Source organism: Longimicrobium terrae (genome assembly GCF_014202995.1).
Taxonomy (GTDB): domain Bacteria; phylum Gemmatimonadota; class Gemmatimonadetes; order Longimicrobiales; family Longimicrobiaceae; genus Longimicrobium; species Longimicrobium terrae.
In genome coordinates this window covers 1-57,671 of the sequence record NZ_JACHIA010000003.1, presented here as the reverse complement: position 1 = coordinate 57,671, position 57,671 = coordinate 1, and the positions used below count along the sequence as shown (strand labels likewise).

Here is a 57,671-nt window from a genome sequence, read left to right as displayed (position 1 = left end):
ATCGTGGAGGACGCGCGCCCGGGCTTCGAGCGCATTCTGCACGAGCTGTTCGGCGACATGGGGCGCGCCCACCGCATCGGCATCACCGGGCCGCCGGGCGCCGGCAAGTCGACGCTCACCAGCAAGCTGGCGCTGCACCTGCGCCAGGCCGAGGAGCGCATCGGCATCGTCGCCGTCGATCCGTCGTCGCCGTTCACCGGCGGGGCGCTGCTGGGCGACCGCATCCGGATGAACAACATCAGCACCGATCCGGGGATCTTCATCCGCTCCATGGCCACGCGCGGCCACCTGGGCGGCCTGGCCACCACCACCAAGGAAGTCGCCGACCTGATCGACGCCTTCGGCTACGACCGCGTCATCCTGGAAACGGTGGGCGTCGGCCAGAGCGAGCTGGAGATCGCGGGGACGGCGGACACCTCCGTGGTGGTCCTGGTCCCCGAAAGCGGCGACAGCATCCAGGCCATGAAGGCGGGGCTGATGGAGGTGGCGGACATCTTTGTCATCAACAAGGCCGACCGCCCCGGCGCCGACCGTCTGGCGCAGGAGATCGAGGTGATGCTGCACATGCGGCTGGGTGACATGCCGCAGAACGCCGGTCACCACGGCGTGAGCCTGAAGTCGGTGCAGAAGGCCGCGCGCGAAGGGGTGCAGGCCGCCGCGGAGCAGGGCGGCGGCTGGGCCATCCCCGTGCTCAAGACGGTCGCGCAGACGGGCGAGGGGCTGGAGGAGCTGGCGCGAACGCTGGACCGGCACCGGGTGTATCTGGAGGAGACGGGCGAGCTCAGCCGGCGCCGCCAGGCGCGGCTGGCCGAACGCGTGCGCGCCGTGGTGGAGCGGCGGTTGCGTCGGCTGGTGTGGCTGCGCGGTCCCGGAGAGGGAATTCTGGCCGATGAGCTGGCCGCGCTGGAAGCGGGGCAGGTGTCGCCGTACGCCGTGGCGGACCGGATCGTGAATGAACTGGGGCTGGGCCCCGCCGGAGGAATGCAATCATGAGCACCGTCGAGCGCAACCTGCCCGCCGCCGCGCTGCGCGGCCAGATCGCCGAAAAGGAACGCGAGATCGAGCGGCTGAAGGCCGACCTCGCCGCCTGGGAAGGCGCGTACGAGCGCGCCGCCAAGCGCGAGGACAGCTTCACCACCATCTCCGGCACCCCCGTGGAGCCGCTGTACACCGCGCTGGACCGGCCCGACGCCGGTCCGGAAGAGGTGGCGTTCTACAACGGGCGCATCGGCCTTCCCGGCGAGTACCCGTTCACCCGCGGGCCGTACGGCACCATGTACCGCACGCGGCTGTGGACCATGCGCCAGTTCGCCGGCTTCGGCACGGCGGAAGAAACCAACGAGCGCTACCACTTTCTCCTGGGCCGCGGGCAGACGGGGCTCAGCGTGGCCTTCGACTTCCCCACGCTCATGGGATACGACAGCGACCATCCGCGGTCGCTGGGCGAGGTGGGCAAGTGCGGCGTGGCCATCAGCTCGCTGGACGACATGGAAACGCTGTTCAGCGGGATTCCGCTGGACAAGGTGTCCGTGTCCATGACCATCAACGGGCCCGCCATCATCCTCTTCTGCTTCTACATCGTCGCTGCGGAAAAGCAGGGGATTTCGGCGGAAAAGCTGCGCGGCACGGTGCAGAACGACATCCTCAAGGAATACCAGGCGCAGCACGCCTGGGTGTTCCCGCCGGAGCCGGCGCTGCGCCTGATCGTGGACATGTTCGAGTGGGCGTCGGGGAACGCGCCCAAGTACAACCCCATCTCCATCAGCGGCTACCACATCCGCGAAGCGGGCTCCACCGCCGTCCAGGAGCTGGCGTACACGCTCAAGAACGGGCTTGAGTACGTGCGCCGCGGGGTGGAGCGCGGGCTGGACGTGGACGACTTCGCGCCGCGGCTGTCGTTCTTCTGGGACGTGCACAACGACTTTTTCGAGGAAATCGCCAAGTTCCGCGCCGCGCGCCGCATCTGGGCGCGCCACCTGCGCGATGACTTCGGCGCCAAGAACCCGGAAAGCTGGCGCCTGCGCACGCACGCGCAGACCGCGGGCGTGACGCTGACGGCGCAGCAGCCGGAAAACAACATCGTCCGCGTGGCGTATCAGGCCATGGCGGCGGTGCTGGGCGGCACGCAGTCTCTCCACACGAATTCGATGGATGAGACGCTGGCCCTGCCCACGGAGCGCGCGGTGCAGATCGCGCTGCGCACGCAGCAGGTGCTGGGGTACGAGACGGGCGTGGCCAACACCATCGACCCGCTGGCCGGCTCGTACTACCTGGAGTCGCTGACGGACCGGATGGAAGAAGAGGCCGAGCGCATCTTTGGCGAGATCGACGGGCTGGGCGGCGTGGTTCCGGGGATCGAGGTCGGCTACTTCCAGCGAGAGATTTCCCGCAGCGCGTTCCGCCAGCAGATCGAGATCGAGCGGGGCGAGCGCACCATCGTGGGCGTGAACGACTTCACGGTGGAGGGCGAGGAGCTTACGATCCCGCTGCTCAAGATCACCGAGGCGGCGGAACTGCGGCAGCGCGAGCGGATGGCGGCCATGCGCCAGGCGCGCAACCAGGAGCAGGTGGATGCGGCGCTGGAGCGGCTGAAGGCGGCCGCGCGCACGGAGGAGAACGTGGTGCCGTCGATGCTGGACGCCGTTCGCGCCTACGCCACGCTGTACGAGATCCGCGCCGCGCTGGAAGAGGTGTTCGGCGCCTACCAGGAGCCGGTCTTCTTCTGATCGAGGGAAAAACATGAAGCTGCGCGTGGTGGTTCACGAGGCCGAAGAAGGCGGATACTGGGCCGAGGTGCCGGCGATCGCCGGCTGCGCGACTCAGGGCGAAACCTTTGAGGAGCTTCTCGCCAATCTGTACGAGGCCGTGGAGGCCTGTCTCTCCGTGGATGTAGAGGAAGCTGAGATGGAGAGCGGATCCCGTGTGCTCGAGATCGCTGTGTGAAACCGCTTACCGGGCGGGAACTGGGGCGGCTTCTTGAGGAGGACGGGTGGGAACTGGCCCGGGTTCGAGGAGCCACCACATCTATCGCAAAACGGGCCGAGCAGAGCGAATCTCCGTGCCAGTGCATGGGAATACGCCGCTCAAGCGCGGGTTGCAGGTTCACCTCATGAAGCTGGCCGGTCTGGATCTGGATCAGGATTGATCGCGGCGCACGCCTGAGTGTCCTGGCCGGTTGCTCCTGATCGCCCGATCGTGATCTGACAGCAAGGGCCCGTGCACACGCACGGGCCCTTGTTCGTCCCACGTGGATGAAAAGTGTGACTCACACAGAGTTAACAGAGGAATGATCTCTTAACTCTGTTGACTCTGTGTGATGATTTCCGTTATCCGTTCCGCCGGCACTGGCGGAGAATTCGCCAGCCGAGGCTCTGCGGTCGCGCGGCGGGCGAAACGTCTGCATCTTTGATTCGTACAATCACCGCTCGCTGATTTCGCGTTCCGTCGGTCCACCCGCGCCGCCATCCGTGTCCATCATCATCCCGCCCACGTTCGAGTTGCTTGCCGGCCGGCGCCTGGATGGGCGGTACCGGGTGGAATCGCTGGTGGGCAGCGGCGGCATGGGCGCCGTGTTCCGCGCGTGGGACGAGCGGCTGGGGCGCACGGTGGCGGTGAAGGTGCTTACGCTGCAGCACGCCGATCCCGCGCGGGAGGCGGAGTTCCGCGCCATGTTCCACGCCGAGGCGCGCGCGGCCGCCTCGCTGCGGCACGCCAACGTGGTGACGGCGCACGACTTCGGGTCCGACCGGGATCTGGGGATGGACTACCTGGTCATGGAACTGCTTCCGGGGCAGGACCTGGGCGTACGGCTGGCCCAGGCCGCCGGCCCGCTCCCCACGGCGGAGGTGCTGGAGATTTTGCGCGAGGCGGGAATGGGGATTGCCGCCGGGCACCGCGCCGGGATCATCCACCGCGACGTCAAGCCGCGCAACATCTTTCTGGTGGCGGACCCGGATGGCGGCTGGGAGGTGAAGCTGCTGGACTTCGGCATCGCGCAGGCGGCGGGCGCGGCGGCCGCCGCCGCGGCGACGTCGGACGCCACGCTCGTGCACGCGCCGGGGCCGCACACGCCACGCTACGCCGCGCCCGAGCAGATCCGCGGCGGGTCCGTGACCCCCGCGAGCGACGTGTTCGCGCTGGGGCTCACCGCGCTGGAGATGCTGTCCGGCCGCCACCCCGCGCAGGTGCATGCCGCCACCGATCCCGCCGCCGCGGCGCGCGCCCTGTACGAACTGCGCGCCGTCCATCCCCACCTGCCGCGCGGCGTGGATGCCGTGCTGACGCGCGCCGTCCACCCGGAGCCAGGCCGCCGCTTCGGCAACGCGGGCGAACTCGTCGCCGCGCTGCATCCGCTGCTGGACGTGGTGGGCGGCACCATCCACCTGCGCCGCAGCACGCCGGCGCACGCCGACCCGTACATCGCCGTCTCCGCCGAGCCCGCGTACGCGCCGACCGATCCGGCGCCCGCCGCCATCCATCCGTCGACTCCCGCTCCGCCCGCGTCGCCGCCGATCGCGCCCGCCCCGTTCGTCGCCGTACCGTTTTCCGCCAGCTCCGTCGCTGCTTCGGCTCCGGTGATTCCTCCGGTCGCACCCGTTCCGGTCTCCGCTCCGCCCGCCGTTCCCGCGCCGGAGCCCGCTGCCGCGCCGGAACCCGCGCGAGGGAAGGGAACGGGCTGGATGCTGTGGACCGCGGTCCGGCTGGCCGTGGTGATGGGCGTGCTGCTGGCGTGGCCGTCCGTCCAGAAACGTCTGTCGATGGCGGGAACCGGGCAGGCGATCAGTGCGCTGCTCACGCCGGAGACGCCGTGGACGGACGACGCGGAAGCCGAGTACCGCCGCGTGAACACGCACGGCTACATTCCCGGCGACACGCTCGGATTCGTCGTCCTGGCCAGCGGCGGGACGGCGGAAAGCATGTCCGGGCGCGTGGAGCAGATCCGCGCGGCGGGGGTGCGCGCCGGGGTGGGGACCCGGGCCGTGTATCCTCAAGTGGGCGGTGAAGATGTACTCCTGCTGGCCGGACCGTACACGGTGGCGGAGTGGGAGGACCGAGAGGATGAAGTGCGTCCGTTCCGTGGCCGCTGGGGTGAGGATTCGCGTCCACTCCGCCTCGTGCTGCGGCGCGGCGCGTTCGCGGACCGGCCCCGCACGATGCCGGCGTCGCGCGTGGCCCGCGCGGAGTACGAGCGCCTGGTGAAGCTGGGAAGGTCCGAATCCACCGTGCTCCCCGTGCGGGTGGCGGGCGAGTTCGCAGACACGTCGCTGGCGGCGGCGCGCGCCCGGCTGCGGGCCGTGCGCGCGGAGGGCCTGCGCGGCGGGCTGGGCGACCGCGTCGTCTACCCGCAGTTGGACAGCGGGCGCGTGTTCGTGGTCATCGGCCCGTACCGGACGGACGAGATGCGGGCGCAGGAGCGGCGCATCCGGCGGCTGGAGCGGCGCACCGGCGAACGTTTTCGGCCACGGACGCTGTGGATGCGGGACCCGCAATGACGAAAGGGGGACGGCGCGTGCGGCGCCGTCCCCCTTTTCTCCTCTCCCGCCATCCGCCGGACTACTCGGCGGGCGCGGCCTGCTGGTCGCGGAACGCCTGCAGCTCGGCCAGGCGCGCGCGGCTCATGGCCTCCAGCGCGTCCGCCCAGGAGCGGCGGAAGGGCTTCAGCGCATCCACCAGCGTTTCCGTGATCGCCAGGTTGCGATACCACTTCCGGTCAGCGGGGACAATGTACCACGGGGCCACGTCGGTGCTGCAGTGCCGGAAGGCGTCCTCGTACGCCTTCTGGTATTCGTCCCAGTGCTCGCGCTCGCGCCAGTCGCCGGCGGACAGCTTCCACGCCTTGCCCACGTCCGCCTCGCGTGCCAGCAGCCGCTCCTTCTGCTCGTCCTTGCTGATGTGCAGAAAGAACTTGAAGACCAGCGTGCCGCTGGCGGCCAGCATGCCTTCGAACGCGTTGATCTGGTCGTAGCGCGCGCGCCAGACGGGTTCCGGCACCAGCTTCTGCACCCGCGCCACCAGCACGTCCTCGTAGTGCGAACGGTTGAACACGCCGATGATGCCGCGCGCAGGCGTCACGCGGTGCACGCGCCACAGGAAGTCGTGCGACAGCTCTTCGGTGCTGGGCTGCTTGAACGACTCCACCCGGCAGCCCTGCGGATTCAGGTTGGTCATCACCGCCCGGATCGCGCCGTCCTTGCCGCTGGTGTCCATCCCCTGCAGGACAATGAGCACGCTGTTTACGCCAGCGGCGTACAATTCTTCCTGGATGACGTCCAGCTCGGCGTTCAGTTCCAGGAACCGCGCCTGGCCCTTCTCCTTGTCCATCCCGCCGTTCTCGCGCGTGTCGTACTCCGCGAGGTGAACCTTGTGGCCGGGCTCGATCCGGTGTGCGTGAGGCATTCCGCGTCCGGGTACTCTGTGGATGTGTGGTGCTCCTGTGCCGGGATCATGCTTCGTGCGCACGGTGCGACATCCATGCCCGTTTCCCGCCGCGGCCGCGACTGCACGAAGAAGGCTTTCCGCGAGCGCCCGCGGGCCGGCTGAGGCGGAAAGTGGATTCCGCGATCAGGGGCTTGGATCCGGGAGGCGGAAGCGGACAACCTGGTTGGCGTTGCGGTCCGAGGCGTACAGGTCGTCCGCGTCGGTGATCGCCAGTCCAAAGATCGCGGCGCTCCCGGCGAACGAGCCGAGCTGCCGGCCGCTGGCGTCAAATACCTGAATTCCGGAATCGCTTACGTACACGCGCCCGTGCCCGTCCACCACAATGTCTTCCGGCGAGTGCATCCCCACGCCGTCACCGCCGTCGCCGCCAAACCGGTCCACGAAGCGTCCCTCAGCCGTCAGACGGTAGATATCGCCGGACCCGAAGTTGGCCACGTACAGCCTGCCGTCTCCCGCCACGGCCACGCGCTCGGGCTTGGTGTCCCTGTCCACCTCCTTGAGATCCATGGAGGCCAGCACGGCGCCGGTGCGGCTCAGGTGCAGCAGGTCCGAAAATCCCGCCAGCGCCCAGAGCGTTCCGTCCAGCGCGACCGTCACGTCGTTGAAGCTGGCGCCGGAGGATGCGGCGAAGTCGCCCAGCGGCTTGCCCGTGGCGCCCTCATACCGCCGGATGCGGCTGGACTGGACGACAAAGACGGTGCCCTCACGGTTCGCCGCCATGGACATCATCGGCATCTCGGGATCGGCGGTCCACTGGGTCAGAAAGGTGCCGGCGGAGTCGAATACCTGCACGCGGCCTCCGCCGTACTCCGCAACGTAGACCCGCCCCGATCCATCAACCGCCACCTCGCGTGCATCCTCAAACCGTCCCGCCCCCGTGCCTTCCCTGCCGAAACGCGTCACCGTCTGCGCCCATTCCGCGGGCTTCTCCGGTTGCCCGGCGAGGCCGGTGCCAACGGAGGGCATGCTCGTTCCCGTGGAGGAACCGGTTGAGGAGGCCGGCCCCTGCGCCGCTCTGAGGATGAACCCGATCCCGATCATGCTGAGCAGCATGACCGCACCCACGATTCCCGCCACGCGGGCGATCCCCGGCGGGGACGGGACGGAGCCCGCGGGCTGGCCTTCTTCCAGGCGCGCAACGGCCTTGCGCGCCTCCAGCAGCGAGCCGCCCAGCCGCTCGCGATAGACCTGAATCGCACCCACCCGGTCGCCCTCTCGCAGATGGCGCAGCACTTCGGCGATGACGGAACTGTGCGGGTCGTGCGCCGCGATGGCCATCGGTGTCCCGAAACGTTCCGAAACCAGCGCCGCCGCCCCGCAGTAGGCGCACCGGACCAGGTTGGCGTGCTCGGATGGAACGTCCAGCGGGGCGGAGCAGGTGGGGCAGCGCAGCGGCGTCGGCATCGCGTCGTCGTCTTCGGGTCCAGATGGGGGAAGCCGACAAGATGCCGGTTCGGGGGATGGCGGAACAGGTGCAATCGCCGCTCGGCTGATCCTCTGTCGAGCGTGGCGGATTCCGTGCGGAGGTGGGCGCGGCGACTCGCGGATGACGCCACAGCTGCGCCGTCCGCCGCGCACGCTCGGGTTCTCCTCCGTCGAGGCCTCTCGACCCTGGCCAGACTCCGTCGTTTCACGACAGCGATCGCGCTTCACTCGGCCGGGAGGGTCGCGCGCCTCGACGCGACGCGGGTGGCGCAGAGCGGGAGGGGTTCCGTCGCGGACGCTCGCGCGGCGCGGGGCGGCGGACGTACTTTGTGTGCCGCAGCGGGAACGACGCGCGACGGGGAGCGCGGCTCCCACCCGATCCATCGAGAAACGCTCATGAAGCCGCCCAAAGCCATTCTGTTCGACGCCGGCAACACGCTCGTGTGGCTGGATCATCCATACCTCGTCACCCTGCTGGCGGAGCACGGAGTCCACACCACCGTGGAGGCGCTGATGACTGCCGAAGCGGAGGCCAAGCTGGTGCTGGGCGAGATGATGCGGGCCGGGCAGGCGGCCAACGACGGGTCCGCAGCCGAGACGCTGTTCCGCGAAATGTTCCGCCGCGTGGGTGCCGCGGACGAGCAGTTTCCGGCGCTCTCCGCCGCGCTCTGGGCACGCCACGCCGAGTCGCACCTGTGGAAAAACGTGCGCGAGCACACGGCCGAAACGCTGGAGGAACTGCGCCGCCGCGGCTACCGGCTGGGCGTCATCAGCAACGCGGACGGGCGGGTGGACGGGCTGCTGCAGAGTGTGGGGCTGGCGGCGCCTTTTGAATTCATCATGGATTCGCGGCAGGTGGGGCTGGAGAAGCCCGATCCGCGCATTTTCCGCCTGGGCGCGGAAAAGATGGGGCTCGATCCCTCCGAGGTGGCGTACGTGGGAGACATCTACGAAATCGACGTGCAGGGCTCGCGGGCGGCCGGGATGCGACCCATCCTCATCGACCCGCTCTGGCGCTGGAACGCGGCGGATTGCGAACGCATCCGCGGCATCCACGATCTGCTGGCGCTCATGCCGGAGGCCGCATGAACCGCCGGGGATGGTGGGACGGCTACTTCGACGAGACGTTCGTCGACATCTACCGCGATTTTCTTACGCCGGCCCGGACGCAGAAGGAGATTGCAGGGCTGCGCGAAATGGCGCCTTTGCCGCCGGACGCCGAGGTGCTGGACGTGGCCTGCGGATGGGGCCGCCACTCGGTGGAGATGGCGCGCAATGGCTTTCGCGTGACGGGAATGGATTGGTCCGAGACACTGCTGGCGCGCGCCCGCCGGCGCGCCGTGGGTGCCGGCGTGGAGGTGGAATGGGTGCAGGGCGACATGCGCGAAATCCTGTGGGAGTCGCGGTTTGACCTGGTGGTTTCCATGTACTCGTCGCTCGGCTACTTCCTGTCGGACGAGGAGGACCTGCAGGTGCTGCGGGGCGCGGCAAAGGCGCTGAAGCCCGACGGTGTTTTCGTGATGGAAACCATGCACCGCGACCACATCGTAAGCGCGTTCGCCGAGCGCGACTGGTGGGAAACGGAAGGCGGCGCAACGGTGTGGGTGGAGCGCGAATTCGACGCCATCGAGGGCGTAAGCCGTGAGTGGACGCGCTGGTCGCGCGGCAAGGAAATCGGCGAGAAGTACCACGAACTCCGCATCCGCAGCGCCACTGAGTGGGACGCGCTGCTGCGCCAGGCCGGCCTGATTCCCGTGGACTTCTGGGGTGACTGGGAACTGCAGCCCTTTCTGCACACCAGCCCCGACCTGATCGTCGTCTGCCGCAAGGCCTGACCGTCATCTCGCGAGATCGACAGTCTTCTCGCGACAGGGGTGGACGTGGAACGACCCGCCCGGCATGGTGCCGGGCGGGTCGTTTTCCGTCATCAACCAGACTGCACAGCAACCTCGGCGGATGACTCCGCCGGGCGCGTGCCGATCTGTTCCCGCCTACGGCAGCGCGGTGGGGCGAAGCTGCGGCGTGGTGGTGGGGAGCGTGGCGTTGCCCACCACCGGCCAGTTGTTCACGTACCGGATGCGGTCCAGCAGCAGTGGCCGGCGCGAGATGTCTGTGTTTCCGGGAATCAGGTTCGGCCGGCTGGAATCGATGGCGTGGTACAGCATCCACTCCGCACCCGCCGCGTCCTTGATCACGCCGTTGTGGCCCGGGGCCAGCCACTTTCCGCCAGCCTGCAGCACCGGCTGCGCGACGCCGCTTCCGTCCGTCAGCACCGTGTACGGACCGGTCGCGGACGTGGCGCGCGCCACCAGCACGGCGTAGCGGGCGCCCGTTCCGCAGCAGCTGTTTCCGGAGAAGTACATGTAGTAGAAGCCGTTCTCGAACGTCACCCACGGCCCCTCGATCAGTCCCTGGTCGTACCCCGAGGGGCCGCCGTTGCGGACCGAGACCACCGGGGTGGCGCTGCTGCCGGCCGCGAAGGTGCGGCGGTCGGCAGACAGTTCCCGCACCAGAAGGGGCGAACCCGCCGAGCCCCAGAACAGCAGGCGCTTGCCCGTCTGCGGGTCATCGAACGCCATGGGGTCGATGACGGTGAAGTTGGGGCCGCACACCACCGGCGCGCCCGAATCCACGAACGGCCCGCCCGCCGCGGTCGCCATCGCCATCCCGATGCAGAAGCCGTCATCGGGCCGCGCGCGCTTGGAGGCATCCACCTGCGCGCTGAAATACATCACATACTTCCCGTCACGTTCAATGACGTCGGGCGCCCAGAAGTTCTGCGACTCGCTGGCCCATGACGGCTTGGTGGGCATGGCTTCGCTGACGGACGACCAGCTCGCCAGATCCTTGGAACGGGACACCTGCACGCGGATGCCGGTGGTCTGCGTGGCGTACGCGTAAAAGAATCCGTCGCTGGCCCGCATGACCGCCGGATCGGGGAAGTCGCTGTCCAGAACCGGGTTCATGTACTCGTTCGCCTTGGGTTCCACCGGCGTAACGATGGGGATCGTGGTGTTGCCACCACCGCCATCGTCGCCGCACGCCACAAGAGCCAGCGTCAGCAGCGCACCGGCGCCGCGCCGTGCGTTCAGGAAGTTCATGCTCACTCGCCTCGCTCCTTGGTTGCGCCGGGCGGTCGCCGGCCACGCGACATTCCGCCCGTGGGGCGGATCGTTCCATCCTTGAAAGCTATATGGATTCGCCCTTTGCGGCGACCCCGGCCGTTCGCGACATAACACGCGCACTCCGCGCGCCGGCGATGCCGATCGTCTGCCCTCCCGTCTCCCGCGCATCTCCGCCGTCCGGGATGTGCACGGACGTGGCGGATGCGGATCGCGGCGCTGGCTTGCCGCAGACCTGATCGTCTGGCAGCGCCGTTCCACCGGCGATCCGGCGCGATGGGCCGTACACGCTTCACCACGTTGCGGGTTTTGACCGCGGATCAGTCCAGCGCCGGCCGCCACCCCGAGGCGTTAGCCCCAGGAGCATGCATCAGAATGGGATTCCGGTGGAAATCTGAAAGGTGATGCGGCGGCGGAGGGCGTCGAATCCGCTGCCGCCGCGGGTGCGGTCGTACTGCACGCCGCCCAGGTTGATGTACGCGCCGGTCTCCTCGTTTCGCGTCACGAGCGGCAGCATTCGGGTAGGGCGGGTATCCAGCGCCGCGTCCAGCCGCAGCGCCCCGAACGGCAGCCCCGCCATCACGCCCAGCCCCGGCGACACGACGGTTTCCGTGCGCGGCAGGGCCCCGGTGGGCGACGAGGGAAGGTCCGCGTGCATCATCCCCACGTCCACGAACCCGGCGAGCATCACGCCGCGGGACAGCCACAACCGGCTTTCCAGGTTGATTTCCGCCAGCGCGTCCCCGCCGACCGCGCGCACCCGCACGTCGTCCGGGTCGATGTCCACGCCCTCGCAGCCCCCGGTCGCGAGCGTGCAGCCGTCGGGAAGCACGTCGCTGTCGGGAAGCAGCAGGACCCGCGGGCCGAGCAGATTCTGCGGCACCCCGCGCACTCCGCGCGGTCCGCCGCCGTACAGTCGCGCCTGCGCGGGAAGCCGCTCGCCGCCGCCCACAAGAACGCCGAGCCGCGCGTGAGCCGCCACCTCCGCGCGGCGGCTCACCAGCCGCGTAATCGCGCCATCCAGCAGCGCTGTCGCAAAACGATACTCCGAGCCGGTGATCGCATCCGCGCCGGCCAGGCTGCCGCGCAGGGAGTACAGCCACACGGGGGCCGCGCCGGTGATGTCCGCGCGCGGCAGCTCCAGCCCGATGCGCCGGGCGCGCCGCGGGCTCCACGTCGCGTTCACCTCCAGCGGCGCCAGTGTCAGCCGGCGGTCCAGCGCCTCGGTGGTGCATTCCCCGGCGACCGCGCAGAACACGGGCGCGGCGGGCCGGTTGTCGCCGCGCTCCGGCGAGTAGGCCACGCCCACCTGCAATCCGCCAGCGAGCGTACGCCGCAGTTCCGCACGCGCCTGCACGCCCCGGCGGATGAACGCGCCCGGTGCCACCTCGCGCTGCACCGCGCCGCGCAGGAGCAGCCAGGTGTCGGCGCCGAGCGGCTCGTGCAAGTCCGCCCGTACGTAGTAGTTGGGATCGGTGAACTCGCCGGTTTCGCGGGTGCTGCACCCGGCGCCGCCCAGCAGGCTGCGCCCAAGATTGCTGCCGCCCGCGCCGAGCGTAATGGTGCGCGGCGCGCCGAACGCGTAGCGGCGGCTCACCATGGCGTCCGCGCCCAGGCAGGTGGTGGACGACACCGTTCCCAGGAACTGATACGCGCCCAGCTTCCCCGGCTCCGCGGTCACCAGCGTCTCGATGGCCGTGTCGCCGCTGGCGCCAGAGGCGCGGGGGATGACCTCCGCCGTCCGCACGACGGGGAGCGCGTACAGCCGCTCCAGCGTCTGGTCCAGCTTGGCGGGGGAGAAGCGTTCGCCGGGGCGGAAGGCCAGCCGCGAGCGGATGTCGCGGTCGCGCAGAGGTCGCTCCGCCGACACGGAGGTCGCGCCGAAGACGGCGACGGGCCCCGGCGTCACCTGCAGCGTCAGATCCACTTCGCGCCTTCCCTCTACCGCCACCGCCTGCACCTCCACCTGCCCGAACGCGCGGCCGGTGGCCGTGAGCCGCCGCCCGATCCGCTGTCGAGCCGCCTCCACGTCCGCCGGGGCGTAGATGCCGCCCGCCCGCAGCGGCATCGGGTCCACCGCCGCGCCCAAGATATCCTCCCCGCCGGTGACGCGAACCGTGCGGATGCGGACCGGCTCGCCTTCCGTGACGCGGAAGGTGACGGTCACCTCGTCCGTACCGGAAGGCGACACCTCCGCGACGGCGCGCGCATCGGGATAGCCGCGCGCAGCGTAGATTCCGGCGATGCGGACCTCATCCAGCCGCACCGCCGCCGTGTCCAGCCGCACTGTCTGACGGCCGGCGCCGGAGATCGCGCAAACCGGTGCCAGAAAGACGGATCCGCACTCCCCCCGGCGTGTGTCGATGCTGTCGCGCAGCACGGATTGCGGGAGGGCGCGCACGCCGCTGAAGCGCACGGCCTCCACGCGCGGAGGAGCCGGCGCCTGCGCGCGCGCCGGACCGGCGATGGCCAACAGGAGCAGTCCCAGCATCGCCGTGGGGTGCATGGTACGTTCGGGTCGGGAGATGGATGGTCCGGCTGCGACGCGCGGGAGCCTGGACGCGGCCGGGTGGGTGGAGATGCGGGTCAAAGCTGGCGGGCGCGGGCGGATTCGTCCGTCCACTTCGCCTTGCGAAAGGCGACGGCCCGTGCGCCGGCTTCCTCCAGAAGCGCGAGCGCTTCCTCGGTGAACACCGTGCCCACAGCGAGAATGCCGTCCGGGGCGGGCATCTTGAGCCGGCGCATCGATTTGCGCACCGGCGGCGACGGGACCACGTCCCGCGGCGAGTGCGCGAACAGGAGAAGCGACCAGGTGCCGCTGCCGCCCGTAGCCGCCTGGACCGCGTCGCGGTACGCGGGCGGAACCATGTGGGCCAGCTTCTCCGCCGGAACGGCGGGACGGATGGTGACCTTCATCGCGGCTCTGTCGGATTCAGGGTGCAGGCGGGGCGGGGCAGGACGTGCGTTTTCAGCCACCGCGGCATCTCGTCCGTCACGGTCGCCCACTGCGCGCCGTCCATCAGGTGCGGGGCACCGGGGATCTCCACATAGCGGTGCACGGATGGCGGATTCTGTTCCGCCAGGCGGCGGTGCAGCTCGCGCGCTGCGTCCGGGGGCACGTTCTCGTCGCGCTCACCGGTGATGGAGAGCAGCGCGGTGCGGCGGAACGCATCCAGGTGGCGGTGCGGGCTGTCGCCCTCCGGCCACTCCGGCGATCCCAGGATGGAAACCGCGGCGCGCACCTTCACCGGCTCCAGCAGCGCGCGGTACACGACGTATCCGCCCATGGACACGCCGGCCAGCGCCACGCGATCCGGATCCGCCATCCCCTCATCCGCCAGCGCGCGGACCAGGGACGGAATCTCCGCCGCGGTCTGCTCCGCGAGGGCAATCATGGTCCGGAGCGCCTGCTCGTGCGGCTGGTCGATGCGCTCCTGCAGGTCCGGAAGCCGCCGCCGCCCGTGCCCCGCGGCGTCCACGCCCACGGCGAGAAACCCGGCTTCGGCAAGGGCCTGCAGTTCCGGCCGGTGCACCGTGCTGTCCACGCCGAAGCCGTGGAACCAGAGCACCGCGGGCAGCGCCCCTTCCGCCGTGGCGGGAAAGGCGAGCAGGAGCGGCACACCGGCCGTCGTGCGGGATTTAAAGCGGATCGGCACGTCGCTCAGGATCGGGATCTTGGAAAATGCGACGCGTGGCCGATTCTGGATCCTTCGAATCAGCCACGCGAGATGCGCCAGCCTGGGGTGCTCATCGAGCGCGCCCTCGCACATCGCGAGGGATCAGCCCAGCCGGTGCCGAAGGAGCCATGCGTAGATCCGGTCGTCCGCGTACGCCAGCCGCGCGGAGCCGACATGGTCTTCGCCCTCGTCCAGGTACACGCGATCACCGGTCCCGTGTTCCGCCGGTGGCCGCAACTGCATGGACGCGGCGAACGCATCGGTCGCGTGGCGGGCGACGTGCCCGACGGATAGCCACACCGGCTTCCCGGGATCGCGCCGCGGCACGCGGGTGGGATCCACCGGCCAGAGCGCGGCCCACAGCTCCGGCTGCGCGAGGGCCAGGTCCATCACCCCGTTTCCGCCAAAGCTGAACCCGGTAAGGTACGTCCGCGCCGGATCGCCGCCGTGCTCCGTGTGCAGCGTGTGGACCAGCGACCGCACGGAATCCGCCTCCAGCCGCCAGTTGTCGCCCGCGAGCGGCAGCTGCGGCGCGGCGATGATGAATTCGCGCACCGCCGCCGGAGACGCGCCCGCGCTCAGCGGGCCGATCTTGGTGACCGCGGCGTGGATGTCCAGAGGCGCCGCCTCGCCATACCCGTGCAGAAAGCAGAGCACCGGCCGCGGTCCGTCCCCGGGCTCGGGGAGGGACAGCAGCGCGTTCAGCGATCCCGACGCAACCGGTTGCAGTTTCACGCGTTGCGCGGCGGAGAGTGGCTCGCGCGGTCGTCCGGCGCGGCGCGCCAGGGCGGGCGCGCGGCCGGAGCGCAGTCGATCTTGCGCTCAAAGTGGCGCGGCTCCATCCGCGGTTCCGCGCGGCGGGCGGCGGGATCGTTCTGGGCTTCGCGGGGCGTGGGCATGGTTGCGCAGGGGCACTGGCGGGCGTCGTCGCCCGCACGGGGACAGGATGGCGCACGCGGCATGCCCGCCACGGCGCACCGGCGTCATCCCCGGGCACAGATGTACACCGTAACCGCCGGGTTGACAGATGCTTATGCGGGGAGTAGATTCGGTGCATCGACATGGCAGAGAGTTTCTCTGTTTGAGCCGATATCATTGAAGCCGGGGGCTGATCTCCGCACGGACGCGAAGCTCGAGAGTGCATCGCGGAAAACGCGGGGGATGTCACCCAACGATACTCACGTATCAGGCTTCAAACACCGCTCTCTGACATGTCCTGGCCGCGGGGTGGAGCAGCCTGGTAGCTCGTCGGGCTCATAACCCGAAGGTCGCGGGTTCGAATCCCGCCCCCGCTATGTGAACAGCACGGCCCTGTACCTTTCCGGTACGGGGCCGTGCTGTTTCTGCGTCCAGCCGGACGACGTCCTTCGTCTATCCCCTGGCGGCAAACGGCCGGGCCATCGCCCACCCCGCCAGCAGCAGTCCCGCGCCGCCCACCAGCAGAAACAGCCAGTCCAGCGCGGGAACGTGCACCGGCAGGTCGCGCACGTGGTGCAGGTTCAGCAGGTGGTGGTCGATGATCCCTTCCACCAGGTTGAACCCGCCCCAGCCCATCAGCATCCATCCCGTTCCCGCCCGCAACGGGGGAAGCGGCGTGCCCGGGCGGCCCGCGCTCCACAGCGTGAATACGCCGGCGAGCGTGACGATCCACACGCCCGCGTGGAACAGGCCGTCCGCCGTCATGTTGGTGCGCATTGCCTCCATGCCGTGCGGCGGAACGCGCGCGGACAGCATGTTGTGCCACTGCGCGATCTGGTGCAGCGCAATGCCGTCCACAAAGCCGCCCATCCCCACGCCCAGCAGCAGCGCCGCCCGCCGCGCCGTCCGAACCGTCGGTTCCATCATCGCTCCTCCGTCATGTCCGCAACGGGGAGGGCAGGGGACGTGCCCGGACGGGGGCAGCCGTTTTACGCCGCCGTCAGCAGCAGCGGCCGGCCGCGGGTGATGACGATGGTGTGCTCGAAGTGGGCGCTCAGGCCGCCATCCGCCGTGCTGATGGTCCACCCGTCTCCCGTCTCGCGCGTGCGGCGCGTGGACGCGGCGATCACCGGCTCCAGCGCGATCACCAGCCCGTCCGTCAGCACGGTCCGGTCGCCGCGCAGCGCGTGGTTGACCACCTGGGGTTCCTCGTGGATGGCGCGGCCGATGCCGTGGCCGCACAGATCGCGCAGCACGCGGAAGCCCCGGCGCTCCACCTCCGCCTCCACCGCCGCGCCCACGGCGGAAAGGCGTCCGCCCGCCCGCGCCGCCTTGGCCCCGGCATGGAACGCCGCCTCCGCCGCCACGATCAACCGCCGCGCGGTTTCCGCCACCGGCGCCACGCCGACGGTGATCGCCGCATCCGAAAAATAGCCGTCCAGCTCCAGCGTGACGTCCAGCGTCACCACATCACCCTTTTCCAGCCGCCGAGCGCCGGGAATGCCGTGCACCGCCTCGTCGTTGACGCTGATGCAGGTGCTGCCGGGAAAGCCGTACACCATCTTGGGCGCGGGGCGGGCGCCGTGTTCGGCCATCACCCGCGCGGCCACCTCGTCCAGCTCGCCCGTGGTGATCCCCTCGCGCACCGCCTCGCGCATGGCGCGAAGGGTGAGCGCCACCACGTGGCCGGCGCGCCGCAGCCCCTGCAGTTCCGTTTCCGTTTCAATCGACATCCGCCGTTCTCCCTGTACGTGTTTGGCTGGCTGCAAATGTGGCGGATGGATGCGGATCGCGGAACCCCCTTTCGCACCGATGGCGCCACGGGTGAGCCGCGGCAAGCTCCGTGCATTTCGCTGTCGCATTCGGGGATGCAGCGTCGGAAGACCGGGGGAGGGAACGTGAGGCGTCTGGGTCGGGTGGACGGGCTGCTGATGGGCGGTGTGGTGCTCGGTCTTGGCCTGGGGCTGGCGACGGCGGCCGGGTCGCGGCGTCCGGCGGGGCCGCCGGTGCCGGAGCCGCCGGGCGCGGTGGAGCGGTTTCTTACCCCCGCGCCGGTGCCGATTCCCTCCGCGTCCATTGCGAAGGCAGAGTCGCTGATTTCGCGCAACGTGCGCGGCCAGGCGTTTCCCGGCGCGGCGTTCGCCGCCGGCAACCGCGAGCAGGTGGAGGAGGTGAAGGGGTTCGGGCGCATCGGCTGGAGCGACAGCGCGGCGGCGGTGAGCCCGGATTCCACCCGGTACGACCTGGCGTCGCTCACCAAGGTGGTGGCCACGACGGCGGCGGTGATGGCGCTGGTGGAAGACCGCAAGCTGGACCTGGACGATCCCGTGCGTGACTACGTGCCGGAGTTCAGCGGCGGGGCCAAGGACCGCGTCACCATCCGCCACCTGCTCACCCACACGGCCGGGCTGCGCGCGGGTGCGGCGGACATCGTGAGCGACGATCCCGCGGCGGTGCGGCGCTACATCATCACCCGCCCGCTGATCGCGGAGCCGGGGGTGGACGTGCTGTACTCGGACCTGGGGTTCGCCATCCTGTGGGCCGTGGCGGAAAAGGCGGCGGGGGAGCCGCTGGGGCGCTACCTGAAGTGGCGCGTGTGGGCACCGCTGGGAATGACGGCCACGGAGGTCGGGGTACGTTCTCCCTGCGCGGACTGCGCGCCCACGCTGTACCTGGAAAACTCCGACGAGCCGTACACCGGCGGATCGTACGACGAGGTGGCGCGCCGGCTGGGCGGATACGGCGGCAACGCGGGCGCCTTCAGCACCGTGCGCGACCTGTCGCGCTTCGCGGCGATGATCGCCAACGAGGGACGTCTGGGCGACATCCGCATCTTTCAGCGGCGCACCGTTCGCGGCTTCGTGCGGCCGCAGCCCGGGGCGGGGACGCGCGCGCTGGGGTGGGAAGTGTACTGCCGGGAGGGTGTGGTTCCCGATTCCAAGGGGTGCGAAAACATTCTCGCGCTGGGCCACACGGGGGTGACGGGAACGTGCCTGTGGATCGATCCCGTCTCGCGCACCTGGTTCGTGCTGCTCACCAACCGCACCTACCTGCCCAAGCAGGAAATCGACATGCAGATGCTTCGCCGCCGCGTGTTTCGCGCACTGGCGCCCGCGGAGGAGTGAATCTGCGTCGGTTGCAGAAGTTGGATGTGGATGTCAGATTGCTACCTGACCGGCTTCCGTGCAGGGGCGGATGGAAGCGGGGTGACGGGGGTTTGCGGACCGTCGTCAGCCCATGGCAGGCTGGTCCCTGGCACGATCCTGGCTCTTCCGGGAACAGGTGAGGTCAGGCCAACTCAAAGCAGAGCAAGGCGATGCGGATCTGGAACAAGAGCGGTTGGATGGTTGCGGCGGCGCTGGTGATGGCTCCGGTGGCGGCGAACGCGCAGAGCGCGGTGCGCGACTCGGGGCTGATCGTGTCGTCGGTGGAGCAGGCGATTGCACAGCCCGCGGCGCGCATCGAGGGCTTCGCGCTCACGGTGGACGTCTCGGACCGCGCGCTGTACGTGATGAGCGGCGAGCGCGTGGTGCGGCGCTTTCCCGTGTCCGTGGGTGAAGACGGCTATCCCACGCCGCAGGGATCGTTTCGCATCCGCCACATGATCTGGAATCCCAGCTGGACGCCGCCGGCTTCGAGCTGGGCGCGCGGAAAGAAGCGCGAGGCGCCGGGCTCTCCGGGCAACCCCATGGGCCGGGTGAAGATGTTCTTTCAGGAGCCGGACTACTACATCCACGGCAGCGGCGCCATCAGCTCGCTGGGCAACGCGCGTTCGCACGGGTGCATCCGCATGCGCAACGAGGACGCGGTGGAGCTTGCGCGTCTGGTGATGGTGAACGGCGGTGATCCGCGGAACCCGCAGTGGTTCCAGCAGACGGTGGCCAACCGCACCACCTCGCGCGACGTCGTTCTGCCGCGGCCGGTGCAGGTACGCATCCGCGCCTGATTCTTGGCGGGTTCGATGAACGGAAGGGCCGCCGGTCTCCTGGAGATCGGCGGCCCTTTTCGCGTCTCGTGCACTTCCCGGAAACTGCCGTTTCACACGGAGGTCACGGAGGATGCACGGAGGTCACGGAGGAAAAGATCAACGACAGGTCTCACGCAGAGCAGCAGAGGAGCAGAGAAAGAACAAGAACGTGGCCTTTTGTTGTTCTCTGCTGCTCTGCTCCTCTGCGTGATCCCGATCTGTTGCTGTTCCCCCCGCGACCTCCGCGATCGCCGCGACCTCCGCGTGAAAGCAGTTGGTGTTATGCCGCGGCGGCCTCGGACTCCGCGTCGCTGTGCGCGCCGGCCGGTCCGCCGTCCGGTGCCACGCGCCGCATTACGCGCAGCGAACGGCCGGGAAGCTCAATCGCCTGTCCCACGTCCAGCGTGTCGCGCGGCTGGTCGGCGGCGGAGTGCGCGGTGTCAATCACCGACTCCCAGCGCGCCTGCACCGGCGTGGCGGGAAGCACGAACTCCGCCGGCTCGGGCGCCCCGTTGAACAGGAGCAGAAAGGTGTCGTCGTACACGCGCTCGCCGGCATCGTCCCACTCCATCATGGCGTCGCCGCCCAGCATCATGCCGAAGGCGCGCTCCAGCGGCGCGTTCCAGTCGTCATCATCCATTTCCTGCCCGTCCGGGCGCAGCCACGACACGTCTTCCAGCTCCGAGCCGCGGATCTTGTGCCCCTGAAAGAAGCGGCGGCGGCGAAAGATGGGGTGCTCGCGGCGCAGCGTGGCCACCTGCTTGGTAAACTCCAGCAGGTCGCGCCGCTGGTCATCCAGCTCCCAGTCCAGCCACGAGATCTCGTTGTCCTGGCAGTACGCGTTGTTGTTGCCGCTCTGCGTGCGCCCGATCTCGTCGCCGCCGCAGATCATGGGCACGCCCTGCGACAGCAGCAGCATCGCCAGAAAGTTGCGCTTCTGCTTTTCGCGCTGGGCAATGATCTCCGGGTCGTCGGTGGGGCCCTCGACGCCGAAGTTCAGGCTGATGTTGTGGTCGTGGCCGTCGCGGTTGTCTTCGCCGTTGGCCTCGTTGTGCTTGCTGTCGTACGCCGTAAGGTCGTGCAGCGTAAAGCCGTCGTGCGCCGTGATGAAGTTGATGCTGGCGTACGCCTGCCGCCCGTCCTCGCCGTACAGGTCGCTGCTCCCGGTCAGCCGGTACGCGAGTTCCGCCACGGTGCTGGGCTCGCCGCGCCAGTAGGAACGCACGGCGTCGCGGTACTTGCCGTTCCATTCCGTCCACAGCACCGGAAAGTTGCCCACCTGGTAGCCGCCCTCGCCAATGTCCCACGGCTCGGCAATCAGCTTGACCTCGCTGAGCACCGGGTCCTGGTGAATGACGTCAAAGAACGACGACAGCCGGTCCACCGCGTGCTCCTCGCGCGCCAGCGTGGAGGCCAGGTCAAAGCGGAAGCCGTCCACGTGCATCTCCTGCACCCACCAGCGCAGCGAGTCGTTCACCAGCTTGATGACCTGCGGATGGCGGGCGTTGATGGAGTTGCCCGTGCCCGTGTAGTCCATGTAGAAGCGCTTTTCCGGCATCAGCCGATAATACGCTTCGTTGTCGATTCCCTTGAACGACAGGGTGGGCCCCAGGTGGTTTCCCTCGGCGGTGTGGTTGTACACCACGTCCAGGATGACCTCGATCCCGGCGCGGTGCATGGCCTTTACCATGTCGCGGAACTCGTTCACCTGCCCGCCGCGGTCGCCGCTGCCGCTGTAGCGCGCGTCCGGGGCAAAGAAGTTGAGCGTGTTGTATCCCCAGTAGTTCGTGAGCCCCTTGTCCTTCAGGTAGCTGTCGTCCACGAAGTCGTGCACCGGCAGCAGCTCCAGCGCGGTCACGCCCAGCTCCTGCAGGTGCTTGACGATGGATGGATGAGCGAGCCCGGCGTAGGTGCCGCGCAGTTCCTCGGGCACGTCCGGATGCCGCATCGTGAGCCCCTTCACGTGGGCTTCGTAGATGACGGTGCGGTGCCAGGGGGTGCGCAGCGGGCGGTCGCCTTCCCAGTCGTACTGGTCGTCGATGACCACGCCCTTGGGCATGCCCTGGGCGCTGTCGCGGTCGTCGCGGGCCAGGTCGCCTTCTTCGCCGCCCAGCGCGTAGGCAAAGACGGGGTGGTCCCAGTCCACCTTGCCGGCGACGGCCTTGGCGTACGGATCCAGCACCAGCTTGGTGGCGTTGAAGCGCAGGCCGTTGGACGGATCGTACGCGCCGTCCACGCGGAATCCGTACAGCTGGCCGGGCTTCAGGCCCGGAATGTATCCGTGCCACACGTGCGCGGTTACTTCGCGCAGGCGCACACGGGCCGTCTCGTGCGTGGGGTCGCCGATGTCGTACAGGCAGACTTCCACGCCGGTGGCCGTTTCACTGAACAGGGCGAAGTTGACGCCTTCACCGTCCCACGTCGCGCCCAGCGGCGAGCGCCGCCCGGGCAGAACCCTGATGTCCACGTGCCTCGATGGTCTGGTGGTGTAGTGCGTGTTCCCGCGCGCGAGGATGGCAAGGGCAGTGCCCGTCCGGGTTCATGGAGCGGACTTGTGACGCACGTTCGTCCGCGCGACGCGCGAATGCGTCGCGCGCGCCATCCCTAAGTGGACGGGAAGGCCTGCTCCCCTGATCCGCCACGACCATCCCTCGTGCCGCGAAGCGGAACGTTCCGCCGCAGACGGCGCCGCCTACTCCCGGGTAAGCGTCACCGAGATGTCGCGGTACCCCGATCCGTTCACCTTGCCCTTGATCACGTTGTCGCGCACGCGCTGGCCCCGGAAGTTCAGGGGCTCGTACCCCGGCGAAGAGAGCACCATGGACAGGTCCGGATGCATGTAGCTGCTGGACGCTACTCTCAGTTCCAGAAAGGTGGGCACCACGGAAAGGTTGCCCAGTCCGCCCACCACGCTTCCGTTCGGGCTCTCCGCCAGCCTCAGGTACAGCGTCGCTTCGTCGACCTTTCCGCGCCACTCACCGTCCAGCTTGGAAGTCTTGGCCGCCGGGGCCGATTCGGTGGGCCCGTCCCCTCCGCCGCAGCCGGCCAGTACGAGACAGATCGCAAACGACAGAAAAGCGCGTCGGCTGCATGCGCGGGCCATGCTCGATTCTCCTGCTGGGAAATGATGGACGGGCTGGATGAACGATCACCTGGATGCGGAGCCGCGGCGCGTGAGCCGGGTCGGATTCAGGGCGGCCGTGGGGCGGCAACGAAGGTACCCGCTCGGATCATCTGGCGCCAATCCACCCGCCGCACCGGCACCGTCGCCCCGGAATCTCCCGCCGGCCGTGGCGCTCCCCGGTGCGGCGAATGCGCGTTTCGCATCCCGGGACGCCTCCAGCAGCCTTGGCGCAGGTTCTGCAAACGCCGCCCCGATCAGCAGATCACCCGCATGCATGGGGGCCGCCGCGCCCCGCGACCGCGAGCTTCCGGATGGACGATCCGCAGACCCTGCAACGCAGTAACGCCCCCGCTCACGCGGAACCCGAGGGACAATCCCCGGAAGCCCGCGAACGCGAACGGGCCTTCCGCCGCGCCGCAAAGATTCGTGACGCGGGTGGCCAGGCGGCCGGTCCGCCGAACGGGATCTCGGGCGCGGACCTGGCGCACCGGGCGTTCGCCGCGCTGGCCGACGGCGTGCGCGACTACGCGATCTTTCTGATGGATGCGGACGGCGTCATCACCTTCTGGGGCGAGGGCGCGCGGCTGATCAAATGGTGGACGCGGGAAGAGACGCACGGCTCGCACCTCCGCCTTCTGTATCCGGACTACGGCTCGCAGGACGGCACCGCGGAGTCGCACCTGAAGATCGCCGCGGAAACTGGCGAGTATACGGGTGAGGGCGAGCGCGTCCGCCGCGACGGCTCCACCTTCTGGGGCGGCATCACCCTCACCGCCCTGCGCGACGGCGGGGGGCGGCTGCTGGGCTTTGCCAAGGTCACGCGCGACCTCACCGCCCGCCGCGCGGCGGACGCCATGCTCAAGGCCGCCCGCGACGCGGCGGAAGAGGCGCGCCGCCAGGCGGAAGAGGCGAACCGCGCCAAGAGCCTGTTCCTGGCCACCATGAGTCACGAGATCCGCACGCCCATCAACGCGGTCATGGGCTACGCGGACCTGCTGGACATGGGGCTTTCCGGCCCGCTGAACGACGAGCAGCGCGACCGCCTGGCCCGCATCCGCAGCAGCAACCTGCACCTGCTGGGCATCGTGGACGAGGTGCTGGACTTTTCCCGCCTGGACGCCGGCCGCGTCACGCTCAGCCGCCGGGCCGGGCGCCTGGCCCCGCCCATCGACGCGGCGCTGGACATGGTGCGCATGCAGGCGCAGGCCAAGGGGGTGCTCATCAACGACTCGGTGTCGGGCTTCGCGTCGGACCTGCCGTACCACGGCGACGAGGACCGCGTCCGGCAGATCCTCGTCGTCCTCCTCTCCAACGCGGTCAAGTTCACCCCGGCCGGCGGGCGCATCACCGTGAGCGCGGGCACGTCCGTAAAGCCGGACCCCGGCGCGATGCTTCCCGGCGAGGGGCCGTGGGTGTACGTGCGGGTGGAGGATACGGGGCAGGGCATTCCGCCCGCGCGGCTGGGCGCCATCTTCGAGCCGTTCGAGCAGGCGGACATGGCCCTTACCCGCCAGCACGGCGGCACGGGGCTGGGGCTGACCATCGCCAAGCGCCTGGCCCGGCTCATGGACGGCGACCTGACCGTCCGCAGCCAGCCGGGGGCGGGGAGTTCGTTCTTCGTCTGGCTCCCGGCGGCGCCGGAGGACGCGGTGCCGTCCGGGCTGAGCGGCGGCGGCACGGTGGATTCGGACGGGCCGGCGCTGCTGCGCAAGGTGCGCGACGCCATCATCGTGGAGCTGGAGCGCATCCTGTACGGCTACGTGGCCCGGCTGCGCAGCGACCCCGCCACGCCTTCCGCGCACACCCTGGGCGCGGTGGAGTTGGAGGACCACCTGGCCACCTTTCTTTCCGACCTGGCGGACACGTTCCGCGGGCTGGAACTGGAGCAGGCGGGCGAGTCGCGGCACGTGCGCGACGGCAGCGCCATCCAGCGCACGGTGGCGGAGCGGCACGGCACGCAGCGCCGCCGGCTGGGGTGGAGCGAGGACGAGCTCCGCCGCGAGTTCGTGATTCTCACCGAAGAGGTGCTGGCCGCCGTGCACCGCGGCGTGCGGGATGAAAAGCCGGAGCTGCTGGACGAGGCGGGCGCCGCGGTCGCCGACTTCCTGGACGCGGCGCGGACGGTCAGCCTGGAAAGCTGGAAGCAGTCCGGGTAATCGCAGGAGCGGCGCGGGGACGGCGAGCGGGCGAGCCGTCCCGCCTTGACGGGCTCCGGCGCGCGCGCGAAGATCAGCGCCTTCGCCGCACCGACTTCGTCCTTTGCGCAACGGTACGCCCGTGAGCACGCAGCAGCCCGCGCCCGCGGCCGGTCGCTTTTCCATCATGCCGCCCCCGCCGCCGCCCGTTCCCCCGGCCGTGCGGGTCCGCTCGGCGGCCGTCGTGGCGACGTTCACCGCGTCGGTGTTTCTCAGCGCGTTTCTGCTGTTCCTCATCCAGCCGATGTTCGGCAAGATGGTGCTTCCGCTGCTGGGCGGCTCGCCCGCGGTGTGGAACACCTGCATGCTCTTCTTTCAGGCCGCGCTGCTGGGCGGCTACGGCTACGCGCACCTCACCACCCGCCACCTGAGCGCGCGCTCGCAGGCCATTCTGCACCTGTGCCTGCTGGCCTGCACCCTCCTGCTTCTGCCCATCACCGTCGCCGGCCGCGCGCCGCAGGGCGGGGCCGCACCCATCCCCTGGCTGCTGGGGACGATGCTGGTGACGGTCGGCCCGCCCTTCTTCGTCCTCGCGGGCACGGGACCCATGCTGCAGCGCTGGTTCGCGCACAGCGGCCACCGGCACGCGGCGGATCCGTATCCGCTGTACGCCGCCAGCAACCTGGGCAGCATGATCTCGCTGCTGGCCTATCCCGCCCTCATGGAGCCGCGGATGAGGCTGGCGGGGCAGAGCGTGACGTGGGGATGGGGATTCGGCGTGCTGATGCTGGGGATCGCCGGGTGCACCGCGTGGATCTGGCGCACCGGCCGCGCGCCCGCGCCCGCCGCGGCGGACTCCGCGCCTCCGGCTGCGGTGGCGGGGGCGCCGGTGACCACGCGGGAGCGGGCCATCTGGGTGTTCCTGGCCTTCGTTCCGTCCACGTACCTGCTGGGACTGACGACGTACATCACCACGGACCTCAGCCCGGTGCCGCTGCTGTGGGTTCTGCCCCTCGCCCTGTATCTGCTGACCTTTACGCTGGCGTTCGCGCGGCGGCCCTTCTTTCCGCACGAGCACATGGTGCGGCTGCAGCCCGTGGTGCTGGCCGTCGTGGTCCTGCTGCTGCTGAGCGGCTTCGTGGAAGACGCGATCGGGGCCATTCCACTGCACCTGGGCGGGCTGTTCATCACCTCGCTGGTCTGCCACGGGGAACTGGCGCGGCGGCGGCCGGCGGTGAGCCACCTGACCGAGTTCTACCTGTGGATCAGCGTGGGCGGCGTGCTGGGCGGCATCTTCAACGTGCTGGTGGCACCCGTCATCTTCAACAACGTGTACGAGTACTCGCTGGCGCTGGTGCTGGCCTGCCTGGCGCGCCCGTGGCCGGAAGCGCTTGGATGGAAAAAGAACCTGTGGGCCGGGCTGCGCGCCGCGGGGCTGGCACTGGCGCTGCTTTTTCTGGCGTCGCAGAACGGCGAGGTCAATACCGTGCTGTTCGCGGGGCTGGCGTTGCTGCTGGTGGGGCTGGTCACCACGGGGCTGGGGCGCACGCCGGTGTGGCTGGCGGCATGCCTGGGCGCGGTGATGCTGTACAGCACCGCCAAGGCCATGCGCGAGCCCGGCGTGCTGCTGGAGCAACGGTCGTTCTACGGCCGGTTCCGCATCCTCAAGGCGGGGGGATCTCGCGCCAACCCGGCGGGATGGCACACCATGCGGCACGGCAGCACGCTGCACGGCGCGCAGAACCTGACGCCGGCGCTGCGGCGGGAGCCCATCACGTACTACCTGCGGCGCGGGCCCATGGGGCAGATGTTTGCCGCCACGGAGGACCGGGCGGGCAGGCGGCGCGTGGCGGTGGTGGGGCTGGGGACGGGAACGCTGGCGGCGTACGCCCGCGCGGGGGAAGACTGGACGTTCTACGAGATCGATCCGCACGTGCGCGACATGGCGACGGACCGGCGCTACTTCTCATACTACTCCGACGCGCCGGCCACCAAGCGCGTGGTGCTGGGAGATGCGCGCCTCTCGCTCGCGCAGGCGGCGGGTAAGCAGTACGACATGATCCTGCTGGACGCGTTCAGTTCCGACGCCATCCCCGTGCACCTGCTGACGCGCGAGGCGATGACGACGTACATGCAGCGGCTGGCGCCCGGCGGGATTCTGGGGATTCACATCAGCAACCGCTACCTGAACCTGGAGCCGGTAGTGGCGGCGCTGGCGCGGGAGCGCGGGCTGGCCGCGGTGATCAGCACCGGGCCCACGGGCAAGCGCGAGCGCTACGAATCCATCGCGTCGTGGATCGCGGTGGCGCGCTCGGAGAACGACCTGATGGTGCTGCACGCCGACTCCCGCTGGAAGCCGCTCGACAAACGCGCCATTCAGCCGTGGACGGACGACTATTCCAGCCTGCTCTCCGTCTTCCAGCCCTGAGTGACCGCGCGGGTTCGGTTGCGGGCGGATTCGGTGCGGCCGTGGATGGTCCGCCCGGGGGCTGGTAGCTGTGAGTGGACGGTTGAGGTGCGTCCGGAGAGGGCCCCCTCCCCCCAGCCCCCTCCACCCGCTCCGCGGGAGAGGGGGAGCCGTGCGGTGTGGACGATGAGTTCGGCCTGCTACCCACGCCTCGCGGGCCCCTCCCCGGCCCTCCCCGTGCAAACAGACGCACGGAGAGGGAGAACTTCACGCCGGATCCGCCCGATGCCGTTGAAGCCCCGATCATGGACGCGTCAGCGGCCGTGAGTCGGGGCTTGGCGCTTCTGGAGCGGCGGATTCATCCGCTCACGATGCCCGCCACGCGCCCATTCCGTCGCTCCCTCGCTCCTCTCGCCCGAACACCCAGGGATTGCGGTCGCCCGACTACCTGCCGTCGTTGATCCTGTTGCGTCGATTTGCCGCTCGATCGCGTCGCCCCGGAGATTTGCTGCGGCGACTTCGTCGGGCGGTCGCATCGACTTGGGGGCCGGATGCGCGGCGGGTCATCTCGCGCTCAATCTGAGGCCGCGCTCCGCATCTCGTTGCGATCCCGGTGCTTGTCGTGGTTCGTCGCAAGTTGGTCGGCGGCGTCGACGGTCGTGTGCCCGGCAGGTTTTCCGCGCGGCGCCAGCGCCAGCGTGCTCCCCACGATCACCGCCGCGCCCAGCAGCGTCCCCGCGTCCGGCACCTCCGAAAAGAAGAGCACGCCCCACAGCGCGGCGAACACGATCTGCAGATACGCTGTTGCGGTCGCCGTCCCCGCGCGCTCCATCCGCAGCCCGTGCGTCAGACACGTCTGCCCCAGCTGCGTCGTCACGCCGATCCCGATCAGCACCAGCCACTCGGTCGCCGTCGGCCAGATCCATCCCGGCAGCGCCACGGGAACGGACGCAATGACGGAAATCACCGAAAAGTACGAGATGATGACGGCCGGGTGCTCCGTGCGCCCCAGCTTGCGAACGGTGATGTACGCGGCCGCGCTGCACATCGCTCCCAGCAGCCCGATGATCACCGTCACCGGCGGCAGCTCGTGCGCGGATCCGCCGAACAGAAACGCCGGCCGCATCACCAGCAGCACCCCAATCATGCTGAAGACCACCGACAGCACCTCGCGCCGGCGCAGCCGCTCGCCCAGGAGCGGCACCGCCAGCAGTCCGGCGTACACGGGGTTGGTGTACTGGATGACCGTGGCGTCCGCGATGGGCAGGTGCGTGAGCGAGTGGTAGAAGCAGGAAAGCGCCAGAAACCCGAACACGCCGCGGAGCGTCAGCAGCCCGCGCCGGGTGCCCCACGGCGGAACGCGGGCGCGGCGCAGCAGCGCGATGCTCAGGATCATGGTGACGATGGCGCGGGTCATCACCACCTCCTGGGTGGGCAGGCGCGCCCCGGCCAGCTTTACCAGCAGGCTCATCAGGCTGAAGCAGAACGCGCCCGCGGCCATGTACCGCATTCCCGGCGTCATGCGAAAGCGGCCGGGGGCGGCGGCCGGCGCGACTTCCCCGTGCAGCTCGGGCGTATCCGCGACGGCTTCGGCCTCGCGGTCCATCGGCGGATCTGCAGAGCGGCTGGGCACGACGGGTCCGGAATCTCACGGAATTCTGAGGCGAGCCGCAAAGATAACCCCCCCGCCGGGCCCGCGCCTCCGCCGCGCCCCGCGGCATCGCACGGCACGGACGTTCGGTGGATGGGGGGCGCGGCGGGGCGGGGAGGTTGATTCTCAGGTTCTTCTCGATATACTTGATGAAGTCAAGGCGGCGGCGCGGCGCGGAACCTGCTGGTTCCCGGTGCGTACAAGCTGCCATCAGAGCGGGACTTGGCGCGGCCCGCAGCAAACCTCCCAACGGTGGGGTGAAGGCCATGCAGACCAACACGATCGAAACCGAGGCTCCCGCGAGCCCGGTTCTTCTGACCGAGACCGCCGCCGTCGAGGTGCGCCGGTACATCGAAGAGCAGGGCGCCGCCGAGACGGCCGGCCTGCGCGTGGGCGTGCTTCCCGGCGGATGTTCCGGCTTTCAGTACGGCCTGAACATCGAGGATGAAGCCGGCGAGGACGACATGATCCTTGAATCGGCGGGCATTCGCCTGTTCGTGGACCCGTTCAGCCTGCAGTACCTGCAGGGCACGGAGATCGACTACGTGTCGACCTTCCAGGGCAGCGGATTCACCTTCAACAACCCCAACGCCGCCGGCGGCTGCGGCTGCGGAAGCTCGTTCACGGTCTGATCTCCGCGAACGACGACGCTGGATGATGGGCAAGGGCCCCGCGGCACACGCCGCGGGGCCCCTTCTCTTTTCCCCCCGTGGACGGGCTCGCGTCCGGACGAAGGATCTGCTCCCGCGAGAACGGGCGTGGGATGCGCGACGTTGGCTCGGCGGATGGTAGATCCTTCGGTCGCGCATGACTCGGCGCGATGGAGAGGCCGGCGCACGCTCGCTCAGGATGACGCCTCGGGCGGGAGCCTGGTGGGGGGAGCGGCTGCCGATCTCCAAATACACCTTTGATCGACAGCGCGCATGGAACCGTGGCCGGCCGCCTGATCGCGCTGGAATGCCCGTCCCGCACGGACGGCGATGCACACTCACTGTCGCGCGCGGCCCCGGTGTTGCTTTCGGGAGACAAGTGTGTATATTCAGAACGTTCTCAACACGAGAACAGTGACCGGAAAGTCGCCGCCCGCGAGACGGGCGTTACGGTGGACGGAAATCTTCCGACCGCGTTCAGCCGCCGAGGTGCGCATGATCCAGATCGCCGACACCCTTCGCACGCCGCTGGAGTACGCACGCCTCTCCCGCGAGGAGTTGGCCGAGCGCATCCGGCGCCGCAAGACCGAGCTGAACGCCGTCATCCTGGGGCACAACTACCAGCGCGTGGAAATCCAGGAAGTCAGCGACTACCTGGGTGACTCGCTGGGGCTCTCGCAGGAGGCCGCGCGCACCGACGCCGACGTCATCGTCTTCTGCGGCGTGCACTTCATGGCCGAAACGGCCAAGATCCTGTCGCCAGACAAGACGGTGCTCATGCCGGACCTGCGCGCCGGCTGCCCCATGGCCGACTTCGTCACGGGCGACGCGCTGCGCCGGCTCAAGCAGAAGTACCCGGACGCGGTAGTTGTGTCCTACGTGAACTCCACCGCCGAGGTCAAGGCGGAGAGCGACATCTGCTGCACCAGCGCCAACGCGGTGCAGGTGGTGAACACGATTCCGGCGGACCGCACCATCCTGTTCGTGCCGGACCGCAACCTGGCCAAGTACTCCGCCGAAAAGTCGGGGCGCCCGTACGTGATCGCCGGGCGCGAGGGCGGGGCGGTGCAGCCGGGCACCATCGTGGCCTGGGACGGCTACTGCTACGTGCACGACGATCTGGTGATGGACGAACTGGCCGCCGCCAAGAAGAAGCATCCGCGCGCGCTGGTCGTCATCCACCCCGAGGCGCGGGCGGACCTGCTGGCCCACGCCGACGTGGTGGCCTCCACCGCGGCGATGGTGGGCATCGCCGAGGAGAACGACGAAGTGATCTTCGGCACCGAGCGCGGCATCGTGGACCGGCTGAAGTCGCGCTTTCCGGAAAAGACGCTGGTTCCCCTCAGTGGCGCCGCAATCTGCGGCAACATGAAGGTGAACACGCTGGCCAAGCTGGCCTGGTGCCTGGACCACGGCGAGTACGAGCTGGTGCTGGATGAGGAGATCCGCACCCGCGCCGAACTCTCGCTCCGCCGCATGCTGGAGCTGAACCAGGGCTGGGTGGCGCCCACGGCCGAAGAAGCCGCGCTTGAGGAAGCCGGCCTGCGCCAGCCCGGCTGCGGCTGCGCCTGATCGAAGGTGGAGGGATGAGCAGAAGCGGCGGCACCCGGATCGGGTGCCGCCGCTTCTGTTTTGTCGATGATCACAGTCGATTTTGGATGGCGGAGCCCAGGGCGGCCCCCACCCGGGCCGGCACCACCGGCCCACCCTCCCCGGGCGAGAGCGAATGAATCCGCCGCTCAACCAGCGGGAACCCCCGACACGCCGCTATTCGCGCTGAGTTCGGGGCTTCAACCGCAACGGACGACCGCGGTGTGCATCGCGCGCCGAACTCTCCTCGGCACCGAACGGCTCCCCCTCTCCCGCGGAGCGGGTGGAGGGGGCTGGGGGGAGGGGGCCCTCTCCGGCCGCATGGCACTCTCCGGAACACACCAGACCCGCAGTTCTCCCCTCTCCGTGCGGCAGTTTGCACGGGGAGGGGCCGGGGGAGGGGCCTCAGCCCGCCGACGAACGACAGTCATCGAATGCCGCTTCCCACCTGATCCGCCTCCTACCGCCCGGGCAGCGCCACCCGCAGAACGTGGGCGGGCTCCAGAGTCATCCCCGGCTTCACGTTCCCCGCCTCGTCCAGCCGGTCCCACCCGCTGTCCGGGATGAAGAACACCTCGCCGCCGATCACCACCGCGTGCGTCGGCTCGGTCAGCAGCGGCGAGCCGGCCTCCAGCGCGCGCCATCCCGTGATCGCGGTGCCCGCCGTGTTGAGCGTGAACTCCACCACGCGCTTGGGGGTGATGCCGTTCTGCACCGCGATCAGCCGGTTCCCGGCGCGCACCAGTCCGTCGATCCCCGCCACGGTGATGGAATCCGGCGTCTGCAGCCACGCCAGCTCCTCGCCGGACGTATCCACCACGGCGATGCCGCGCAGGTAATCCGCCACGTACACGCGCCTGCCGTCCGCCGCCGCAACCAGCCCCTGCGGCGACGCGAACTCATCGCCCACCCACGCCTCCAGCTCCTCCCCGCCGCGCGTAATGCGGTACACGGTGCCGCCGTCCGCGTCGGACACGTAGACGGTGCCGTCCGGGCCCACGGTCATGTCGCCCAGCGTGTGGCGGCCTTCCTCCGGCGCGTCGTAGCGGCGGCGCAGCGCGCCCGTCTCCAGATCGTACGCCAGCACGGCGGACTTTCCGCTGTCCGCGGCCTGGTACCGCTCGTACAGCGGAAGCGCGGCGGTGGTGGCCCACAGCGTCCGCGTCAGCGTATCCACCGCCAGCGCCAGCGTGGACCACGTGCGTTCGCCCCCGCCGGCCGCGAACTCGCGGAATCCGCCATCCGCCGTCCAGCTGAGAATGCTCCCGTGCCGCAGGCTGGAAAGGAAGAAGCGGCTGCTCCGTGCGTCAAACACCACGCTCTCGGGCAGAAACTGGGAGTCCGGGACGATAAAGGCAGTCTGCGCCGCGGACACCGGGCGCGCGTTGGCGGCCAGCCGCTCCACCACCGCACTCCATCCCGGCGTGTCGCGGAGCGCGGCGAGCGTGGTGTCGCCCGCGAGGTCGTGCGTCAGGCCGGCGGCGGCGTAGGCGCGCAGCCAGCCGAGCGCGTCTTCCGTGCGCCCCAGCCGCGTGTCCGCCCGCGCCAGGGCGAGCACCACGAGCGGGTGATAGCCGATCTGCTCGCGCACGCGCACCAGGTGGTAGCGCCACGTGCCCCAGTCGCCGGCGTCGCGGGCCTGGTCGCCGGCGGCCACGTGCTCGCGCCAGCTGCTGTCGGCCGCGGCGTCGGCGGAATCGGCGGCCACGGCGGCGGTGGCGGAATCCGTCTGCGCGGCAAGGGGAAGAACGGAGAGCAACAGCGCGGCGCCCGCGAAACGGAGCGCGGAAAGTACCATACGGATCATGGAGCAGAGTTCCGGGTTCTAGTCGCGGCGAAGTCCATTCGCCGGTCCGCCGTTCTCGCACGACCCGCGCCCGCCGCGCATCTGGCGCGAAATGTGGCCGGGTGCTAAAATCTCAGCAGGCAGGATCGGGGATTCCGTCCGCGCGCGGACGCGTTCGGAACGCATACGTTGTACGATCCTTGCACAACGCTGGGTGGTGCGTCGCGGCAGAAGTCGCCCAACTGTGGCGCCCGCAAGAAGTTCGGGGATCAAACGTACGTTCGGTGTGTACCCTGAACACGGTGTCCGCATGGGTGCCGGGGCAGGCTCCGCGCCGGGTTGGACGGTGCCCGCCATGCGTCAAAGCAGCTTGAAGCCAGCAAGGAAGATCATGAAGCGCACGCCCCCCACTCCGGCCCGCACCGCGGCCGACCCGCGCCGCCGCACGGCGGTGCGCCGCTCCCTCGTCGCGGCGCTGCTGCTGCCCACGCTCGTGGGGGGGGTTGCGCTGCAGGCGTACAGCGGCCAGCGGGGCGAGCAGCTCTTTCGCGAGGTGGTCGCCCGCATCGCGGGGCAGGGGATTGATTCCCTGTCGGACGCGCAGGTGTACGAAAAGGCCGCGCGCGGGCTGCTGGTGCAGATCGGCGACCCCTACGCGGCCCTCTTTTCCCCCGAGCAGCTGGAGGAGTTTTCGCGCGACGCGCTGCGCAACTCCTACGGCGGTCTGGGAATGCAGATTACCACCGTGCGCGACACCGCGCTGGTGACGCGCGTCTTCGCCGGCTCGCCCGCGCAGCGCGCCGGGGTCAAGGCCGGCGACCGCATCGTGACGGCGGCCGGCAACTCCGTCGTCGGCCTGCCGGTGGAGCAGGTGACGGGTCGCCTGCTGGGCCAGCCCGGCACCGCCATCGCCGTGGACTTCATCCGTCCGGGCGAGGGCCGAATTCACCAGGAGTTCACGCGGCAGCGCATCCGCTATCCCTCCGTAGCCTACCACACCATGGTGGCGCCGGGAATCGGCTACCTGCCGCTGGAAAGCTTCAACGACACCTCCGGCGAAGAAGTGGCCGAGGCGATCGTTTCGCTGCGCAAGTCGGGCGCGCGCGCCTTTGTGCTGGACCTGCGCGGCAACGGCGGCGGCAGCCTGCAGCAGGCGGTGCGCATCAGCAACCTGTTCCTGCGCCCCGGCCAGGAGATTCTGCGCGTCGATTTCCGCGGCGCGCCGGACGAGGTGATCCAGGCAGAAAATCCGCCGCTGCTGACGGATGAGCCGGTGGTGGTGCTCACGGACGGCGGCAGTGCCTCCGCGTCGGAGATCGTGGCCGGCGCGCTTCAGGATCACGACCGCGCCGTCGTCATCGGCACCACGTCGTTCGGCAAGGGACTGGTGCAGGACGTGTTTCAGCTGGACGGCGGGTGGGCGCTCAAGCTCACCACGGGGCGCTGGTACACGCCCAGCGGCCGCACCATCCAGCGCCCGCGCAAGCTGAACGAGCAGGGGCGGCTGATTGAGATTGACGCGGACTCGGCCGGCATCACCCGCCCGGAGTTCCGCAGCGACGGCGGCCGCGTGGTGTTCGGCGGCGGCGGCATCACCCCCGACGTGTCGGTGGATCCGGATTCGCTGGCCGGCGCGGACCGCGCGCTGGCGGTGGCGCTGGGCGGCAACGGCGCCCGCTTCAACGATGCGCTGCAGGAGTTGATGGTGGACCGCGGCCCGGGCCTCCCCCGCGACTTCCGCTCCACCCCCGCGCTGCGGGCGGAGCTGCTGTCCCGGCTGCAGACCAAGGGCGTGCGGGTGGACCGCGCCGCCTGGGACGCCGGCTCGGCGCTGATCGACCGATTGATCGAGTCGCGCATTTCCGGCTACGTCTTTGGCGAGGACGCCGCGTTCCTGCGCGGCGTGGGGCGCGATGCCCAACTGCAGTCCGCGCTCACCGTGCTGCGCGGCGCGCGCACCCAGGCCGAGGCGCTGGCCCGCGTGCCCGTGCGCCCGGTGGTGGCGCCCGCGGCGGCGGCCCCGGCGGCCGCTGGCGTCTGACCCCATCCCATGGCAGTTCCGGCGGAGGGCCGCCCGGCCCTCCGCCCGTCTTTTGATCCCAGGAGTCCGTACGTGAGATCCAACACCCGTGTGGCGGCGCTTGCCTGTGCGGCGGCCGCCCTGTCCGCGGTTCCGGCGCACGCGCAGGCGCGGCAGGAGCCCATGAAGCACACCGCCCGTCCCACCACGGCCGCCATCACCGCCCAGGACCTGCGCACGCGGCTGTACATTGTCGCCGACGACAGCATGATGGGCCGCGAGTCGGGCACCCGCGGCAACGTGATGGGCACCGACTACATCGCCGCCGAGGCGCGCCGCATGGGGCTGCAGCCGGCCGGTGAAAACGGCACCTTCTTTCAGACCGTGCCGCTGGTGAACATCGCCGTGGGCACGGCGTCGCTCTCCGCGGGCGGGCAGTCGTTCCGCTCGGGCACCGACTTCATCCCGCTCCCGCGCTACGGCACCTTTCTGGTGTTCGGCAACCGCTTCGACGCGGCGGCGGGCGTGCCGGTGGTGTACGGCGGCCGCATCGGCGATCCGTCGATGATCACGCCGGAGCAGGCGCGCGGCAAGCTGGTGGTGTTCTCGGTGGGACAGGCGCAGCAGGGCGCGCCGCCTCCGTTCGCCTTCTGGGCCGGCGGCCGCACCTTTGAGCGCTACGCGGGCGCGGCCGGCATCGCCATCGCCTCGCTGGACATCACCCCCGAGGGGCTGCGCGGGTTCTTTGGCGAGCCCCGCACTGAAATGGCCTCCGCGCAGCCGGAGCCCACGCAGGCGCCAGCGGGCATGGTGATCACCACCGCGCTGGCCGAGCAGCTGCTGGGCAAGCCGCTGGCGCAGGCGCAGATGGGCCAGGCGGGCGGCACGGCGACGGGCTCGTTCACCTGGACCACCGCCGCGGTGCCGTTCCCCGCGCGCAACGTGGTGGCCGTGCTGCCGGGCAGCGACGCCCGCCTTCGCGGCGAGTACGTGGCCGTGGGCGCGCACAACGACCACGTGGGCATGGCGCCGAAGGGGGTGGACGCGGACTCCGTGGCCATCTTCAACCGCCTTCTGCGCCGTGAGGGCGCCGAGAGCGAGGCGGATTCCATGACGGCGGAAAAGGCGCAGATGCTGCGCGCCGCCCTGGACAGCGTGCGCGCCCTGCGCCGCCCGCGCATCGACTCGGTGTTCAACGGCGCGGACGACGACGGCTCGGGCACCGTGGGCGTGCTGGAGATCGCGCAGTACATGGCGTCGCTCCGCACCAAGCCGCGCCGTTCCATGCTGTTCGTGTGGCACACGGCGGAGGAGAAGGGGCTGTTCGGCTCGGAGTACTTCACCGACCACCCCACGGTGCCGCGCGACAGCATCGTGGCGCAGCTGAACATCGACATGATCGGCCGCGGCGCCACGGGCGACCTGGACAACGGCGGCCCGGGCTACCTGCAGCTGGTGGGTTCGCGCCGTCTGTCCACGCAGATGGGCGACCTGGTGGAAGAGGTGAACCGCACGGGCAACCACGGCTTCACCTTCGACTACTCGATGGACACCACCGGCCACGAAGCGCAGATCTACTGCCGGTCCGACCACGCCAACTACGCGCGGTTCAACATCCCGGTGACCTTCTTCACCACGGGCGGGCATCCGGACTACCACATGCTCTCGGATGAGCCGCAGTACATCGACTACGACAAGATGGCGCGCGTGGCCAGGTTCATCGGCGCCGCAGCGCTGCAGGTGGCCAACCGCGACGCCCGCCTGACGGTCGACAAGCCGGGCCCCGGCCCGGACGCCCCCTGCCGCCAGTAGTCACGGCGGTTTGATGGATGGCCGGAAGCCCCCCTTCTCCACCGCGGAGAAGGGGGCTTCTTCCTGTGCGCCGGCTGCGGCGAACACGGCGGGTCCGATCCGCCCCACTCCCGCAGCGACGCCGTTGGCGCATCCTGAGGAGGCGCCGGCCTGACTCTCAGCCGCACCGCGGCTTGGCGCCGACGAAGGATCTGCCATCCGCCAGGCCACCCCCGCGTGACGGACGCACGTCCACACGCGGGAAGCGGAGCCTTGTCCTCAGACGATGATGAAGCCCGTGTACGAGAAGTAGTGGATCGTGCCCGGCAGGCTCGCGATCCCCGCGGAGCTCACCGCAACCACGCGATACGCCACCCACTTGCCGGACGACGGCTGCGTCGTGCCCACATATCCCGTCACCGTGGTGCCGGGGTCGCTGTAGCCGGTGCCGCTCGCGGTGTCCCATCCCGTATCCCACGTGCCGACGTAATCCGCCATCCGGTGGATCCTGTACGTCGCGCCGGTCACGGCGGGCCAGCTGAGCGTCGGGTTTCCGCTGACGACCGAAGCCGTGGTCGCAGGCGCCGGCATGGGCAGCCCGAAGACGCCATAGCCGCTCCACGGGCCCACGTTCGTGGTGTCCGGAAAGTCCCGCGAACGAGTGCGCCACTTGTAGTACTGGCCCGCCGTATAGCCGCTCAGGTTGACGGAGCTGTAGGTAAAGACACCGCTGGTGGAGAACGTCTCGAATTCGGCCGTGGCGTCGGAAAAGACGAGCGTGCTCGTCGCGTTGTCGTACACTTCCACGTCCTTGGGATTGGCGCAGTCCCCCACCGTCCACTTGAGCTGCACGGTCGAGGTGTAGATCACCTGGTTGCTGGTGGGCGAGACGATGGACGGGGTGGCGCAGGTGGTGAGCAGGGGACGCGCGCCGGGTTCGGCGCTGGTCAGGTGCTCCGGAGCGCCGTCGCAGGCGGAAAGGAGGGCGAGTGCGAGGACGAGAGTGCGTTTGCGCATGGGGATTTCCTCGGGGTGGGGCGGGAGGATGAACATCCTTGTGGTTTCAAGGATCTCCAATCCCGCTCCGTTGCGCAAGTCCTTTCCAGACGTAAATCGACATCCGGGTTGATTGGCGTGGCGGGCTGATGGTGATCGGGCCTGAGCGGATGCATCCAGCGGGCCCCCGAACGCGGGGGCCTGAAACGCAGAAAGTCCTCCGCGCGGCGGAGGACTTTCTGGCAGTTGAGCGAGGACTCCGCGATCAGCGTCGCGACGGCGGCGCGGCTGGAGGCGCGGGGTCGGGCTCGGGATCTCTCGCCGGCTCGCTCGCGGCGGGCTCGCCGATTACGATGGTGTCCCGCGGCGCGGCGGAGGGCGTGGGCGGCACCTCGCGCACCGTTTCCGCACCCAGCACCGCGGGCGCGGCCACCACCGGCGGAAGCGGCTGCAGTGTCGCCAGATCCGCCAGCGCAAAGCGGCCTCCGCCCCGCGCCGCGCTGCTGCGCAGCCGCGTCATGGCGGCCGTCGTCAGCTGTGTGGTGTCGTACCCGGCGCGCGTCAGTTCCTGGCGCACCATGGCGGAAAACTGTCCGCTGTGACGGCTGTACACGTCCGGAAACACCCGCAGGCTGTCCCCGCGAATGCTGGCCACCTGGTACGTGACGCGGACGGAAATGTACCGCGGCAGCGTGGTCTCGCGCTCCTCGCGGCTGAACGTGGAAAGCTCCTCGATGCGCGCGTCCGTAATGTCCGGCTTGGAGTAGCGGTGCACGCGCTGCGCAAGGTCGATCACATCCGCGTTGGACATGCGGATGCAGCCGTGCGACGCGGGCGCCCCCAGCCGTCCCTCGGCGGTGGTTCCGTGGATGTAGATCAGGTCGTCCAGGTGCAGCTTGGCGCGGCCCATGGGGTTGCTGTTGCCCGGCGGCGTCGGCTTGCGGTTGCGCGCCCACTCGCTCTCCGGCGGATGCCACCACGGATTCCACACCACGCGCGACAGCTTGAACTCCCCCCGCGGCGTGGGATAGCGCGCCGATCCCACGGACACCGGATAGCTCTTGACCAGCGAGCCGCCGTCAAAAAGCTCCAGCCGCCCGCTGGGAATGTTGATGACCACTTCCACGCCGGGCGTGGCGGGCCGCGGCGGCTTGCGCGCGACGGAATCGCGCCGCGCCGGGGTCGCCGTTGGGGGCGCGGAGGACGGGTCGGCCAGCGATGAAGCCAGCTTGGCACCACTGTCCGCGCGGCGCGAGGCGATGGCCGCCGTCGCGATGAGCAGAACCAGGGTGCCGCCGAAGCCGATCGCGACGGATTTGCGCACGGTTTTGAACTGCGGAGGAGGGGAATGAGTCCATGAGCCACACTCACGGAATACAATCATAACGGGTTGCAACCGTGTCAACAACGGCGGCGGCGCACCAGTTTTGCGGCAGCGGGATTGAGCATCTCTGGATTCACGTCATCCACCGCCGCGCGGCCCGTCCAGGCGCAATGACGCGGCTTCCTTTGCACCCGGCCCGGCCCCCCCGCGATGGCGCGGGCGATGACGATCCGGCGGCGGGGACGATGGAAATCATCACCGTCATCCCGTGGAGATGATGATCCGTCGGTCCAGGCCGGAAGTGATGACGACGAGAGCCGTCGCGGCGCGTTTTGCATCGCGCGGCGCCGATGGGGAGAGACGAGCGCCGCCGGCCCGGGGAGGGCCGGCGGGGAAGGGATCAGGCGCGGCCGCTTACCTTGAGCACGCCGGTGTGGCGCTTCAGAAAGCGCAGCACTAGAAACAGGCACAGCGAGGCGCCCAGCAGCGTCATCCACACGGGATCCAGCACCAGGCGCCGCTGCATGGCCGAGTCGCTGGCCACCTGCAGAATGGCAAAGGTCAGAATCAGCCCGAAGAAGCCGGAATACTCGCGCCGCAGCACCGTGCGCAGGCAGAACGGAAGCTCCGCCCGCCGCCACAGCCGCGGGTTGGGGATGATGGCCGGCGTGCGGCTGGCCCATTCCACGTATCCCGCGTCGAACTTGCCCCGCAGAAAGTTCTCTTCCGCGCACATGATCCGCTCGTAGTACAGCGCATAGCCCGCGCTCACCAGCAGCACCATCCACCACGTGTGCAGAAACATCACCACGCCCAGCCACATCAGGAAGTTGCCCAGGTACAGCGGGTGCCGCACCACGGAATACATTCCCGACGTATTGAGTACGTCCGCCACCTGGCACCGCGTGTTGCGGCCGCTGGTGCGCCGCGGCGCGTGCCCCACCGTGTGGATGCGCACCGCCAGCCCGGCCAAGGAAACCAGCAGGCAGAGCGCCTCCCACTGCATCTCCATCAGCCGCGAGCCGCCAAGATATCGGTACGACGGAACCTGCGTGAACAGCAGGAGCAGAAACGCGATGGGAAGGTAGCTCCGCCAGCGGAACAACCAGGTTCCCTGGCGGACGAAGTCTTCGTTCAGCGGCATGGCAGAGAAGGAGGGGAAAGCGTAGTAGGATCTGCGGCAGGTACAAGATCGCGGTGTTGCCCCGTTCCTGCAACTCCCCATCCCGCAGGCACTTCCGGCAACCGCGAAAACGAATGCCGGCGGGGATGGCTCCGCCGCCGGCCGGGTGCTTCTCAGGCCTCGCCCATCATCAGCCCCTCGATGGTGTGCCCCTGTACGATGGGCTCCAGTTCGTCCACCACGCGGCAGGCAAGGTGCGGCTTCAGCGTTTCCGGAAGCGCGTCGTAGTACGCGCGGCTGAACTGCAGGTCGTGGCGCTCGGCGTTGCGCGCGTCGGGCGCGTCCACGCCCAGCACCAGCACGGGCCGCGCCTTCTGCGAGTGGTTGGCCGTCCCCCGGTGGATGGTGAGCGCCGACCGCGCGCTGATGTCGCCCATCTGCGGCATCTTGCGCTGCGCCCGCTCCTGGTAGCGCGGGTAGAACGACTTGGGCGGAAACATCTCGTGCTCCAGGTGCTCCGAGCCGTCCCACTGCGTCCCCGGCGCCACCTCGAACGGCCCCATGTCCTCCGTGGTGTCCACCGCGGTCACGTTGAAGGCCAGCGAGTTGAGCCGGCGGCCCACCGTCGTCTCCTCCGGGGCGGGAAAGTCGCGGTGCCACGGCTGGTCCTGCGCGCCCGGGCCGGGCACGTCAAAGCCGATCTCCACGATCTTGTAGTCCGGCCCAAGCACCGCCTCGCACACCGCCACCACCCACGGGTGCGTCACCAGGTCCACGAAGCCGCGCAGGTGCTCGGGGTGGATCTCCACGTAGTACCGCTTGGGCCCGCGTCCCACCGCGCCGCCGGGCCGCTTGAGCGCGTCCTGGAACAGCGCCTCGATGTCCTCGCCCATGCGCTGCACCCACTCGCGCGGGAACGCGCCCTTGTGGCCCAGAATGCCGTCGCCGTACAGCGCGCCCATGATGGTGGCGACGTCGTAGGCCGGCGCCGGCGGAGTGGGCCCGGCGGCGGTGGAGTCGAGGGTGTCGGCGGTGCTGCTCATGCTGCTCATGGTGCACTCCTGAAGTAAGCTCCGGCGGGAGCGGCCCTGTCGTGGAGAGGCGCCGGACGGTGGCGCCGCGCAAAAGCTGAGGGTCAGGCGCGCGCCGCGCAACCGGCCGCGGGCACCTGACCCCCGTTCTGCTTCATCCCCGTCCACTCCGCGTCATCGTGCGCGGAGCGGAATCCCGGATGCCGTCACTCCGTGTCCACGTTGCGGAGGATGGAACCGTCGCCGTCCGGCGCCAGTTCCATCAGCACGCAGTGATCGGGAAGAAAGGTGGCGAACCAGTTCAGTTCCTCCCCCGCGTAGTGCACGCGCGCCACGCGGATGGGCACCGTGTGCGTGACTACCAGCGCCTGCGCGTCCCGCGCGCGGATGCGCTCCAGCGCCGCCACCGCACGGGCGCGCACCTCCTCCAGCGTCTCGCGCCCGGCGAGGCGGAACGCGGCGGGGTCCGCCTGCCACCGGGCGAACTCTTCCGGGTCGCGCTCGGCCATCTGCTGCTGCGTAAGCCCCTGCCACGGGCCGGGATCCAGCTCGCGCAGGTCCGGCTCCACGTGCAGCGGCAGGCCGTGGATCTCCGCCACGATCTCCGCCGTCTGCCGCGCGCGGGCCAGCGGGCTGGTCCACACCTCCCGCAGCCCCAGCCCGGCCACCCGCTCCGCCAGCGCGCGCGCCTGCTCGCGCCCGGCCTCAATCAGCGGCTCGTCCTCCAGCCCTTCGTTGATCCCGTCCAGGTTGGCCTGCGTAACCCCGTGGCGCGCCACGTACAGCACCCGTCGCTCTACCCCCATCCCTCCTCCGTGCCGATCGTGAGTTGCCGGTCCGGAGAGGCTGAACGCAACGGCCGCACCAGCGCCGCCAGCGCGCGTGCGTCAGCCGGTGCTCTGCATGGCGCCGGCGATGCCGTTCAGCGAGATGAACAGCGCCTGCTTGAGCGCCTCGCCGTCCGGCGTGGCGCGCGCATCCTCGTCCAGCGCGCGCCAGCGGCGCATCAGGTCGATCTGCGCCAGGTTCAGCACGTCCGTGTACGGGTTGCGCAGCGCGATGCTCCGGGCGATGACGGGCGTGTCCGCCTGCTCCGCGCCCTCGCCGCTCACCTCGCGCAGCGCGGCGCGGGCCTCCGCGAACTCGGCCGTGATGCGGTCGTGCGGCGCGTGGGAGGCGCCGGCCTCCACCGCCAGATCCGCGTAGCGGCGCGCCAGGGGAAGCCGCGCGCGGGCCATCTCGCGCCGCCCGTCCGCCACCAGCGCCTGAAAGAAGGGCCATCCCTCCGCCATCCGCCGCAGTTCATCGCCCTCGCCCGCGTCCAGCGCGGCGCGCAGGCCGGAGCCCAGGCCGTACCATCCCGGAATGGTGTAGCGCGTCTGCGTCCAGCTGAACACCCAGGGGATGGCGCGCAGCCCCTCGAAATCCAGCTCCCCCGGCCCTTTTCGCGACACGGGCCGGCTGGCGAGCGGGAGCCCGGCGATGTGCGCGATGGGCGTGGCGGAGAGATAGAACGGCCACGTTTCCGGGTCGTCGATCAGCCCGCGGTACGCGCTCATGGCCGCGTCGGCGATGCGCTGCATCAGGTCGCGCGAACCGTCCCGCGTCGGGGCCATGAACGCGGCCTCGGGCACGGGGCGGGCGAGCGCGACCAGCTGCGCGTGGACGATCTGCTCCAGGTGCCGCCGCGCGATGGCGGGAAGCGCGTAGCGGAAGGAGATGACCTCGCCCTGTTCCGTGAAGCGGATGCCGCCGTTGTGCGACTCCGGCGGCATGGCCAGGATCGCCTGGTTGGCGCGCCCGCCGCCGCGGCCTACCGTACCGCCGCGGCCGTGGAACAGGCGCACCTCCACCCCGTGCCGTGTCGCGACGCGGGCGATGGCGCCCTGGGCCTTGTGCAGCGCCCAGTTGGCCATCAGGTAGCCGCCGTCCTTGTTGCTGTCGGAGTAGCCCAGCATCACTTCCTGGAACGGCTTGCCGCCCCTGGCCCGGGCGGCCAGGTGCCGGCTGTACAGCGGATCACCGAACATCGCGTCCAGCCGCTCTTCCGCGGCATCGAGGTCCGCGATGGTTTCAAAGAGCGGAACGACGTCCAGCGGGCACTCGATCCGGCCATCCACCTGCCGCCACAGCCCGGCTTCCTTCATCAGCAGCAGCACCTCGAGCACGTCGCTCACCGTGCTGGTCATGCTGATGATATAGCAGCCGATGCTGTCCGGCTCGCGCGCCACCGCCTCGCGGATGACGGCCATGGTGTCCAGCAGTTCGGCCGCGTCTTCCGGCAGCTCCGCGCCGATGGGGCGCAGCGGACGGGGGACGCCCAGCTCGCGGACGAGAAGCTCCACGCGCGCGGCCTCGTCCAGCTTGGCGTAATCGTCCTCCACTCCCGCCGCGCGCAGCAGGCCGCCCACGGCGGATTCGTGCACGCGGCTGTGCTGGCGCACGTCCAGCGCGGCCATGTGAAAGCCGAAGGTGCGGGCCTGCACCAGCGCATCCGGCAGCAGCCCGTCGCGAGCCACGCCGCCCAGTCCGCCCGCCTCCAGCCCGTCGCGAATCAGCCGCAGGTCGTCCGCGAAGTCGGCGGCGCGGTACTCCATCGGCTCCTCGGCGATCAGCCGGTCCACCGCGGCCATCATCGCCATCAACAGAAGGCGGTACGGCTCGCCGGTCAGGCTCGCGCGCGTAGCGGCCGGAAGCGCGACGGCTTCCGCCAGCGCCTCCGCGCGCTCGCCCAGCGCGGCGGGGACGGGCACCTGCGCGGAGGAGACGGAAAGCAGCAGCCGCAGTTCGTTCAGCGTGCGGCGGTGCAGCTTGAGCGCGTCGCGGCGGTGCTCTGCGAGTGTCCACTGCGTCAGCTCGGCGGTCACGCCGGGGTTGCCGTCGCGGTCGCCGCCAATCCACGACCGATAGCGCAGGAACAGCGGCAGCTCCGCGGGGACGGCGTCGGCGCCAAACCGGGCTCGCAGCGCCTCGCGCACGTCCTGGTGAATGCGCGGCACCGTGCGCCAGATGCTCGTGGCCAGAAAGTACAGGCCGTGGCGCACCTCGTCCTGCACCGTCACGGCGCGGGTGCGCACCTCGTCCGTCGCCAGCAGGAGGGAGATGGCGTTGCGCACCTCCGCCACCAGCCCGTCCGCCTCGGAGGGCGTCAGCCGCGGATCGGTCAGCCGGTCCAGCGCGGCGGCCACCTCGCCCTGCCGCAGCAGAATGGAGCGGCGGCGCGCCTCCGTGGGATGCGCGGTCAGCGTGGGCTGAATGTCCAGCCGGGCGAGCAGCGCGTGCACTTCCGCCGCGTCGTGGCCGTCGCGCGCCAGCAGGTGGATGGCTTCGGCGATGGATTCGGGGCGGGGCGCGTCCGCCGTCGCCCGCTGCTCGCGGACACGGTTGATGCGGGCCACCTCGATCTGCTCGGCCTTGTTCACCAAGTGAAAGAAGGTGGTGAACGCGCGCAGCACGGCGCGCAGCGTATCCACGTCCTGCTCGGCGATCAGCCGTGCGGCCTCGTCACGGCGAGCGTCGTTTTCCTCCTGCGCGGCGTCGCGGCACAGCAGGCGCAGGCGCTCCACCAGTTCCAGCATGGCGGGCCCGTGGCGCTCGGCCACCGCCTCGCCCAGCAGCCCGCCGACCAGGTTCACGTTTCGCGAAAGCGGGCCGGAGATGCCGGTTCCTTCGCCTTCCACCTGCAGCCCGCGCGTGGCGAGCAGGGCGTCCAGGTCGGGCGGATGCAGCGTTTCGTCGGTCATGGGCGCGTGTGCGGAGGAGCGAATGGGCGGACTGCTGATTTTCGGGCCATCCGGCGTTCCGCGCCAGAGCCGGAGCCGTGCAATGTGGATGATCGGACGCGGATCGCTCCATGGTCATCAATCGCAGGAGCGGATCGGCCGGAAGCAGTACCTGCGACAGCAACAGCGGTATCGGTCTGGCTGGCGGGCATGGCGCGCCGCACGAACTGCGTTGAGCGAATGAATCCGCCGCTCAAACAGCGGGAACCCCCGACACGACGCCCACAGGCGCCGTTCGGGGCTTCAACCACGTTACAGGTCGCGATCCGTCCCGTCGTCCGGCGCTCGCGCTGAGGTCTCCCTTTCTCCCGCGGAGCGGGGGAGAGGGCCGGGGAGAGGGGGCCTTTCCGAACGCGCCTCAAACGGCTGACCCACGCTGAGTTGTAGTTCTCCCCTCTCCGTGCGGCTGTTTGCACGGGGAGGGGCCTCACAGTCCAGCGACAAGCGAGCCTCTCCGAAGCAAACCCGATCAGCCGAATCGGTACGTCCGTATCTCATCTCGGTAGATAACAACAACGAAAACCGCCCCTCGACCTATGATGTCGAAGGGCGGTTCTGCTGATGATCACGATCCGCGATGATGCCGTTCAGGCGACCACCGATCCCGCGTCCCGCGATTGGCCTCGGCCGCTCAGGTCACGGCTGAAACAGCGCCACCGCCGCGCCGGCCGGATCGCGGATCACGGCGTAACGCACCGTTCCGCCGCCGCTGCGGGGCCCGGAAATGACGCTGCCGCCCTGCGCCGCGCACGCTTCCAGGCTGGCATCCAGATCCACCACGTTGATGTACATCAGCCACTGCGGCGGAAGCTCCGCGTTGGCCCCGCGCGCGTGGCACACGCCGGCGACGGCCGCACCGCCCGGCGTCATCATCACGTAGTCGTCGTACCCTTCCTTCATCGTCAGGGGCGACGGCGTCCAGCCCGCCACGTTCGCGTAGAAGTCGCGCACCGCCGAGGCGTCATCCACGGTAAGGTCGAACCACGACACGGTGCCCGGCGCGGGCGTCTGCTGATCGCTCATTTCCAGAGAATGTTGAGGGGAACGAAGCCACGCGATCACACCGGTGGCGGAAGAGGATCGGTTGATTCAGGATGGCGGAACGCCGTCCGGCCACTGGCGCGCCAGTTCCGCCGCGGCGGACCGTGCGCGATCCGCGAGAATAGCCAGCGCGCCAAGCAGGGCGGTGGACAGCGCCGGGTCGGCCGCGATCCCGGCGGCGTCCAGCCCCGCGCCCGATGCGCGCACGGCCACGGAAGCCTCCGCTTTCAGCGCGGCGCCCATGGTGCGCAGCGTTTCCGCCAGCGCGTCCTGCGCAAAATGTGCGTGCGGCGCCGCGTTGACCAGCGCGACCGGCTTGCAGAAGAACTCGTTGCTGCCCACGACCCAGTCGAGCGCGTTCTTCATCGCGCCGGGCACACCGTGGGCGTATTCCGGGCTGCAGATCACCACCGCGTCACTCGTCCGCAGCGCCTCGCGCCACCGCTCCACCGAGCCGATGGTCGCCGTCCCGCGCTCCAGGTCCGGGTTGAAGTGGGGCAGGGAATCCAGCCCGCGGAACACCTGCACCCGCACCCCGTCCGGCGCCAGCATCCGTAGCGCCTCCACCACGGCGCCGTTGGACGAAACCGCGCGCAGGCTGCCGGACACGGCCAGAATGCGGATCACGGGTTCCGCGGTCATTTCGCTCATCAGTGGATGGAGATCAGGTCGCGCCGGATGGGCGGCGGGGGCCGTGGATGGCAAACCGCCGGAGCGCAACAAGAGAACGAACGGAGGGCGGGGCGGAAAGAGGCGGATGAAGGGCATCTCCTCCGTCCATCGACCAGACACACAGCCGCGCCGGATGGAGGGGATGAAAAGAGAGCGGGTGCGCTCAGAAACGATCTTCGCGCACCCGCTCGTCGGTAATCACCCGGTACAGATCGCGGGCGTTCTTCTTCGATACACCCTTGCCCGGCAGTTCCAGCAGTTCCACTTCCAGGATCCGCGCCGGATACCGGATGTGAATCCGGCGTCCGGCGGTCACCATGTCGGCGGGGCGGGCGGGACGGCTGTCGATCGTCACCGCCCCCGCCTCGCACGCCGCCTTGGCTTCGCTGCGGCTCTTGGTCAGGCAGAGGCGGTGAAGGAGCACGTCCACCCGCAGCGGCCCCTCTTCGCTCACAGCTGAATGGACACGTAGGTGTCGCGCCGCAGGTCGGCCAGCAGGCGCTGCATCTGCTTCTGCTCCTGGATGATGCCGCGCACCCGCTCGCGCTGCTCGTCCAGCGTGTACTCGCCCTGCGTGGTGCGCTCGGAGACACGCAGCACCGAGAAGGAGGGGTTGGGTCCGCCGTCCACCTGCACCGGCCCGGCCACGCCGCCCGTCTCCACCCCGGTCAGCGCCAGCGACATGGGCGCCGGCAGCCGCTCCAGCGGAATGTCGCGCTGAAAGCGCGCCTCGTCGGGCGTGTTGTAGCGCGCCGCCAGCTCCGCCGGGTTGGCCCCGCCGCGCAGCGCTGTCGCCACCGAGTCCGCGCGCCCGCGGGCCCGCTCCACGTCCGCCGGGGTGATGGTCGGCTGGATGAGGATGTGGCGCGCCTGCCGCTCGCCGCTGCGCACCTTTTCCAGCTTGATGATGTGAAACCCGAACTCCGTCTCGATGATGCCGCTGGTCTGCCCCGGGCGCATGTTGAACACCGCCAGGTCGAAGTTGCGCACCATCTGCCCCTGGCGGAACCAGCCCAGGTCGCCGCCGCGGTCCTTGCTGCCGTCCATCGAGTAGCGGCGGGCCAGCACCTCGAAGTCGCCGCCCTCGGCCAGTTCGCGCTGCACGCGCTGAATGGTGGTGAGCGCCGCCTGCCGCGCCGAGTCCGACGCCACCGGCCGCACGATCACCTGCTGAAAGGTGACGGTGGCCGGCCGCACGCCGAAGCGCTCGCGGTTGGCCGTAAAGAACTCCGAAATCTCCGCTTCGGTGATGGCCACGGGCGCCATTTCGCCCATGCGCCTGCGCACGTAGCGCTGCACCACCGTCTGGTCGCGGAACTGCGCGGCCAGCTCGGTGCGGTACGCCTCCACCGTGCGCCCCGAACCCGCGAGCGCCTCCGCGAAGGCCACCTCGGTGGGAAAGCGCTGGCGAACCTGGCGCTCCTGGTCGGCCACGGCGGCCTGCACCTCGGCGTCGCTCACCGCGGTGCCGGCGGCGCGCGCGGCTTCCAGCAGCAGCAGGTCGTTGATGCGCTCATCCAGAATCTGCTGAACGGTGCGCTGCAGCCCCGCCGCGTCTTCCGGAACCGGAGTGCCGGAGGCGCGAAGCTGCTCCAGCGCCAGCTGCACGTCGGAGCGAAGGAGGATGGTGTCGCCGACCACGGCCAGCACGCCGTCCCAGACCTCTTCGCCGGGCTGGGGAGCGGGCGTGGTCTGGGCCGCCGCGGGAGCGGCGGCCAGCACGGCGGCAAACAGGGCAATGCGAGTGCGCATCGGTTCCATCGGGGACGGTAACGAGAAAAGGCCGGCCGGAGCCGGCGGAAAACGCGGCCGGGAACCCCGTGGGGTGCACCGGCCGCGTGCTTATATCCTGTTCACCCGCCCGGGGTTCCCCGCGCCGGCATGCGGCGCGGGGGCCCGGTCAGCGCTGGCCCTGCGGAGCCGCGCCCTGGGGGGCGGCGCCCGGCGCGGCCTGCGGCTGCGCGCGGGGGTCCTGCTGGCCCTGCGGCGGGGCGCCCTGGGGCATGGCACCCGGAGGCATGGCGCCCGGCGGCATGCCCTGCGGTCCGCCCGGCATTCCGCCCGGGCCCTGCTGCGGCTGCGACGCGCGGATCACCTTCATGCGGTCCACCACGCGCTGGAACGACTCGGCGTTCACGTCGGCGCCGTACGAGTTGCGCAGCGCAAAGCCCAGCTTGCCCAGCGGCGGAAGCTGGCGCTGGCCGCCCACGGCCTGCTCCATCAACTGGCGCACGGCTTCCTGAATGGCGCCGGTGCCGGCCTTGCCCTTGGGAAAGCGGCGGTTGGCCAGGCCGGACGCCTCGAGGATCTGGTGAATCCCCATGCGCGTGCCGGTGCGGATGCTGTCCACCGCGGCGGCGGAAAGCTTGAAGTTCTTCTTCTGCGCGTCGGCGTACAGATACTCCTTGAGCGCCTCGTTCTCCACGAAGCCGCGCAGGTCCGCCTCGGGGGCGGTCTTGATCTGCTCGCGCTGTCCGGCGGGCACGCCCTGCAGCAGGGTGGCCAGTTCACCGGCCGTGATTTCGCCGCCCTGGTAGCTGGCCAGCGAACGGCTGGCCGCGCGGCCGCGCAGCTCCAGGTTGTCCTGGCCGCCCAGTTCGCGCAGGGCTTCCAGCGCGGTGGGCTCCATGGTGACCTTGGCCACCTTCTTCATGGAATCCACGTAGGTGCCCACGGCGCGCTGCCGGGCGCTGCCCAGAAGCTGCTGGCGGTACGCCTCGCGGTTCTCGCCCAGCGCCTGCTGGCGGCGGTCTTCCACCTTGATGACGTGGTAGCCGAACGGGGTTTCCACCACCGGGCTCACCTGTCCGGGCTGCAGCTTGAAGGCCGCTTCCTCGAACTGGGGCACCATGCGGCCGCGGCCGAACCAGTCCAGGTCGCCGCCGCGCTCCTTGCCGCCGGGCTCTTCGGTGAACTCCTTGGCCAGCGTGGCGAAGTCCTCACCGGCGGCCGCGCGGGCGCGCACCTGCTCGGCCTTGGCCTTCAGCGCCTGCCGCTGCTGCGGGGTCGCTTCCGGCGCCGGGCGGAACAGCACGTGGCGGGCGCGGATCTCTACGCCGGGCCCTTCGGTGTTCCACATCTGCTCCAGACGCGCGTCGTCGATCACGGTGTCGGGGCGCACCTGGGTTTCCAGGTAGCGGAACACCGTCTGCTCGCGCGTCTCGTCCTGAACGAACTCGTCCAGGTCCAGCACCTTGAGGCTGGTGTCCTCGGCGGCCGCGGTGGCCAGCAGCGAATAATCGACCCACAGGTCGGCCAGCGCGCGAACCACCTGCGGGTCGGCGGGAATCTGCGGATTGGCGGCCAGGATCTGCGCCGCGTCTTCCACGCGCAGTTCCGTGCCGGCGGCCTTGGCCACCACGTCGGTGTGGGACGTCATGGCGCCACCCATGCCGCACGCCGCGACGGCGAACGGGGCGGCCATGAACGCCCAGCGGGACAACTTCATTCGTGTTCTCCGGACCGGGGTTGGATTGTGAGTTCACGCCGGAAGGCCCCCGGGCCCGCCGGCACTCTGGAAGTCGAACGAACAGAAGTGCGGTAGTGCGTCAGTGCTGGGTGCGTGAGTGCTTCAACGGCGAGTGCCCAGTGCCGAGTGCCCGGTGCCCGGTGCCGTTCGCACTCACGCACTGACGCACCCCGCACTCACGCACTTTCATTTTGCCATTTCCGCCGCCAGGTCGCGCAGGGCGGGGACCAGGGTGTTCAGAATCGGCTCCGTGCCGTGCCGCGTCAGCGTGAGCGACAGGGGAAGGGGGCGGCGAACCTCCACGCTGAACTGCCACGCCTGCAGCGCCCGCTGCAGCGACGCCATCCGCGGCACCACGCCCTTGCGAAAGTTCAGGCGCACGTCCCACGGGCGAACCAGCAGCCGCTCCACCCCCAACTCGCCGCCCAGCAGCCGCAGCGAGGCGGTTCCCAGCAGCCTCTCCACCTCTTCCGGAAGCGGGCCGTACCGGTCGCGCAGTTCGCGGCGCACGGCCTCGATCCCGTCCAGCGTGGTTTCGCGGCTCAGGCGCCGGTAGAAGCTCAGCTTCTGCGCCTCGTCGGGGATGTACGCGTCGGGAATCAGCGCGGTACCGTCCACCGAAACGTCGGCCAGCGGGGCGGGGCCGTCGGTTCCGGCGCCGCGGATCTGCCGGATGGTTTCCTCCAGCAGCCGCAGGTAGGTGTCCAGCCCCACCGCATGCACGAAGCCGGACTGCTGCTGGCCCAGGATGTTACCCGCGCCGCGCAGTTCAAGGTCCTTGAGCGCGATGCGGTAGCCGCTGCCCAGCTCGGTGTAGTGCTCCAGCACCCGCAGCCGCTTTTCGGCGTCTTCCTCGATCTCGTCCGGAACCAGCAGGTAGCAGTAGGCGCGGTGATGGCTGCGCCCCACGCGGCCGCGGATCTGGTACAGCTGGCTCAGGCCGAAGTGGTCCGCCCGGTTGACGATCAGCGTGTTGGCGCGGGGCACGTCCAGCCCCGCCTCCACGATCGCCGTGGCCACCAGGATGTCGGCCTCGCCCTCCAGAAAGAGGGTCATCACCTCTTCCAGTTCCTTTTCGCGCATCTGCCCGTGCGCAATGCCGATGCGCGCGTCGGGCACCATCGCCTGCACCTTCTGCGCGACGGCGCCGATGGTTTCCACCCGGTTGTGGACAAAGAACACCTGGCCGCCGCGGTCCAGCTCGCGCCGGATGGCGTCTTCCAGGATGGCGTCCGTCCACGGGAGCACGTGGGTGATCACGGGCTGCCGGTCGCGCGGGGGCGTCTGAATCAGCGTCATGTCGCGCAGCCCCAGCAGCGAAAAGTGCAGGGTGCGCGGAATGGGCGTCGCCGTCAGCGTCAGCACGTCCACCGAGCGGCGCAGCTGCTTCAGCATCTCCTTGTGCTTCACGCCAAAGCGCTGCTCTTCGTCAATCACCATCAGTCCCAGGTCGCGGAACTTGATGTCGGGCGAAAGCAGGCGGTGCGTGCCCACGACGATGTCCACATCCCCCGTCGCCAGCCGGGCGAGCACGGAGCTCTGCTCCTTGGCGGTGCGGAAGCGGGACAGCGCCTCGATCTTGACGGGAAAGTCCGCCAGCCGCTCGCTGAAGGTGTGCAGGTGCTGCTCGGCCAGAATCGTCGTGGGGACCAGCACGGCCACCTGCTTGCCGTCCTGCACCGCCTTGAACGCCGCGCGGATGGCGATCTCCGTCTTGCCGTATCCCACGTCGCCGCAGATCAGGCGGTCCATGGGGCGCGGCGACTCCATGTCGCGCTTGACGTCTTCCGTGGCCTGGCGCTGGTCCGGCGTGTCCTCGAACAGGAAAGCGGACTCCATCTCCCGCTGCCAGCGCGTGTCGGCGCTGAAGGAGTAGCCCTGCTCGGCCTGGCGGCTGGCGTACAGCTCCAGCAGCTCGGCCGTCATCTCCTGAATGGCCTTCTGCGTCTTCTGCCGGGCGCGCGACCAGTCCTTGCCGCCGATGCGGTGCACCTTGGGCGGCGCGGCCTCGTCATCGTCCGAGACCCAGCGCTCGATCAGGTCCACCCGGTGCACGGGCACGCGCAGCAGTTCGCCGCCCGCGTACTCGATCACCAGCGTCTCGAACTCCTCCTCGCCCAGGCGGACGCGCTCCATCCGCCGGAACTGCCCCACGCCGTGGTCCATGTGCACCACGTAGTCGCCGGGCTTGAGCGCGGCCACGCTTTCCAGCGCCGCGCCGCCGCGAAACCGGCGCCGCCTGCGGATGCGGCGCGAGCGGCGAAAGATCTCGTGGTCCGTCAGCACGCGGAACGGCGGCTCCGCGTCCATCAGCACGAACCCGCCGGTCAGCGAGCCGATGGCCAGCTCCACCGCGCGGGCGACCTTCAGGTCGTCCAGCAGCTCCTGCAGGCGCTCCAGCTGTCCCTGGTTGTCGCAGAGGACGAGCGAGCGCTCCCCGGCGTGGGCGGCGGACTTGAGCAGCTCGCCCAGCCGCCCCATGTCGCGGTCGATGGCGGGCGGCGGCAGCGCGCGGAAGCGGGCCCAGCGCTGCACCGGCAGGTCGCCCGCTTCTTCCACGAAGAGCTGCGGAAACGCGGCCAGGCGGCGGACGGCGTCCACCGGCGGAAGAAAGACGCGCTCCGGCGGCTCCGGCTTCGTTCCCCGCCGCGCCTCGCTTTCGTGCAGGCGCGCGACCTCGGCCCAGGTGCGGTCCAGCTCCTGCCGCGTTCCCGAGCCGTGCAGGTGCACGATCAGCGTGTCTTCGGGCAGGTAGTCCAGCAGCGACCGCCGCTCCTCGGTGGACCCGGCCGATTCCGTGCGGCGCGCCCCGCCGATGCCGTCCGGGTTGCGCAGGTCGACGGGCAGCAGTTGCAGCACGTTGACCGTGCGGACGGACAGCTGCGACAGGATGTCGAAGAAGCGGATGCTGTCCACCTCGTCGCCCAGCAGCTCGATGCGGGCCGGCTCCGGCGATCCGAAGCCGAACACGTCGACGATGCCGCCGCGCAGCGCGTACTGCCCCACCTCTTCCACGGTGGCGACGCGCTCAAAGCCCATCTCCTCCAGGCGCGCCGACAGTTCCGGCAGGCGAAGCGTGTCGCCGGCGCGCAGTTCCAGGCGCAGGTCGCGCAGCCCCTCGACCGCCGGCGACAGCTCCTGCATGGCGCGCGCGGTGGTCACCAGCACGCGCGCCCGCCCGCTCAGCAGCGCCTCCAGCGCCTCCACCCGCGTACCGCCGATCTCCAGGTGCGGCTCGCCCTCCTCGTAGGGAAGGGATTCGCGCTGGGGATACAGAAAGACGGAGGTGTCGCCCAGCACCGATTCCAGGTCGCTGGACGCCATTTCGGCGTCTTCGGGGCCGCTCGTCACCACCAGCCACATGCGCTCCGGCCGGGCGCGGTGCAGCGCGGACAGCAGCAGCAGCGGCGAAGAGCCCGCCAGCCCCGCCGCGACCACCGACTCGCCCGCGCGCGGCAGGCCTGCGGCCAGGTCGCGGAACGCGGGAACGGTCTGGAACGAGTCGATCAGCAGCGGATGCGGCACAGCCTGGTGTTGGGGGACCCGTCTGGAGGGCGCCCGCCGCGGAGCGGGGCGGAACGCGGGCGCGCCGGAAAAGCCGCGGCGCGGCTCCTGGCGATGCGTGGGACAATCCGGAAAAGTACCGTGGTGCGGTGCGGGGCGTCAACCACCGCCGCAATTCCGCCCCGTCCCAGGCGTGTGTGCCCGCCGAGACTGCCGTCCGTTTCACGCGGAGGACGCAGGGGTAGCGGAGGTACGCGGGGGGAACGGCAGGGGGATACGCCTCACACACCGCAGCGGACAGCCGACCCCGTCCAAGGGTGCTGCACTTTCGCACTCTCGTACTTTCGTACTGCAGTTCCGCACTAACGCACTCACGCACCCCGCACTGACGCACTCTCCCCTATCGTCCGCATTCCGAGAACACCCGTCCCCGCACGGTGACGCAGGGACGCGCGGTGGAGCGGCGGAAACGTTTGTTCATCCAGCACTTTCCTTGTATGTTGCATGGAGGCGGGTTCGGAACGGCGCTTGCCGCGCTGCATGGGTGCTCAACCCCGCTCCACCGGAGACCCACTGATGAAAACCAGAATTCTTGCCGCGGGCCTCGTGCTCGCCGCGCTCGGCGCCGTTCCGGCCGCCGCCGAGTCCGCGCCCCTCGTGCCGGCCACGCTTTCCGGCGCCTCGGCCATCACCGCCGCACTCGCCGCGCAGAACGGCGACGTACGCGTGTGGATGAACGGCGGCGACGTCTTCCGCTCGGGCGACCGCATGCGGGTGAACGTGCGAACCGAACGCGACGGCTACCTGGCCGTCTTTCACATCGACACCAACGGCGACGTCGACGTCCTCTACCCCCGCTCGTACGACGACGACGGGTGGGTGGACGGCGGCCGCACCCTGAGCCTGGGCTCGCGCGGCGGGTGGGACTACCTGCGCGTGCGCGGCGGCGTGGGGATGGGCTACGTCTTCGCCGTGATGCTGGACGAACCGCTGGAGCTGTACCGCGTGCGCGACCTGTACCGCCCGCGCTACGCCGGATGGGACGCCAACCGCAGCATCTACGGCGACCCGTTCTACGCCATGGACGAGATCGTCCGCACCGTGGTGCCGGAGAACGCGCAGGGGTACGAGAGCACCGACTACTACACGTACCACGTGGGCCGCCGCTACCGCTATCCGCGGTACGCCTGCTATGACGGCTACGGCGACTGGTACACCAACATTTCGTACTACGACTACGATTCGTACGGCTGCGACCGGGTGCGCATTTTCCTGGGCCGCCAGCGGTACTATTATGATACGCGCTACTGGCGCGGCAGCCGCCGGGCCTACTACGGCGACTACTACCGCACGCACCGCCAGCCGCCGCCGCTGCACGGCTACAAGGAGCGCACCGCGGGCAACGCGCCCACGGCCCGGGCCGGCTACACGCCCCGCCCGCGCCCGCAGGACGGCGCCGACGTGCGCGGCAACGCGCCGGAAAGCCGCGGATCGGACGTGCGCGGCAGCACGCGGCGCCCAGGCTCGTACGAGCCGCGCGTGGGATCGTCGGGCGCGAACGAGCGGCCTTCCAGCCGCGGCTCCCGCCCGTCGGACGTGACGGGTTCGTCGCGCCGGCCGGACACGGAGCCCCGCGTAACGCCTCCGGACAGCCGCGCGGACAACGGCGGCGAAACGCAGCAGGAGCCGCGGCAGCAGGGGCGCCCCGTGGCGCCCAACCGCGACCGCCCCACGTTCCAGCGGCGCCCCCAGTCGGAGCCGCGCACCGCGGAGCCGAGGTCGGAGCCCCGCTCCGAGCCGCGCCGCCCAGCGCGCGAAGCGGAGCCGGCGCGCGAAAGCCAGCCCCGCCGCCAGGCGGAGCCGCGGCGCGAGTCGGCCCCGCGCCGGGAATCCGCGCCGCCGCGGGAGGCGGCGCCCCGCCGGGAGTCGTCGCCGCCGTCCAGCAGCCGGTCCAGCGGCGGATCGTCCGGCGGTTCGTCTTCACGCCCTTCGTCGTCTTCGAGCCCGCGCTCACGGACGCCCGGGGCGTGACGCGGGCGGGCCGTCCGGCCCGCCCCCACACCCTTGGAGCCCCCTCATGACGCGACGCACGTACGCCGCCTTTTCCGCCGCGCTGGCACTGTCTGCCTGCGCGGCGCCCGCGTCCACCCCCGCGCCCCTGCCCGCGCCGGCCTCCGAGCCGCCGATGAGCATGGGCGCGCAGTCGTCTCCCCTCCCCGCGCACCCCGCGGCGCCCGGGCTGACGATGGAGCAGGCGGTGGCCACCATCACCCCGCAGGACGTCTACGCCCGCATCGAGTTCCTGGCCTCGGACCGCATGCGCGGACGCGATACGCCCAGCCCGGAGCTGGAGATCGCCGCCAGCTACCTGGTGAACCAGTACAAGCTGTGGGGAATGCAGCCGGGCGGCGAAAACAGCACCTTTTACCAGTGGTGGCCGTTTCCGCTGCGCCGCCTTCGCGCGGCGGGCGCCGGGCTGGAACTTCGGGGTTCGGGCGGCTCGCAGCGCCTGCAGTTGGGGCGCGACTTCTTTGCGCGCGGCGGCACGGCGCAGCCGCTGGCTTCGGCCGGGCTGGTGTATGCCGGGCGCGCCGCGGACGGCGTGCTGGCGCAGGGCAGCCTGCGCGACCGCGTGGTGGTGACGGCGCTTCCGGGCAGCGGCGGGAGCCGCGACTGGCGCGTGGAGCGCAACCGGCAGGCGACGGCGGCGCAGCGGGCGGGCGCATCGGCGATCGTCTACGTGCTGGAGCCGTCGTGGACGGCGGACAGCATTGCCGCCTACACGCGGCAGACCGCGGCGGGCGCGCGCAGCCTGGGTGGCGAGGCGGGCTTTCCGCAGTACTTCGTGACGTATGGCGCCGCGCAGCAGTTCTTTCGTACGGCGGGGATGTCGCTGGATGAGCAGTGGCGCGCTCCGGCCGCCGCGCCGGTCGTGCTGGCCGGGGTGACGGCGAGCGGCGCACTGCCGATGGAGAACGCCGACGAGCGCAACGCGCCCAACGTGGTCGCCATTCTTCCGGGAAGCGATCCGGCGCTGCGCAATGAGTACGTGGTGCTGTCCGCGCACATGGACCACGTGGGCGTGGGACGGCCGGTGAACGGCGACAGCATCTACAACGGCGCGGATGACGACGCCAGCGGCACCACGGGGCTGCTGGAAGTGGCCGAGGCGTTCGCGCGGCTGGGCGCGCGGCCCCGCCGCAGCATCATCTTTCTGCACGTGAGCGGGGAAGAGAAGGGGCTGCTGGGCTCGGAATGGTTCTCGGACCATCCCACGGTGCCGCTGGGGCAGATCGTGGCGAACGTCAACGTGGACATGATCGGGCGCAACAGCCCGGACAGCGTGGTCGTGATCGGAAAGAACTACTCCACGCTGGGGCAGGTGGCCAACTTCGTGGGGCGCCAGCATCCGGAGCTTTCGCTTACGCTCAGCGACGACATCTGGCCGCAGGAGCGCTTCTTTTTCCGCTCTGACCACTTCAATTTCGCGCGCAAGGAAGTGCCCGCCCTGTTCTTCTTCAGCGGTGTGCACCCGGACTACCACCTGCCCTCGGACGAGGTGGAGAAGATCGACACCGACAAGGCCGCGCGCATTTCGCGGATGGTGTTCTACCTGGTCAACGAGATCGCCAACGCGCAGGAGCGCCCGCGCTGGGACCCGCGCGGGCTGGAGGAAGTGCGCCGCATGACCCGCTGATCCACACGATGTCCGCCGCAGTCGTGGCGGATCGTGGGATGATGACAGTGGATGGTGGATGATTAAGGGCGCCGATTCCGGACCATGGAATCGGTGCCCTTCGTCGTTTCGCATTCCGCCGATGCGCGCCGGGCCGAGGACGCTCTTTCCACCGTGCCGAACTCTGGCGCCGACGAAGGATCTGCTCTCCCCGCGAGAACGGGCGTGCGTAACGCGACGTTGGCTCGGCGGATGGTGATGTCCAGCCTCGTATGATTATGTGGATGCGCGCCTGAGCCGTATCTTGTCTGCGCAGGCCTGGTTGCTCCTCCGATTCACCCCGCGTGTGGGG

The 57,671-nt window shown here is 70.0% G+C and carries 43 protein-coding genes and 1 tRNA gene (1 of these 44 running past the window's edge); 18 read left to right on the top strand and 26 right to left on the bottom strand.

All coding sequences use genetic code 11. The features are described from left to right. The 5 genes from meaB to HNQ61_RS06325 form a co-directional block, all read left to right on the top strand. Window positions 1–993, top strand: partial view of a methylmalonyl Co-A mutase-associated GTPase MeaB gene (gene meaB / locus HNQ61_RS06345; RefSeq protein WP_170036262.1) — the 3' portion only. 90 nt of this gene lie to the left of the window's left edge; only the last 993 of its 1,083 coding nucleotides appear in the window; its start codon lies beyond the left edge, outside the window; it ends in the stop codon at window positions 991–993. After that, a complete protein-coding gene (locus tag HNQ61_RS06340; protein WP_170036264.1) occupies window positions 990–2,726 on the top strand; it encodes an acyl-CoA mutase large subunit family protein in 1,737 nt (578 codons plus the stop codon). Before meaB ends, HNQ61_RS06340 begins: the two co-directional genes overlap by 4 nt. A gap of 13 nt (window positions 2,727–2,739) precedes the next feature. Further along, window positions 2,740–2,943 (top strand): type II toxin-antitoxin system HicB family antitoxin, encoded by a 204-nt coding sequence (locus tag HNQ61_RS06335; RefSeq protein ID WP_170036266.1) that lies wholly within the window; start codon window positions 2,740–2,742, stop codon window positions 2,941–2,943. Window positions 2,944–2,989: 46 nt separating this feature from the next. Continuing rightward, window positions 2,990–3,145, top strand: coding sequence for a type II toxin-antitoxin system HicA family toxin (locus HNQ61_RS29800; RefSeq protein WP_205761789.1), 156 nt, complete (start codon window positions 2,990–2,992; stop codon window positions 3,143–3,145). Window positions 3,146–3,467: 322 nt separating this feature from the next. Then, entirely contained in the window at window positions 3,468–5,492 is a 2,025-nt protein-coding gene (locus HNQ61_RS06325) for a protein kinase domain-containing protein (protein WP_170036268.1), read from the top strand. A gap of 61 nt (window positions 5,493–5,553) precedes the next feature. On the opposite strand, the gene HNQ61_RS06320 is transcribed toward HNQ61_RS06325, so the two are convergent. Continuing rightward, window positions 5,554–6,396 (bottom strand): polyphosphate kinase 2 family protein, encoded by an 843-nt coding sequence (locus tag HNQ61_RS06320; RefSeq protein WP_170036270.1) that lies wholly within the window; start codon window positions 6,394–6,396, stop codon window positions 5,554–5,556. Window positions 6,397–6,561: 165 nt separating this feature from the next. Then, window positions 6,562–7,842, bottom strand: a complete 1,281-nt coding sequence (locus HNQ61_RS06315; RefSeq protein ID WP_170036272.1) for a hypothetical protein — start codon at window positions 7,840–7,842, stop codon at window positions 6,562–6,564. Between the two features lie 417 nt (window positions 7,843–8,259). On the opposite strand from HNQ61_RS06315, the gene HNQ61_RS06310 reads away from it, so the two are divergent. Beyond that, window positions 8,260–8,952 carry an HAD family hydrolase gene (locus HNQ61_RS06310; protein ID WP_170036274.1) on the top strand — a complete coding sequence of 231 codons (693 nt, stop codon included), beginning with the start codon at window positions 8,260–8,262 and terminating at the stop codon, window positions 8,950–8,952. Then, a complete protein-coding gene (locus tag HNQ61_RS06305; RefSeq protein ID WP_170036276.1) occupies window positions 8,949–9,698 on the top strand; it encodes a class I SAM-dependent methyltransferase in 750 nt (249 codons plus the stop codon). Before HNQ61_RS06310 ends, HNQ61_RS06305 begins: the two co-directional genes overlap by 4 nt. 156 nt (window positions 9,699–9,854) lie before the next feature. Here the strand turns inward: HNQ61_RS06305 and HNQ61_RS06300 are convergent, their stop codons facing one another. From HNQ61_RS06300 to HNQ61_RS06275, 6 genes are all read right to left on the bottom strand, one after another. Continuing rightward, window positions 9,855–10,964 carry a glycoside hydrolase family 43 protein gene (locus HNQ61_RS06300; protein ID WP_240978909.1) on the bottom strand — a complete coding sequence of 370 codons (1,110 nt, stop codon included), beginning with the start codon at window positions 10,962–10,964 and terminating at the stop codon, window positions 9,855–9,857. A gap of 391 nt (window positions 10,965–11,355) precedes the next feature. After that, the gene (locus HNQ61_RS06295; RefSeq protein WP_170036280.1) at window positions 11,356–13,491 is read right to left on the bottom strand and encodes an outer membrane protein assembly factor; all 2,136 of its coding nucleotides are present in this window, start codon (window positions 13,489–13,491) and stop codon (window positions 11,356–11,358) included. Window positions 13,492–13,571: 80 nt separating this feature from the next. Continuing rightward, a complete protein-coding gene (locus HNQ61_RS06290; protein ID WP_170036282.1) occupies window positions 13,572–13,901 on the bottom strand; it encodes a hypothetical protein in 330 nt (109 codons plus the stop codon). Then, window positions 13,898–14,641, bottom strand: coding sequence for an alpha/beta fold hydrolase (locus HNQ61_RS06285; protein WP_170036284.1), 744 nt, complete (start codon window positions 14,639–14,641; stop codon window positions 13,898–13,900). The genes HNQ61_RS06290 and HNQ61_RS06285 overlap by 4 nt, the downstream gene beginning before the upstream one ends. A gap of 123 nt (window positions 14,642–14,764) precedes the next feature. Beyond that, the gene (locus HNQ61_RS06280) at window positions 14,765–15,397 is read right to left on the bottom strand and encodes a hypothetical protein (RefSeq protein WP_170036286.1); all 633 of its coding nucleotides are present in this window, start codon (window positions 15,395–15,397) and stop codon (window positions 14,765–14,767) included. Further along, complete coding sequence (locus HNQ61_RS06275; protein WP_170036288.1) at window positions 15,394–15,561, bottom strand: hypothetical protein; 168 nt, start codon at window positions 15,559–15,561, stop codon at window positions 15,394–15,396. Before HNQ61_RS06275 ends, HNQ61_RS06280 begins: the two co-directional genes overlap by 4 nt. Before the next feature lie 322 nt (window positions 15,562–15,883). Between HNQ61_RS06275 and HNQ61_RS06270 the strand changes: the two genes are divergently transcribed. After that, window positions 15,884–15,957: transfer RNA gene (locus tag HNQ61_RS06270), tRNA-Met, on the top strand. A gap of 76 nt (window positions 15,958–16,033) precedes the next feature. Here the strand turns inward: HNQ61_RS06270 and HNQ61_RS06265 are convergent. Together HNQ61_RS06265 and map are read right to left on the bottom strand one after the other, a co-directional pair. Further along, window positions 16,034–16,504, bottom strand: a complete 471-nt coding sequence (locus HNQ61_RS06265; protein WP_205761791.1) for a DUF2243 domain-containing protein — start codon at window positions 16,502–16,504, stop codon at window positions 16,034–16,036. Between the two features lie 65 nt (window positions 16,505–16,569). Further along, window positions 16,570–17,313 (bottom strand): type I methionyl aminopeptidase, encoded by a 744-nt coding sequence (map, locus tag HNQ61_RS06260; RefSeq protein WP_170036292.1) that lies wholly within the window; start codon window positions 17,311–17,313, stop codon window positions 16,570–16,572. A 165-nt stretch (window positions 17,314–17,478) separates the two neighbouring features. On the opposite strand from map, the gene HNQ61_RS06255 reads away from it, so the two are divergent. Next, window positions 17,479–18,705: a serine hydrolase gene (locus tag HNQ61_RS06255; RefSeq protein WP_170036294.1), complete on the top strand. Its 1,227-nt coding sequence runs from the start codon at window positions 17,479–17,481 to the stop codon at window positions 18,703–18,705. Window positions 18,706–18,896: 191 nt separating this feature from the next. Beyond that, window positions 18,897–19,526 (top strand): L,D-transpeptidase family protein, encoded by a 630-nt coding sequence (locus tag HNQ61_RS06250; RefSeq protein WP_170036296.1) that lies wholly within the window; start codon window positions 18,897–18,899, stop codon window positions 19,524–19,526. 301 nt (window positions 19,527–19,827) lie between these two features. Here the strand turns inward: HNQ61_RS06250 and glgX are convergent, their stop codons facing one another. Further along, complete coding sequence (gene glgX / locus HNQ61_RS06245) at window positions 19,828–22,014, bottom strand: glycogen debranching protein GlgX (protein WP_170036298.1); 2,187 nt, start codon at window positions 22,012–22,014, stop codon at window positions 19,828–19,830. Window positions 22,015–22,239: 225 nt separating this feature from the next. Next, window positions 22,240–22,650 (bottom strand): hypothetical protein, encoded by a 411-nt coding sequence (locus HNQ61_RS06240; protein ID WP_170036300.1) that lies wholly within the window; start codon window positions 22,648–22,650, stop codon window positions 22,240–22,242. Window positions 22,651–22,982: 332 nt separating this feature from the next. Between HNQ61_RS06240 and HNQ61_RS06235 the strand changes: the two genes are divergently transcribed. After that, window positions 22,983–24,827: a PAS domain-containing sensor histidine kinase gene (locus tag HNQ61_RS06235; RefSeq protein ID WP_170036302.1), complete on the top strand. Its 1,845-nt coding sequence runs from the start codon at window positions 22,983–22,985 to the stop codon at window positions 24,825–24,827. Between the two features lie 121 nt (window positions 24,828–24,948). Beyond that, on the top strand, window positions 24,949–27,234 hold the full coding sequence (locus tag HNQ61_RS29505) for a fused MFS/spermidine synthase (RefSeq protein ID WP_170036303.1): 2,286 nt from the start codon (window positions 24,949–24,951) through the stop codon (window positions 27,232–27,234). A gap of 553 nt (window positions 27,235–27,787) precedes the next feature. Here the strand turns inward: HNQ61_RS29505 and HNQ61_RS06225 are convergent. Next, on the bottom strand, window positions 27,788–28,819 hold the full coding sequence (locus tag HNQ61_RS06225) for a DMT family transporter (protein ID WP_184430710.1): 1,032 nt from the start codon (window positions 28,817–28,819) through the stop codon (window positions 27,788–27,790). Between the two features lie 311 nt (window positions 28,820–29,130). Between HNQ61_RS06225 and erpA the strand changes: the two genes are divergently transcribed. Both erpA and nadA read left to right on the top strand, forming a co-directional pair. Continuing rightward, complete coding sequence (gene erpA, locus HNQ61_RS06220; protein WP_170036307.1) at window positions 29,131–29,496, top strand: iron-sulfur cluster insertion protein ErpA; 366 nt, start codon at window positions 29,131–29,133, stop codon at window positions 29,494–29,496. Window positions 29,497–30,009: 513 nt separating this feature from the next. Further along, on the top strand, window positions 30,010–31,086 hold the full coding sequence (gene nadA, locus HNQ61_RS06215; RefSeq protein ID WP_170036309.1) for a quinolinate synthase NadA: 1,077 nt from the start codon (window positions 30,010–30,012) through the stop codon (window positions 31,084–31,086). 478 nt (window positions 31,087–31,564) lie between these two features. Here the strand turns inward: nadA and HNQ61_RS06210 are convergent, their stop codons facing one another. Continuing rightward, a complete protein-coding gene (locus HNQ61_RS06210; RefSeq protein WP_170036311.1) occupies window positions 31,565–32,911 on the bottom strand; it encodes an SMP-30/gluconolactonase/LRE family protein in 1,347 nt (448 codons plus the stop codon). A 370-nt stretch (window positions 32,912–33,281) separates the two neighbouring features. On the opposite strand from HNQ61_RS06210, the gene HNQ61_RS06205 reads away from it, so the two are divergent. Next, complete coding sequence (locus HNQ61_RS06205; RefSeq protein ID WP_170036313.1) at window positions 33,282–34,931, top strand: S41 family peptidase; 1,650 nt, start codon at window positions 33,282–33,284, stop codon at window positions 34,929–34,931. 72 nt (window positions 34,932–35,003) lie between these two features. Next, window positions 35,004–36,722: a M28 family peptidase gene (locus tag HNQ61_RS29500; RefSeq protein WP_170036315.1), complete on the top strand. Its 1,719-nt coding sequence runs from the start codon at window positions 35,004–35,006 to the stop codon at window positions 36,720–36,722. A gap of 258 nt (window positions 36,723–36,980) precedes the next feature. Here the strand turns inward: HNQ61_RS29500 and HNQ61_RS06195 are convergent, their stop codons facing one another. The 12 genes from HNQ61_RS06195 to mfd all read right to left on the bottom strand — a co-directional run bounded on the left by HNQ61_RS06195 (window position 36,981) and on the right by mfd (window position 53,664). Beyond that, window positions 36,981–37,718: a hypothetical protein gene (locus HNQ61_RS06195; protein WP_170036317.1), complete on the bottom strand. Its 738-nt coding sequence runs from the start codon at window positions 37,716–37,718 to the stop codon at window positions 36,981–36,983. A 244-nt stretch (window positions 37,719–37,962) separates the two neighbouring features. Continuing rightward, window positions 37,963–39,021 (bottom strand): L,D-transpeptidase family protein, encoded by a 1,059-nt coding sequence (locus tag HNQ61_RS06190; protein ID WP_170036319.1) that lies wholly within the window; start codon window positions 39,019–39,021, stop codon window positions 37,963–37,965. 400 nt (window positions 39,022–39,421) lie between these two features. Beyond that, window positions 39,422–40,165, bottom strand: a complete 744-nt coding sequence (locus HNQ61_RS06185) for a methyltransferase family protein (protein ID WP_170036321.1) — start codon at window positions 40,163–40,165, stop codon at window positions 39,422–39,424. A 152-nt stretch (window positions 40,166–40,317) separates the two neighbouring features. Next, window positions 40,318–41,187: a phytanoyl-CoA dioxygenase family protein gene (locus HNQ61_RS06180; RefSeq protein ID WP_170040291.1), complete on the bottom strand. Its 870-nt coding sequence runs from the start codon at window positions 41,185–41,187 to the stop codon at window positions 40,318–40,320. A gap of 194 nt (window positions 41,188–41,381) precedes the next feature. Further along, complete coding sequence (locus HNQ61_RS06175; protein WP_170036323.1) at window positions 41,382–41,981, bottom strand: histidine phosphatase family protein; 600 nt, start codon at window positions 41,979–41,981, stop codon at window positions 41,382–41,384. 81 nt (window positions 41,982–42,062) lie between these two features. Beyond that, a complete protein-coding gene (ppc, locus tag HNQ61_RS06170) occupies window positions 42,063–44,918 on the bottom strand; it encodes a phosphoenolpyruvate carboxylase (protein ID WP_170036325.1) in 2,856 nt (951 codons plus the stop codon). Between the two features lie 675 nt (window positions 44,919–45,593). Continuing rightward, the gene (locus HNQ61_RS06165) at window positions 45,594–45,980 is read right to left on the bottom strand and encodes a VOC family protein (protein ID WP_170036327.1); all 387 of its coding nucleotides are present in this window, start codon (window positions 45,978–45,980) and stop codon (window positions 45,594–45,596) included. 66 nt (window positions 45,981–46,046) lie between these two features. After that, window positions 46,047–46,649 carry an NADPH-dependent FMN reductase gene (locus HNQ61_RS06160; RefSeq protein WP_205761804.1) on the bottom strand — a complete coding sequence of 201 codons (603 nt, stop codon included), beginning with the start codon at window positions 46,647–46,649 and terminating at the stop codon, window positions 46,047–46,049. 184 nt (window positions 46,650–46,833) lie between these two features. Next, on the bottom strand, window positions 46,834–47,124 hold the full coding sequence (locus HNQ61_RS06155; RefSeq protein WP_170036329.1) for a S4 domain-containing protein: 291 nt from the start codon (window positions 47,122–47,124) through the stop codon (window positions 46,834–46,836). Continuing rightward, window positions 47,121–48,422 (bottom strand): peptidylprolyl isomerase, encoded by a 1,302-nt coding sequence (locus HNQ61_RS06150; RefSeq protein ID WP_170036331.1) that lies wholly within the window; start codon window positions 48,420–48,422, stop codon window positions 47,121–47,123. Before HNQ61_RS06150 ends, HNQ61_RS06155 begins: the two co-directional genes overlap by 4 nt. 148 nt (window positions 48,423–48,570) lie before the next feature. Continuing rightward, window positions 48,571–50,118 carry a peptidylprolyl isomerase gene (locus HNQ61_RS06145; protein WP_170036333.1) on the bottom strand — a complete coding sequence of 516 codons (1,548 nt, stop codon included), beginning with the start codon at window positions 50,116–50,118 and terminating at the stop codon, window positions 48,571–48,573. Window positions 50,119–50,325: 207 nt separating this feature from the next. Next, entirely contained in the window at window positions 50,326–53,664 is a 3,339-nt protein-coding gene (mfd, locus tag HNQ61_RS06140; protein WP_170036335.1) for a transcription-repair coupling factor, read from the bottom strand. 555 nt (window positions 53,665–54,219) lie between these two features. On the opposite strand from mfd, the gene HNQ61_RS06135 reads away from it, so the two are divergent. Beyond that, window positions 54,220–55,674, top strand: coding sequence for a DUF4384 domain-containing protein (locus HNQ61_RS06135; protein ID WP_170036337.1), 1,455 nt, complete (start codon window positions 54,220–54,222; stop codon window positions 55,672–55,674). Window positions 55,675–55,720: 46 nt separating this feature from the next. Then, window positions 55,721–57,340, top strand: a complete 1,620-nt coding sequence (locus HNQ61_RS06130; protein ID WP_170036339.1) for a M20/M25/M40 family metallo-hydrolase — start codon at window positions 55,721–55,723, stop codon at window positions 57,338–57,340. The last annotated feature ends 331 nt before the right edge of the window (window positions 57,341–57,671 follow it).

Excerpts from the sequence above, each read along its gene's own strand:
- HNQ61_RS06340 (WP_170036264.1), top strand. The coding sequence starts at position 990 with ATGAGCACCGTCGAGCGCAACCTGCCCGCCGCCGCGCTGCGCGGCCAG.
- HNQ61_RS06335 (WP_170036266.1), top strand. The coding sequence starts at position 2,740 with ATGAAGCTGCGCGTGGTGGTTCACGAGGCCGAAGAAGGCGGATACTGG.
- HNQ61_RS06320 (WP_170036270.1), bottom strand. The coding sequence starts at position 6,396 with ATGCCTCACGCACACCGGATCGAGCCCGGCCACAAGGTTCACCTCGCG.
- HNQ61_RS06315 (WP_170036272.1), bottom strand. The coding sequence starts at position 7,842 with ATGCCGACGCCGCTGCGCTGCCCCACCTGCTCCGCCCCGCTGGACGTT.
- HNQ61_RS06310 (WP_170036274.1), top strand. The coding sequence starts at position 8,260 with ATGAAGCCGCCCAAAGCCATTCTGTTCGACGCCGGCAACACGCTCGTG.
- HNQ61_RS06305 (WP_170036276.1), top strand. The coding sequence starts at position 8,949 with ATGAACCGCCGGGGATGGTGGGACGGCTACTTCGACGAGACGTTCGTC.
- HNQ61_RS06300 (WP_240978909.1), bottom strand. The coding sequence starts at position 10,964 with ATGAACTTCCTGAACGCACGGCGCGGCGCCGGTGCGCTGCTGACGCTG.
- HNQ61_RS06295 (WP_170036280.1), bottom strand. The coding sequence starts at position 13,491 with ATGCACCCCACGGCGATGCTGGGACTGCTCCTGTTGGCCATCGCCGGT.
- HNQ61_RS06290 (WP_170036282.1), bottom strand. The coding sequence starts at position 13,901 with ATGAAGGTCACCATCCGTCCCGCCGTTCCGGCGGAGAAGCTGGCCCAC.
- HNQ61_RS06275 (WP_170036288.1), bottom strand. The coding sequence starts at position 15,561 with ATGCCCACGCCCCGCGAAGCCCAGAACGATCCCGCCGCCCGCCGCGCG.
- HNQ61_RS06265 (WP_205761791.1), bottom strand. The coding sequence starts at position 16,504 with ATGGAACCGACGGTTCGGACGGCGCGGCGGGCGGCGCTGCTGCTGGGC.
- map (WP_170036292.1), bottom strand. The coding sequence starts at position 17,313 with ATGTCGATTGAAACGGAAACGGAACTGCAGGGGCTGCGGCGCGCCGGC.
- HNQ61_RS06250 (WP_170036296.1), top strand. The coding sequence starts at position 18,897 with ATGCGGATCTGGAACAAGAGCGGTTGGATGGTTGCGGCGGCGCTGGTG.
- HNQ61_RS06240 (WP_170036300.1), bottom strand. The coding sequence starts at position 22,650 with ATGGCCCGCGCATGCAGCCGACGCGCTTTTCTGTCGTTTGCGATCTGT.
- HNQ61_RS06235 (WP_170036302.1), top strand. The coding sequence starts at position 22,983 with ATGGACGATCCGCAGACCCTGCAACGCAGTAACGCCCCCGCTCACGCG.
- HNQ61_RS06225 (WP_184430710.1), bottom strand. The coding sequence starts at position 28,819 with ATGGACCGCGAGGCCGAAGCCGTCGCGGATACGCCCGAGCTGCACGGG.
- erpA (WP_170036307.1), top strand. The coding sequence starts at position 29,131 with ATGCAGACCAACACGATCGAAACCGAGGCTCCCGCGAGCCCGGTTCTT.
- nadA (WP_170036309.1), top strand. The coding sequence starts at position 30,010 with ATGATCCAGATCGCCGACACCCTTCGCACGCCGCTGGAGTACGCACGC.
- HNQ61_RS06210 (WP_170036311.1), bottom strand. The coding sequence starts at position 32,911 with ATGATCCGTATGGTACTTTCCGCGCTCCGTTTCGCGGGCGCCGCGCTG.
- HNQ61_RS06205 (WP_170036313.1), top strand. The coding sequence starts at position 33,282 with ATGAAGCGCACGCCCCCCACTCCGGCCCGCACCGCGGCCGACCCGCGC.
- HNQ61_RS06195 (WP_170036317.1), bottom strand. The coding sequence starts at position 37,718 with ATGCGCAAACGCACTCTCGTCCTCGCACTCGCCCTCCTTTCCGCCTGC.
- HNQ61_RS06185 (WP_170036321.1), bottom strand. The coding sequence starts at position 40,165 with ATGCCGCTGAACGAAGACTTCGTCCGCCAGGGAACCTGGTTGTTCCGC.
- HNQ61_RS06180 (WP_170040291.1), bottom strand. The coding sequence starts at position 41,187 with ATGAGCAGCACCGCCGACACCCTCGACTCCACCGCCGCCGGGCCCACT.
- HNQ61_RS06175 (WP_170036323.1), bottom strand. The coding sequence starts at position 41,981 with ATGGGGGTAGAGCGACGGGTGCTGTACGTGGCGCGCCACGGGGTTACG.
- ppc (WP_170036325.1), bottom strand. The coding sequence starts at position 44,918 with ATGACCGACGAAACGCTGCATCCGCCCGACCTGGACGCCCTGCTCGCC.
- HNQ61_RS06165 (WP_170036327.1), bottom strand. The coding sequence starts at position 45,980 with ATGAGCGATCAGCAGACGCCCGCGCCGGGCACCGTGTCGTGGTTCGAC.
- HNQ61_RS06160 (WP_205761804.1), bottom strand. The coding sequence starts at position 46,649 with ATGAGCGAAATGACCGCGGAACCCGTGATCCGCATTCTGGCCGTGTCC.
- HNQ61_RS06150 (WP_170036331.1), bottom strand. The coding sequence starts at position 48,422 with ATGCGCACTCGCATTGCCCTGTTTGCCGCCGTGCTGGCCGCCGCTCCC.
- HNQ61_RS06145 (WP_170036333.1), bottom strand. The coding sequence starts at position 50,118 with ATGAAGTTGTCCCGCTGGGCGTTCATGGCCGCCCCGTTCGCCGTCGCG.
- HNQ61_RS06135 (WP_170036337.1), top strand. The coding sequence starts at position 54,220 with ATGAAAACCAGAATTCTTGCCGCGGGCCTCGTGCTCGCCGCGCTCGGC.
- HNQ61_RS06130 (WP_170036339.1), top strand. The coding sequence starts at position 55,721 with ATGACGCGACGCACGTACGCCGCCTTTTCCGCCGCGCTGGCACTGTCT.